Here is a 56,501-nt window from a genome sequence, read left to right as displayed (position 1 = left end):
CCACGGCGACATCGACGAGCGGGCTCACTCCAGGAATCCGTAGTAGCGCCAGAAGCGTCGGGAGATCCAGCTCATCAGCCCGTTGTCCTCCATGAACTGGTACAGGCTGCGGAAGGACTCCTGCCGGATCGCGCCGACCTGTTGGTTGGCCCGGGACTGCCGCATCGCTTCCTTGACGTCCAGACCGCACCGCCGGTAGACCTCTTTGTCGTACATCAGGCGTCGGATGACGAAGGCGGCGATTCCGTTGAGGTCCTTGGCAAGTCGACGCTCCCACCACTTCGAGTGCTGCAGCCGTCGCAGAACGCCCTCGCGGGCATAGCGGATGTGCCGCGCTTCCTCGGCGATATGGATGCGGAACACCTGCGCCATGATCGGCTGCAACTGCGGGTGGTGGGCGAAACGGCGCTGCAGATCGTCGAGCAGTTCCTCACCGCAGAGGGCGGCGCCCCACAGCAGCAGACCCTTGTAGAGCGATGGCAGCCGCTGCACGCTGAAGGCCTGCAGCTTCGACAACCGGTACGGCCGAGCGCCGATGGCGCTGATGGTGCGGCCGAACATGATCATGTGGCGGGTCTCGTCACCGATCTCGGTCAGGGCGTAGTGCACATTGCGTGAGGTCGGGTCCTGGTACAGCATCGCCCGCAGCAGGCCCTGGTTGAGGGTGTTCTCGAACCACACGCCGCGGCTGAGCAGGTTGGCCGCCTCTTGGCGGGACAGCTCGACGCGCTCTCGGTGGCTCATCTGTTCCCAGATCGGCGTGCCGTAGAGCGACACCCCTTCGGGTGGCAGATAGAAGAGGTCCGGATCCTGCGGGGCGTCCCAGTCGATATCGATTTCCGAGTTGTAGGACCGTCGCATCGAGCCGCCGATCAGCCGGTCGGCCATCTCCTGCCGCTGGGCTTCGTAGCCCGGTATGTCGGACATCTTGGACAACACTGTCATGGTTTGGAAGGTTAGACAGTTCTTGTCTTTCTGTCTATGAATAGAATCGACTCGTGAAGCGACGGCCCGCGACCAGCGCCTACTCGGCCGACACCCGCGAACGCATCCTGGCGGGGGCGCTGCAACTGGCCGCGATCACCGGTCTGCGGAAGTTCTCGATGGAGGAGATAGCCCGGCAGGCCAAGATCGGCCGGGCCACGCTGTACCTGTACTTCAAAGGTCGCGACGCCCTGATCAGTGCGCTGGTGCAGAGCGAGCTGGCCCGCTACTTCGCAGGCATTCAAGAGGTCGTCGACCAGTACGAGGACTCCGAGGACCGGCTGGTCCACGGGTTCGCACAGGCCTACCGACTACTGCGGCACCACCCCGCACTGACCACGGTGTTACGCGTCAACCCCGAGGTGCTGCTGCCCTATCTGATCGCTGAAGACAGCATGGCGCTGAACCTGTCCCGCGGCTTCGTCGACTCGACCTTCGACCACGAGGACCTCCCCCAGGCCGCGCGTGCGCCCTTCGCCGAGTACCTGTCGCGTGCCATCCACTCGCTGATCCTCATCCCCGGCGGCGCGGTGAACATCGACGCCCCCGACGGCCCCGAGAACTACGCCCGAACCTTCCTGCTGCCGGTGCTGCGCTCGATGCGGCCGGAATTCGTCGAGGCCCAAACCGAGCTGAACACCTGACCGCCCGGAAGACGGCTGGGACAGCACGTTTCGTCAAATTCCCGGGCGCGTGACCATACGCTCTATCTATGTCCGACCCGGGCCCGCGAAAGTGGGCTTTGGTTGCCCGGCTGGCCTGGCTCTGCATGCTGGCCGGTGTACTCATGGCGGCGTTGCTGTTCCCGGCCTTCGGCAGCGCAGGCATGTTGGCGGGACGGCTTTCCGACGCGGTGGCGCAGGACTCCTCGGAAGTACTCGACGGCGAGGCACCGATCGTCACCACCATGGTCGACGCCGCAGGAACGCCCATCGCGTGGTTGTACGACCAGCGCCGGTGGGTGGTGCGCAGCGACCAGATCGCCAACACCATGAAACTGGCGATCGTCTCGGTCGAGGACAAACGCTTCACCGAACACGACGGCGTGGACATCCAGGGCACTCTGAACGGGCTGTTCGGTTATCTGCGGGGAGTCGAAGAGGTGCGCGGAGGGTCGACCATCGAGCAGCAGTACGTCAAGAACTACAACCTTCTGGTCACGGCGAAAACAGACGCCCAGCGTCGGACCGCCGTCGAGGTCACCCCGGCGCGCAAGCTGCGGGAGATGCGGATAGCGCTGGCCATGGACAAGGTGCTGTCCAAAGAGCAGATCCTGACCCGCTATCTGAACCTGGTGTCGTTCGGCAATGGCTCCTTCGGTGTCCAGGACGCGGCGCGCACCTACTTCGGCGTCGACGCCGCACAGCTCAATTGGCCGCAGGCTGCGCTGCTGGCCGGCCTGGTGCGGTCCACCAGCACTCTCAACCCGTACAGCAACCCGGACGGCGCGCTGGCCCGGCGCAATACCGTGCTCGACACCTTGATCGACTACCTGCCGGACCGCGCCGAGGAACTCCGCGCCGCCAAGGCCACGCCGTTGGGCGTGCTGCCCCAGGCAGAGCCGCTGCCGCAGGGGTGCATCGCCGCCGGCGACCGCGCCTTCTTCTGCGAGTATGTCCTGCAATACCTGGCGCGCGCCGGTCTGACCGTGGAAGACATTGCGCGCAACGGTTATCTGATCCGCACCACGCTGGACCCCAAGGTGCAGGACAGCGTCAAGGCGGCGATCGACAAGCGGGCCAGCCCAGACACCGACGGCGTCGCGAGCGTGATGAGCGTCATCATTCCGGGCAAGGATGCGCACCGGATCGTCGCGATGGCCGACAGCCGCACGTACGGCCTCGACCTCAACGCCAATCAGACGGTGCGGCCCCAGCCGTTCTCCCTGGTCGGTGACGGCGCCGGGTCGATCTTCAAGATCTTCACCACCGCCGCCGCCCTCGAGATGGGCATGGGGATCAGCACCCAACTCGATGTCCCACAAACGTTTCTGGGCAAGGGCCTGGGCGACAGCACTGCGCCCGGGTGTCCCAAGGAAACCTGGTGTGTGACGAATGTGCGGCCCTACCGTAGCCCGCTGAGCGTCACCGACGCGCTGGCCCAGTCACCCAATACCGCCTTCGCCAAACTCATCTCACAGATCGGGGTGCCGCGTGCGGTGGACATGGCGGTCCGACTCGGCATGAGAACCTACGCCGAACCCGGCAGCGCGGGCGCCTACAGCTCCGACCCGAACGACAGCATCGCCGATTACGTCAAGCGGCAGAACATCGGATCCTTCACGCTCGGGCCGATCGAGCTCAACGCGCTCGAGCTGGCCAATGTGGGGGCGACGCTCGCGTCGGGCGGCACCTGGTGTCCGCCGAGCCCCATCGACAGGATTTTCGACCGCAACGGCCGTGAAGTGACCGTCAAGACAGCCCCCTGCGAACAGGTGGTCCCCGAGGGCCTGGCCAACACGATGGCCAACGCGCTCAGCAAGGACGCCGTCAACGGAACCGCGGCCGGCGCGGCGAGCTCGGTCAACTGGACCCTGCCGATGTCGGCGAAGACCGGCACCACCGAAGCCCACCGGTCGTCGGCATTCCTCGGCTTCACCAACCGGTATGCCGGGGCGAACTACATTTTCGACGACTCCGCCACGCCGTCAGGTCTGTGCTCCTACCCCTTGCGCAAATGCAGCGACGGCAACCTGTACGGCGGCACCGAGCCCGCTCTGACGTGGTATGCGGCTATGAGCCCGATCGCCAACGATTTCGGCCCGGTGGCGTTGCCCCCGGTCGACCCGCGCTATGTCGACGGTGGCCCGGGCGGCCAGGTGCCCAGTGTGACCGGTATGAAACTCGACGAGGCACGCAAACGCCTGCAAGACGCGGGCTTCCGGGTCGCCGACCAACCCGTTCAGGTGAACAGCGAAGCCACCAGGGGTTCGGTGGTGGGGACGACCCCCAGCGGCAAGACCATTCCCGGCTCGATCATCACGATCAACACCAGCACGGGCTATGTGCCACCGCCGCCGGTCTACGTTCCCCCGCCGCAGGCGCCACCACCTCCACCCGGCGATGTGCCACCACCCAACGTCATCCAGATCCCAGGGCTGCCGCCGATAACCCTTCCTGCTCCGGCTCCCCCGCCCGGGCCGGAACCGCCGCCACCGCCTGCGCCGTGAACAAAAACATCCGCTCACCCTCAATGCTGTGGGTGAGCGGATGTCTGTTGTGCGCCCGAAGGGATTCGAACCCCTAACCTTCTGATCCGTAGTCAGATGCTCTATCCGTTGAGCTACGGGCGCGTGCACGTATTAAGTTGTACGGCTGACGTTCCAGCCGTGGCGGAGGCGAGAGGATTTGAACCTCCGGTCCCCCGTAAAGGGGACAACTCATTAGCAGTGAGTCCCATTCGGCCGCTCTGGCACGCCTCCTGAACTTCTTGAGGGTACCGGACCCGATCTGGCTTTCAGACTGTCCCCGGAACCGCCGAGGGCACAGCCTACACATGCCCGGGCGCTAGAAGCAAAGCGGCTTTTCGGCCGCCCTATGCTGTTCAGGTGACCGCCCGTTTGCGCCCCGTGTTGGACCAGATTCCCGCCTACACACCCGGCAAGACGGTTCCCGGCGCCATCAAGATCGCCAGCAACGAAACCGTGCACGGCCCACTGCCGAGCGTGCGGGCCGCGATCACCGAGGCGATGGACAACCTGAACCGCTACCCCGACAACGGCTACCGCGACCTTCGCGAGGCCCTGGCCAAGCACACCGACTTCACACCCGAGCACATCTCCGTGGGCTGCGGCTCGGTGAGCCTGTGCCAGCAGTTGATCCAGATCACCTCCACCGTCGGCGACGAGGTGCTGTTCGCCTGGCGCAGTTTCGAGGTCTATCCACTGCAGGTGCGCACGGTCGGCGCCACCCCGGTACAGGTGGCGCTGCGCGACCACACCCACGACCTGGACGCCATGCTGGCCGCGATCACCGACCGGACCCGGCTGATCTTCGTCTGCAACCCGAACAACCCGACCAGCACGGTCGTCGACCCCGAGGCCCTGGCCCGGTTCGTCGCCGCGGTCCCGTCGCACATCCTGATCGTGCTCGACGAGGCGTACATCGAGTACATCCGCGACGGATTGGCGCCCGACAGCTTCGGACTGGTCCGTACCCACCCCAACGTCGTTGTGCTCCGCACCTTCTCGAAGGCCTACGGGCTGGCCGGGCTGCGGGTCGGTTACGCCATCGCCGACCCGGACGTCGTGACGGCCCTGGGCAAGGTCTACGTGCCGTTCAGCGCCACCAGCCTGTCGCAGGCCGCCGCGGTCGCCTGCCTGGACGCCGCCGAGGAACTGCTGGCCCGCACCGACACCGTCGTCGCCGAACGCGCCCGGGTGAGCACCGCGCTGCGGGACGCCGGATTCACGCTGCCGCCGTCGCAGGCCAACTTCGTGTGGCTGCCGCTGGCCGAGCGCACCGCCGACTTCGTCGCGCAGGCCGCCGACAACCGGCTCGTCGTCCGCCCGTACGGTGAGGACGGCGTGCGCGTCACCATCGGCGCCCCGCACGAGAACGACGCGTTCCTGGAATTCGCCACGCGCTGGATAGGACAACGATGACCGACGCCCGCAACACGTTCGACGCGTTCAAGAACCGCGAGGGACAGATTCCCGACGCCGAGCTCGACGCGCTGTGGGCTGTGCTGACGCCTGCGAGCATCGATTTCATGCTCGGCGAGTGGCGGGGCGGCGAATTTCAGACCGGGCACAAGGCCAACGGATTCATGAAGCGCCTCAACTGGTTCGGCAAGACGTTCAACTCGGCGTCGGACGCCAAGCCGCTGGTGTGCCTGGACGGCGACGGCAACAAGTTCTCCAACACCGAAGCCATGAACGGCGAGGCCAGCCTGTGGCTGGAGGAGTTCCGCGGCGAGGTGACCGCGACCATGGTCTACGACGGCAAGCCCGTGCACGACCACTTCAAGGTTGTCGACGACAAGACCGTGATGGGGATCATGAACGGCAAGGGCGCCGTGGACTTCAGCTCCGGGACTGGCCGCCTTCTGTACTTCTTCCTGGAACGCGTTTAGCCGGTCGGCCGGCGTCCGGTGAACGCCAGCAGCCGATCCAGCGCCGACGCGTCCGCGGGCACCTCGATGGGATCGTCGAAGCCCGCGCGCACCCGACCGTCGGGCGTGATGATGCCCTGCGCCCACTCCAGGACAGATTCGGACCGCGCGTCGGGCACCTCGACGGGTTTTCCCACGGCCTCGGCGTAATCCCAAGCGTGGACCAGAAATTCCAGTGACAGGATGCGGGCCATCATCGCCGCGGGCGCTTCGCCGTCACCGAACGGGACGGTGCCGTCGACCCCGCGCTGCCGCCAGGCCGACACTGCGGGACGCGCGGCGGCGAGCACCTGATCACGCAGCGATGCGTTCGGGTCGCGGGCCGGGATATCGGCGCCCGCGGCACCACCGATCACGGTGATGGAGTTCAGCAGGTGATCGGTCAACCGGGCCACGTCGAATTCGCGGCACGGTGTCTGCCGCCCCAGATCCTCGTCGGCGATGCCTTGCAGCACCCCGTCCAACACACCCAGCGTGGCTTCAGCGGATTCGAGTTCGTCCATACCCGGTAGTGTCCCCTGCCGCGCCGCCGCCGACCTCGCGTTTTGCGCGTCACCTTACGATGGGCGGTGCGCACCGCCGGCCGCAATCTTCAGGACGGAGCCGCCATGGCTGCTCGAACCACTCTCCGCGGTCCGCTCAGCCGTGACGAAATCATCACGGCCGCACTCGATCTCGCCGAGAGCGACGGGCTGGAGAAGCTGTCCCTGCACCGGATCGCCGCGGCCGTCGGAGTCAAGACGACGTCGCTGTACCACCACGTGTCGGACAAGGCCGACGTGCTGGACGCGATGGCCGACCACGTTCTGAGCTCGGTCGTGATCCCCGACGTCGACGCCATGGACTGGCCCGACGCCGTCCGCGCGACGTCGTACGCGTTCCGCACCGCGGCCATGCGGTATCCGAGCAGCGCGCCGCTGCTCCTGGTGCGCAGCCCCGACCGGCCCACGCTGTTGCCCATCGTCGACCTGGCGCTGCGGGCGCTGCGCCGGGCCGGCCTGGAGCGCTCGCTCGCCGTGCACGTGATGCGGGCACACATCGCATTTCTGGTCGGTTCATTGCTGCGCGAAAGTGGCGTCACGGCCAACGGATCCGCAGCGACGGTGATCGCAGGCCCGCACGTCGACCTGCTGTCCGCCCATCTGCCTGCCGTCGCCGAGTCGGCCGACGAGCTGGCCGCGTGCGATCACGACGCCGAGTTCGAGTTCGGCCTCGAGCTACTGGTGTCGTCGGTGCGGCAACGACTGAGTGCACGACCCGACCGACCGGTTGGGTAGTGTCGCCTGCATGGCTGACACCTACGAGTCCGTTTCCGTCGACGTCAAGGACCACGTCGCCCAGGTCACCCTGCTGGGGCCCGGTAAAGGCAACGCGATGGGGCCGGCGTTCTGGGCGGAGTTGCCGGAGGTGTTCGGCACGCTCGACGCCGACCCGGAAGTCCGCGCCATCGTGCTCACCGGATCCGGCAAGAACTTCAGCTACGGGCTCGACCTGCCTGCCATGGGCGCCACCCTGCCGGGCCTCGACGCGGGCGCCAAGGCCCGCGCCGACTTCCACAAGAAGCTGCAGGGCATGCAGGCCGCGATCACCGCGGTGGCCGACAGCCGAACACCCACCGTCGCCTCGATCCACGGCTGGTGCATCGGTGGCGGCGTCGACCTGATCAGCGCGGCCGACATCCGCTACGCCAGCGCCGACGCGAAGTTCTCGGTCCGTGAGACCAAGCTGGCCATCGTCGCCGATGTGGGCAGCCTGGCCCGCCTCCCGCTGATCCTCTCCGACGGGCATCTACGGGAACTCGTGCTGACGGGCAAGGATATCGACGCCGCCCGTGCCGAGAAGATCGGTCTGGTCAACGACGTCTACGCCGACGCCGACGCCTCGCTGGCCGCCGCGCGCGCCACCGCCGCCGAGATCGCGGCCAACCCGCCGCTGACCGTCGCCGGGGTCAAGGACGTGCTCGATCAGCAGCGCATCGCCCGGGTGTCGGAGAGCCTGCGCTACGTGGCGGCGTGGAACTCGGCGTTCCTGCCGTCGAAGGACCTGGCCGAAGCGGTCACCGCGATGTTCCAGAAGCGCCCGCCGCAGTTCACCGGGGAATAGGCGTCCACCCCAGGTCTGCCTTGGCTTTCGCGTTGGACAGGGGCAGCCAGGTGGTGCCGAACGCGGTCGCCGGGTACGGAGCGAGCAGCCCGACGAGCCGGTGCGATATCGGCCAGGGCCGCGGGCGGTGCAGCCTTCCGTTGAGCTCACGAACGTAATCGCCGAACGACTGCGGCCGGTCGTCGACGATGTTGTAGAGCTCGCCACCGCCGCCACGCTCCACGGCGTCGGCGGTGGCCTTGGCGACGTCCTCGATGTGCACCCACGACACGATCCCGGTTCCGGTCATCGCGGGCAGTGCCCACCAGCGGGCCAGCTTCCGGAACAGCTCGTCATGGGTGACACCGGGTCCGTAGAAAACCCCGTAGCGCAACACGATTCCCTCGGTGTTGCTGTGTTCGCCCGATCCCAGCACAGCGCGCTCCATGCCGCGTAACGCGGCGAGCATCTCCGCTCCCCCGCGCGGCGGCGGACCCGGATACGGGTCGGTTTCATCCATCCGGGCGGGGCCGGTCGCGCCGTAGCCGTAAGCGAAGATCACCGACTCGGCGACCACTCGCGCCACCCCGGCCTGCTGGGCAGCGGCCAGCAGATTGCCGGCACCGCGGCTCCACAACCGCGTGGCCGGCTCGAAATCCTTGATCCGGATCGGGCCCAGCTTGGGCAGTGTGGTCAGCAGGCTCACCACCGCATCGGGCGCGAATTCCTTGACCACCGAGCTGATCTGGGCCGCGTCGAGAACATCGGCGAGCACCGGTTTGGCGCCGCGGGCAGAGATCTCGCCCGCCTTGCCCGGCGAACGGGTCACGCCGATCACGTCATGGCCGCGCTCCCCGAGCTCACGCAGCAGGGGAATCCCCGGAACACTGGTAGCACCGGCCACCAGGACCCGCATCTTAATTTCTCCCTTCATCGGACATGCTGGCGCGCAACGCTATTGCCAACAGCACGGTGGTGAACACCAATCCCGTCGCCTCCAGCCAGCCGACCCAGTTGCCCGCCGCATGGTGGGGGTCGATCAGATGACTCAGCGCATGAAGCGCCCAGTGCGCGGTGGCGAAGGCCAACGTCGGCACCCGCCACCGCGGCCAGCGCAGGGCGCCGAACATGAGCAGCCCGAGCGGCAGTTCGAATGAAGCATTGTCGAAGATGTAGTGGTCATTGCGGACCCCGAAGGCTCCCAGCGTGTCGAAGAACGCGCCCGGCGCCACCAGCATGAACAGGCCGAGCAGCACCGAATACGTCCCGAACACCGCCAGGACCACCTCGGCGTAACGCGAATGGGTGCGAGCCGCTGTAGTCGCCATACCCAATACGCTAACCCTGCAGTGGTCTCAGAGTAGGCTCCACTTCCATGACAGTTTCGGGTACCAATTCGGGACCGGAACTGCTTGTCGTCCTCGACCGCTCCAGCCGTGACCCGCTGCACCGCCAACTCGCCGACGGGCTGCGCGCCGCCATTCGCACCGGACGCCTGGCCCCCGGTGCCCGGATGCCCTCCACCCGGGTACTTGCCGTCGACCTGGGCGTGTCCCGACGGCTGGTGGTCGACGCCTACGGCCAACTCACCGCCGAAGGGTTCCTGCACAGCACCCAGGGCGCGGGTACCCGCGTCGCCGACGTGACCTCCGTGTCCGGGGCACCCGATACGACCTCCGAGGCAAAACACCGCTACGACGTCGACTTCGCGCCTGGCGCACCGGATCTCGCAAGCTTCCCGCGCCAGGCCTGGCTGCGGGCACTGCGCCAAGGCCTGACCGGAATCGAGTCGAGCGCATTCGGCTACGCGCATCCGCACGGTTTGCCCGCGACCCGCACCGCCGTTGCCGACTACCTGCGACGTACCCGCGGTGTCGTCGCCGATCCACGACGAATCGTGCTGTGCTCCGGGGCAACCCAGGCCATCGCCCTGCTGGCCCAATGCGTCGACGGCGCCGTCGCGATGGAGGATCCCGGGTTCTGGTTGCACCGAATGGTGCTTCGGCGCAACGGAATCGACCCCATCCCGATCCGCATCGACGAGCAGGGACTCGACGTCGACGCACTGGCCGACAGCCGCGCCGACGCCGTGCTGACCACGCCCGCCCATCAGTCCCCGACGGGCGTCGTGCTGTCCGCCGCGCGGCGCACCGCACTGCTGGAGTGGGTGCGCCGCGGAGGCCTGGTCATCGAAGACGACTACGACGCCGAATACCGCTACGACCGCGCCCCGGTCGGCGCGTTCCAAGGTGTGGCGCCCGACCGCGTGGTGTACCTCGGGTCGACGAGCAAGACCCTGGCACCGGGCCTGAGAATCGGCTGGATGGTGCTACCCGAACCGCTCGTCGCGCCCATCCGCACAGCGAAAAGCCTTGCGGATACCGGCAGTTCGGTGATGGACCAGATCGCGTTCGCGAGATTCCTGGCCTCCGGTGACTACGATCGGCATCTGCGCCAGATGCGCCGCCGCTACCTGGCGCGGCGCAACACCATGATGCGTGCGCTGGCCGAGTATCTGCCGCAGGCCACCGTGCTCGGTGCCGCCGCCGGGGTACACCTCACCGTGCGGTTCCCCGCGCAGTTCCCGATCGACGCGTTGATCCATCAGGCCACGTCGATGCGGATCCGTGTCGAGCCGCTGGCACCGTGCTACGCCGATCCGGCGACGGCTCCGCCCGGTCTCATCCTGGGTTACGCCAACCTGCCCGAATCGCAGATCATCACGGGCGTGCAAGCGCTGCGCCAAGCCGCGTCGGCCGCGTCAGGGCAGTAGATGGTAGGTGAAGGTGAGGCGGAACTTGCCGATCTGGATCTGGTCGCCACTCGACAGCGGTAACGACTGCACCTGGACGCGATTGACGAAGGTGCCGTTGAGGCTCCCGGTGTCGACGATCCAGTATTCATCGTCGAGCCAACGGAATTCGGCATGGTGGCGACTGACCGTGATGTCGTCGAGAAAGACGTCGCTGTTGGGATGTCGGCCGGCAGCGGTGACCGGCTGGGTCAAGATGAACTGAGCGCCGACGATCGGCCCGCGGGTGACGGCGAGAACCCCGGAGCCGAGGAATGCCCCCTTCGCCGTCGGCACCCTGCGCGGGTTGGGATCTGCGGCCGGCTCGGAAAGCGCGTGGTGCACCGCGGTGACGTCCTCGTCCGGCTTCCGGGTCGGATCGGCGTGGGTCATGTCGGGTTCCTCGTGTCGTTGAGAATGTGGCGTATCCCCGGGTATCGGGGATGGCGGGCCCGGCTCCTATCGCGGCGTACCGATAGGCGGTAGCGACTCGACGGCGTCGAGGCGATCACGTTGGGCGGCAAGGGTATCAGCGAGAAACATCCGGGCGATGAGCAACAGTTCGGCGATCTTGGGGTGCGCGATCGTGTAGTACACCGCGTTGCCCGTGCGGTGCCCACTGACGACGTGGTGACGCTTGAGAACGGAGAGATGCTGGGAGAGCAGAGTGGGTTCGAGATCGGTGGCAGCCAGTATTTCACTGACCGGGGTGGGGCCCTCACTCGTGGACAGGATCTCCAGAACGCGGATCCGTGCCGGGTGCGCCAGGGCCTTGAACAGATTGGCCTTGATCTCGTACAGCGGCCGGTCGGGACCGTCAAGGATGCTGTCCACCACCGCTACCCTCCGTTATTGATGAATTGAGAAAACTCGCAATCCATCATACCGAGCGATACCCTTCAACAATGCCCACCGGTCACACCCCGCGTACGAAACCGGGCCCACTCCAGTATGTCGCGTACTGCTACGGCAGACGACTACCTGATTCGATGCGCGACTGGGTCGCCAACGACTTGGCAGGACCCGGTGCGACCGCCCGAATGATGTTCCGGGTGGCGATCCCCGCCGTCCTGGTCCTGGCGCCGATCTGGTTCATCCCGATGTCGCTGTACCTGCACGCGAGCATGACGGTGCCGATCTTCATCCCGTTCGTGTACTTCTCCCACGCCCTGAACAAAGTCTGGCGGCGCCACATGCTCGCCAAGCACGGCCTCAACCCCGGCCTCGTCGACGAGCTCTCCCGGAAGAAGAACGCCCACATCCACCGGGCATACGAAGAGCGCTACGGGCCCCGCACAGGCCCGACCAGCAGCCACGACGTCTGACCCCCGAGCGGTCAGCGGCGCGATCGTCTCCGCAGCCGAGACCACCACCCCGGCCGCCTGCTGGCCGAACGCGCGTGCGCATCGCGTTTGTGCCGACACACCTCGCCCGCCGCGGCCACCGCCTGCGGATCGAATCCCGGCGGTACCGGGCCCCCGGCCACCAGGGCCCGCACCAGCGCTTCCTGCCGCTGCGCCAAGCTTCCGGGCCCCGTCACGCCCACACCTCGCGCGCCCCGGCCGTGATCGGCGCGGCCCCGGACGCTGCGGCGATCGCGTCGAGCTCGTCGAACAGCTCGGCGGCAGGCGGATACCGGCCGTCGCGCTCCAGCATGAACGGGGTGTCCACCCGCTGCCGCAGCGCCGTGACCAAGTCCAACACCTCCTGCGGAGTCCGGGCGGTGTGGGTGTCGTGGTAGAAGTCGCCGTCGTCGTGCCCACCCGCGACGTGGCTGTAGGCCACCTGCCCCGCCGGCAGCCGCGCGAGCTCCCGCAGCGGATCGCGTCCCCGGTTACGGGCATTGGCATAGACGTTCGCCACGTCAAGCACCAACAGCACCCCGGTGCGTTCCACCAGCTCGCTGAGAAACTCCGATTCGGTGAGCTCTGATTCGGGCCACTCCACGAAGGCCGCGATGTTCTCCACCGCCAACGGCACCGGTAGCTCGCGTCTGGTGCGCTCGATGTTCGCCGTCAACGCGGCCAGGGCCTCCCGGGTACGGGGCACCGGCAACAGGTGCCCCGCCTCGATCCCACCGGCTCGCACGAAGGCGATGTGTTCGCTGACCACGGGCGCGTTGAGCGCCTCGGCGCAGGCAGCCAGGTGCCGAACCCGGTTGCGTTGCACCGGTTCTGCACCACCGAGGGACAGCGCCACCCCATGGGGCACCACCGCCACACCCGAGGACACCAGGTGGGCCAGGGCCGGATGGGGCCGGGCTTTGCCGCGGCGGACGGTCACCGACTCGGCGATCACCTCGCAGAACCCCGGCCGCAGATCACCGATCACTCCGGCGATCTCACGCCGCCAGCCGATCCCCACGTCGCCCAGCGCGGGCACGCTGCGGCTCGCGGTGCTCATCCGCCGCATCCTCCGCCACAACCGCCACCGCATCCGCTCCCGCAGCCACCGCCACCGTCGCCGCCGCACGACGCCCCGCAGCCGCCGCCGTCCGAGCCGCCGCCCGCCGACGAGTCCCCCGCCAGTTGCACGGCGCTCGAGTAGTCGGCGTCGAGCAACCACAGTGCGCCGGTGCCGAACAACGCCGCTGACAATGCCACCGCGGCCGGACCGTACGTGCCGAAAGCCGGGCGCTGCGCCGGCCGCAGATACGCGAGCCGTTGCTGCTGTGCCGCGAGCAACCGACGGCCTGCGCGGGTAAGACGATCCGCGCTGAGGAGGAGCGGGAGCACCGCCGCGGCATACACCACCGTCGTGGTCACCAGCACCACGAAAGGCCCTGCGGCGCCGGGGAGCTCGGACAGCCGCGTCGCCAGGTATACGGATGCGCCGACGCCCATCGCCAAGACCGCGACCGAGGGGGCCGCGCCCCAGCGCATCCGCCGGCGTTCGGCCCGACTCCGCACCAGGCCGCGCCGGCTCAGTCGGTCCTCCAGGGCAGCGAGATCATCCTGGGATGCGGCGAACAGGCTCGGCACGGTGTGCTCGGGGTCGCCGGCGACTCGGTGCAACAGCTGCGCGGTGAAGTGGTCGGCCTCCGGACCGGCCGGTACGGAATGGTCCACCCGGCCGCGCTCGGTGATCCGCCCGCCGGCGCGCAAACCCGCCAGCGCTGCCACCACCGGGGCAACCGCCGAGCGCAGAAACGCCAGCTCCGTTGGGCTGATCGGCTCCGTCACCGCGGGTCTGCGCGGCGTCGCGAGGATCCGCCACACCACGCCGCAGACAGCGGCCACGGCCAGCGCGGCCAGATATCCGCCGGTCGGTCCGGTCACCAGGTCCGAGTACCTCTCGATCACGCCGCCTCCTGTGTGTGAGTCACTCGATCCTGCTCCGGCCAGCCCTGCTACCGGTCCCAACTTTCCGCCGACGCCTTCGCCCCGTGTATTCGTCTGGACGGAGCCAACATTGGTGTGCATACCATGAGGCGGCCGGCCGCGATGGTCGACTTGGACGTTAATATATAGGAGTGTTTGCTCAGCAACCGTTCAACGGGCCACTGTGACGCACCGATCCGAAACCGGCAACGAAGCCGACTTTGTCATCAATAACATTGACGGCCAACCACTTCGAGATGTCAGCATCCCGGGTATGACAATCGGCTTCGTCACTCAGCAGTTCGAAAGAGTCGTCGACTGGTCGTTTTCTGCGACACAACCCATGGTCCTGGTTTGGCGCCGCGGCGACGCGTCGTCCAAAGAGGTCGGCTTCGACCAGGGGCCGGCCGGGCCCGTCACCCCACGCCCGAGCACCGTGTGGGTCATACCCGCCGATCAGCGGTCAACCGCCCAGGCACGGGACGTGGCCTGTGAGTTCGCGCAGCTGAGCCTCTCACCAACCACCCTCGGCCACACCGATTTACGGCCGGTGGCCGGCGAGCAGGATCCCTTCATGCATCACCTGATCGAGAAGATCGCCCATGTCGCCGCACGGGACGACGTCCTGGCCCGGTTGTTGAGAGAGACTCTGGCCCAAGGGCTTTCGCTGCACATCCGTGACCACTACGGGCAGTTGCCATCCGCGCCATCACGAGCGCGGACCCTCGACTCCGACGAGCAACGGCTGCTCATCGAATTTCTGCACGACAGCCTGGACACCGACATCGACATTCCCAGTCTTGCAGGGCTTGTCGACATGACCGTCCACGGCTTCCGGCGGGCTTTCATGCGCACCTTCGGCGTGACGCCGTACCGATACGTGCTCGACCAACGCGTCCAACGAGCCAAAACCCTGCTGGCCACCACCACTCTGCCGATCACCGAGGTCAGCATTGCGCTCGGGTTCGCCACTCCCAGCCACTTCACCACGATGTTCAAGCAACGTGTCGGCGTCACCCCGACGGTCTACCGCCGCAACACCTGAGGCGCGGGCCATCGGAAACAGTCAGGAAGCACAGGTGCCCATCGACGTGTTGTGCACCTACCTGCGCACGCATCACCTCAGCGGCCCGTCGCCCGAGCGGTACGACTACAACACTCCACCGCCCGACAGTCCGGTCCGCGACACGATCGTCAAGATTTTCGTCAATCATCTGCAGCCAGCCGAGCTATGGGGAACGCGGCGACCGAGGGTGAGCGGAACATACGCACTGCCGAATCCCTGCCCAACGCCAGGTGATTGGTCGCACCGAGATTTCGACCTCGATGGCGCCCACCTACACAACTCCGATTTCGGTGGCGTCTACTTCGCCGGGATCGCCTCATTCAGATCAACGCACTTTTCCGGAACGACGCTGTTCCGGTGGGCTCACTTCACTCGCGAAACACGCTTCGACGACAGTGAGTTCACCGGTGACGCCAGCTTCGATGGCGCGCAATTCGCGGGAAACACATAATTCAACGACTCCCGCTTCGGCGGAATACAGTCGTTCCCCATCGCGCACTTCGAGGGCAACACCTCGTTTGACCGCGTCCACTTCGACGGCGAAACACTTTTCAGCACAGCCAAATTCATCGGCACGACCACATTCGACAACGCGGACTTCAGTGGATCGGCAGATTTTGGATCCGCCGAATTCGGGGAAGGATCGCGCACCGAATTCACCAACCCGCGGTCGTGGCACGACGTGAACTTCGCATGGACTGATTCTCCGGCCGTCAAACCGCCGACAGTCTTTCCAGAGGCGTGGCCGCCGACCGTCAAGCCGCAACTCACACCGTACAAATATCCGTTTCCGCAGATTCAACGTCGAGAGTCTGACTCTACGGGCTGAGGGCCAGTCCTTAGAGCGCCGCTACTCGTCCGCGGCGGCCGGGTCCATCCAGAAGATCTGCCACGCATGCCCGTCGGGGTCGCTGTAGCTGCGGCCGTACATGAACCCGAGATCTTCACTGTCCCCCGGGGCGCCGCCGGCGGCGATGGCACGGTCCACCAACGCATCCACCGCGTCACGGCTCTCGACGCCCAGGCAGACGACACACTCCTTGATCTTCGATGCGTCCGCAGTCTCCAGCGGGTGCAGAGCGTCGAAGGCGTCGCGCTGCAGCAGCATCGCGTATCGGTCGTTGCCGAGCACCAACGTCACAGCGCTCTCGCCGCTGAACTTCTCGTTGAACGTGTACCCGGGCTCGCTGAAGAACTTCCGCGACCGCTCGATGTCGGCGACGGGCAGGTTCACGAACATCACGGTGTGCATCGGCAGACTCCCTGCGGTCCGCGGCAGCCCTGTCGGATGCCGTCACATGGTCGGACCGCGCCCGCCACCGAAACTCATCGAGCGCAAGCGCAGCGCCGGCACCGCTCGGCCGTCTGTGGTTTGGAATGAGGCTCAGAGGCAACCCTCAAGTACGACGTGTCCCGTCCCAACAGGGCTGGCGCGGCGCAGGTTCGGTCTTGCACAGAACAGGGAGGTTCGGCTCATGGCAGCCGACAAGAAGACGGTGGGGGTCCGAGTATTTGCAGCGGTAGCAGGCGGTGCTGCAGTGGTGGCGCTGGGCTGGCTGGGTACCACCTCTGGCGATTCCAGCAGCGTCGCGGTACACCTGCCTCCGCCACCACCGACCGTCGGCCACACGCTCATGTCGCTGGGTGCGACGACCACCACCTCGACACCGCCGACCGAGCCGAGCGTCAGCAAGGCCCAGCCGTCGATCACGGGCACGGCGGCGCTGCCCTCGGAAGAGGCCGGCCTGCCCTGATCATGGGGCCGGCCCGTGAGGTGCCCGGCACCAGTTGTCGCCACTGAGATCAGGCCGCGGTACGCCGCGCAGGGTCTCGGCATGGTGAGTGCCCAAGTCATCACGGCAACAACACGAGAATGTGCCAAATCTTCCCCATGGGGCACACTCCAGTCCGTTACGTGGCAGCTTGTTCCAGGAAAAGCCGCACGGCGAGACGGAGAATTGGTTGGGTAGGGCCGAGTTCAAGTTTGCCACTGGCGCTCTGCGCGACGGCCGTTTCATGCGCGCCTTCTGTCTGGTGACGGCACTGAGCTGTTTCGCGCTGGCGGGGTTGGGCATCATCGTCCAGTTCAATCCGGCGGGGCCGACCGGCGTCGCGTCCCGATCGGTACACGCCGCGGCGGTGATCTCCGGTGCCGTGATCGGGTGCCGATGGTTGCGACGACCCTGGCCGCGGTACGAGGTCGCGGTCGCCTTCGTGGCATGGGCCGACATCACCGTGGCCGCCGTCGCAGCGACCATGTCCACCACCGAGGCGCGCCTGTCCACCACCCTGTATCTCGGCGTCACGGGAGTCTTCGTCGGGTTCCTCCTCGGTGCGCGGCTGCTGGCGGTGCACTGTGCCTTCGGCGCCATGGTGATTGGCGGCATCACCGGCTGGGCAGTGCTGGTGCGGCACGCCAGCCTGTGGGGTCTGTTCACGATCTACATGCCGGCACTGATGTGGGTGGTCCTGGTGCCACTGACCGGCTGCGTCCTCATCGAGAGCGGCCGTCGCGCGGTCGCCGGAGTCGCGCGGTCGGCCCACCGTGATCAGTTGACCGGGCTGCGCAACCGTCGCGGCATGCACGCGGCGGTGCGTCGAGTACTGGCGGGCAAGACACCGCAGGCGGACCTGGTGGTGGCGGTGTGCGACATCGACCGGTTCAAGCGGCTCAACGACGAGGATGGCCACGCGGCCGGCGACGTGGCGCTGATTGCGATGGCGGAGCGGCTGCGGTCCATCGTCCGCCCGGGGGAGATCGCCGCGCGGCTCGGTGGTGACGAGCTGGTGCTGGTGACGTTGATCGACGACCCCGGCGGCATGTCGGCATTACTGGATCGGCTGGATGTGCTCACCCGTATCGACGTCGGCGGCCGAGAGCTGTCCGTGAGCGTCGGTGTCGCGTCAATGGCGGCCACGGAACCGCACTTCTCGCTCGACGATGTGATCCGGCACGCCGACGCCGCCATGTACGGGGTGAAGCGGTCCGGCGGCGGGGCGTGCGCGGTGCACCGGCGCGAGACCGACGGCACGGTTCAGCCCACATGACCCAGGTGTGGCCTCGCGGTCGACTACGGCGCCACCACCAACACATTGCACGCCGTCTGGAATCGGTGACGTTGAGTGCGGCTCAGCGCTCCGGGGACATCGCGGTCGGTGTGGTTGCAGGAGGGGCTGATGCACTCTGGCTGCGGGACGCTTCGTCAGCGTGCGGCGGTGAATCGAACGTAACTTCTACGTTCTCGAAGCCCTTACTGCATTGGGCTGTCGCCTGTCCGGTGTACACGTCGCGATCAGCAGCGGTGAGATCGACGTTGTCGGTGAACTGGGTGAGCAATGCCCGCGGATGAAGGTGGTCCACCCGCACGACGTTGATCTCCGCGCACACCACCACCAGAACGGCGGTGACGTAGAGAAAGGCGAGCATTCCCAGGACCAATGCGAACACCCCATTGGTCGCGCTGGCGCTCTTGACCACATGCCCGACGTAGACAGCGCCGAAGGACTGCAACAGCTGCCAGCCCAGCGCCGCGGTTGCGGCACCGGGGGCGACCTGCCCCACGGTCAACTCGCGCTCCGTGCTGATCCGAAACGCCGTGACGAACGCTGCGGTGTTCACAACCCACAACGCCACGAAAACCGCGACCTTGACGCCGAGGCCGAAGACTCCTGTTCCGCCGCTGATCGCGGACAACACCGTCGTTCCGAGCAATGCTGCACCCACGGTGACCAACAGCAACAAACTCCGACCACGCGCTTTAAGCGGGTCTGGGCGATGGTGGCGTGGAACCGCCCACACGGTGTTCATCGCGTTCTGGAGCGCCACGCCGACGCCGAGGCCGCCGTACAGCGCTCCCAACGTCCCTACCACCACGCCGGCGATGCCTCCGCTGATCTGCTTGGGTTCGCCCAATTGTGACCCGATCACGGGAAACTCGTGCAACGCCGAATGCAGCACCTGATCGCGCAGCGCCGGATGACCGGCCAGCACCCAACCCAAGACGGTCGACAGCAACAGCAGCAGCGGGAAGAGGGAGACGAAGGCGTAGTAAGCGATCAGCGCCGACAAGTAGCCGCCCTGATCGTCGATGAACTTATAGAGCACCGCCAACGGATAGCCGAACGCCGGATGGCGCTGCTGCGCCGCATCGAGGCGATCGGTCAGTCCCACGACCCGCCTCCCTCCGTCACCGAAGTTATGGAGCGCTGTATACCCTGCTAGACGATGTAACGAACCTGAAGCGACGCTGCAGAATTTGGACCGCGTTCGGAGTGGGTGGGCGACGATCGATCGATTGGGTCCCAGGCGAGGCACCCATGAAAAGTTCGCTCAGCTGGATTTGGAGCAGGTAGCCGGCGTGACAGAGCCCCTTGGAGTTGGGTGCGGGCACGGCAAGCCGTCGCACGAGATTCTGCGCCGGCATCCGCGCGCACGGGTGACCGTCAGCGATCTAGACCCGACATCGGCCGCCAACATCGCGGAGTCCCGGCGGGCGGTCGTGCTGGCTTGACGCCGGGAACATGCCCTGAGCTGCGGTGGCGGAGGGATTTGAACCCCCGGACGGTGTTAGCCGTCTCTCGCTTTCAAGGCGAGTGCATTAGGCCGCTCTGCCACGCCACCGCCGACAAGCGTAAAGGGTCTACACGCGGCCCAGCTTGGCGGGCGGCGCTCCGGACTGCAGGGCGACGCTGATCCGACGGCAGTTCTCGCCCATCGCAGCGATCTGGGGCCGGGACAGTCTGCCGAGGAAGTGCGCACGGACGCACTGCCCGTAGGTGACCATCGCACCCCGCACCGCCATCCGACCGTCGTCGGTGATGGTCGCGATCACGCCGCGGCCGTCGTCGGGGCTGGCACACCTCGTGACGAGGTTCTGCACCTCCAATCGACGGATCTGCCGTGTGACCCGGCTGGGCAGGGACATGAGGCGCTCCGCCAGATCCCCCATCCGTGCCGAGCCGGTGGAGGACTTATCGAGCATGTCGAGAAGCCGGACATCGTTGAGCGTGAGGTGATGCTCATCGACAAGCGACCGGTTCAGAGTCGCGTACAACCGCAAGGCCGAGTCGAGATAGTGCTGCCACGATCTCTGCTCGGCAATATCCAGGCCCGGCATATCACCCGCCGTGCGCCCGGCAATCATGCCTGACATGGGCGCAATCGTAAGGGACGTCAGTATTGCTGGGTGCCCGAAACCCAAGGGTTGTAGCGTTCAAGAAATGCATGCAATCGTCGCCGCCGCGGACGGCTCGCTGACCTGGGAAAACGTCGCTGACATCAGTCCCGGCAAAGGTGAGGTTCTGATCCGCGTCGGTGTCGCCGGCGTCAATCGCGCGGACTTGCTGCAAGCGGCGGGTAAGTATCCGCCGCCACCGGGGGCCAGCGACACCATCGGACTGGAGGTCTCGGGCATCGTCGCCGGCCTCGGCGATGGCGTCACCGAGTGGGCTGTTGACCAGCCCGTGTGCGCCCTGTTGGCAGGCGGCGGGTACGCCGAATACGTCGCGGTGCCCGCCGCACAGGTGATGCCTGTGCCCGACGGCACCACCCTCGACGAGGCTGCCGCCCTGCCCGAGGTGGCGTGCACGGTGTGGTCGAACCTGGTAAACACCGCGGGTTTGTCCGCGGGACATCTCGTGCTGCTGCACGGCGGTGCCAGCGGCATCGGCACCCACGCCATCCAGGTCGCCCATGCGCTCGGTGCCAGGGTGGCGGTGACCGCCGGATCAGCCGAGAAGCTCGCCCTGTGCCGCAGCCTGGGAGCCGACATCACCATCAACTACCACGACGAGGATTTCGTGGCGGTCGTGCAGGCCGAGGGCGGCGCCGACGTGATCCTCGACATCATGGGTGCGGCCTACCTGGACCGCAACGTCGACGCCCTGGCTGTCGGCGGACGGATGACCGTCATCGGCATGCAGGGAGGCGTGAAGGGCGAGCTGAACATCGGCAAGCTCATCTCCAAGCGGGCCGGCGTGATCGGAACGTCACTGCGGCCACGGCCGGTCGACGGCCCGGGAGGTAAGGCCGAGATCGTCGCGGCGGTCGTGGACAACGTGTGGCCGATGGTCGCCGACGGCCGAGTGCGCCCGATCATCGGAGCCGAGCTGCCGATCCAGCAGGCCCAGCGGGCCCATCAGCTGCTGACTTCCGGCGAGGTGGCTGGGAAAGTGCTGTTGCGAGTGTGAGCGGGGGTTAGCCCGCGCACGCGAGGAGCACAAGTCAGCCTGCGCACGCGAGGAGCACAGATCAGCCTGCGCACGCGAGGAGCACAGATCAGCCTGCGCACGCGAGGAGCACAGATCAGCCCAGCGAGGCCAGGGCCCGCACCAGCTGGTCGACTTCTGCGATGGTCGAGTAGTGCGCGAGCCCCACGGTGACCGCGCCACCGATGTCGTTGACGCCGATCACGTCGAGCACGCGCGAGTTCACGTTGGAGACCGCCAGGATGCCGTTGTCGGCCAGCCGCTGCACCACCCGCTCGGCGGGCACGTCGCGCACCGCGAAGCTCAACACCGGAATGTGCGCCTCGGGCCTGCCGATCACCATCACCAACGGCAGCGAGCGCAGCGACGACAGCAGGTAGTCGAAGAGCCGGTTCAGGTACGCCGACGCGGATTGCATTGACACCGCGAGTCTTTCGCGCCGGGTACCCATCGCCGCCTCGTCGAGGTTGGACAGGTACTCGATGCTGGCGACCACACCGGCCAGCAGACCGTACTGATGCACGCCCATCTCCAGGCGCTCCGGCCCGGTCGCGTAGGGGTTCAGCGATACCGAACCGAACGAATCGATGATGGAGGGGTCCCGGAAGACCAGGGCACCGATGGGCGGGCCACCCCATTCGACGGCGTTGAGCGCGACCACGTCGGCGTCGGTCTCCTCGAGATCGAACAGCCGGTACGGCGCGGCGGCCGAGTGGTCGACCACGACGAGCCCACCGACCTCGTGGGTCAGTTTGGTCACTTCGCCCAGGTCGGTGATGGTGCCCAGGGTCGACGACGCCGATGCGATCGCCACCAGGCGGGTGGGCTTGTCGATGAGCCCCTCCCACTGCCAGGACGGCAGCTCACCGGTCTCGATGTCGACCTCGGCCCACTTCACCTTGGCGCCATAACGATTCGCGGCCCGCAGCCACGGCGCGATGTTGGCCTCGTCGTCGAGGCGCGTCACCACCACCTCGTAACCGAGCCCCACCCGGGCCGATGATGCCTCGGCCAGTGCGGTCAGCAGGTGTGAGCGGTCGGGGCCGAGCACCACACCGCGGGGATCCCCGTTGACCAGATCTGCGACCGCCTGGCGAGCCGCGATGAGAACGGCCGCGCTGCGGCGAGCCGAAGGGTGGGGTCCGACCGCTGTGGGCATGGAGCCGCGGAACGCCGTCGAGACCGTCGTCGCGACCGCGTCCGGAACCAACATGCCGTTCTGGGTATCGAAGTGCACCCACCCATCGCCCAACGACGGATGCAGACCACGCACCCGGGCGACGTCGTATGCCATGCCAGCCACCTTAGAGCGTTCGCAAACAACACAAGCTGAGACGATCGGGGTGAGCGCCCGACCGCGTGTTTCCGCCGTGTAGGCCGCGCCGGACCAGGTCGCCCTGGGCAGCCATACTAGTCCAGTGGGCTTCGGGTTCGGAGTGCTAATCGCACTGTTGTTGCTAGTGATACCCGGGGCGCTGACCGCACGTGCGGGTGGCCTCACCCTGCCGGCGGCCGTGGCGATAGGCCCGGCCTTGACCTACGGCATCGTTGCGCTGTTCATCGTCCCGTTCGGTGCCATTGGCGTGCCTTGGAACGGCTGGTCGGCACTGTTTGCTGTGGCGCTTACAGCCGCGGCTGCGGCAGGGTTGCGCAGACTGCTGGGGCGGTATCGGGACCGCGACGCCGAACAGCTGACGCCGTCGCGGGGGCCCGTTCTGATCGTGGCAGCCGGCGTTGTGCTCGGTGCCCTGCTGATCATGTGGGCGGCCACCGCCGGGCTGGTGCACTGGCAGTCCGCCCCCAGCACGTGGGACTCGGTGTGGCACGCCAACACCGTGCGCTTCATCCTCGACACCGGGCAGGCCTCCCCCACCCACATGGGTGAGCTACGCAACGTGGAGACCCACGCCGTCCTGTACTACCCGTCGGCGTTTCACGCGCTGGCCGCGGTGTACAGCCAGATCACCGGTGCCGCGGCAACCACCGCGTACACGGTCGGCACGGTGGCGGCATCGGTGTGGCTGTTCCCGCTCAGCGCCGCGATGCTGGCCTGGAAGATGGTGCGTCCGCTCACCTGCCCGACGCGCACGGCCATCGTCGCCGCGACGGCAGCCGCACTGTCGGCATCCTTCACGGCGGTGCCCTACGTCGAGTTCGACGTGGCGGCCGTACCGAACCTGGTGGCCTACGGCCTCGCGGTGCCTGCGTTCGTACTCGTCGCCTCGACGCTGCGGCACCGGGACCGCATACCGCTGGCCATCCTGGCCCTCGTCGGGGTGTTCTCGGTGCACATCACCGGCGGTGTCGTCACCGCGCTGCTGGTGGCAGCGTGGTGGCTGCTGGAATGCCTGCGCAATCCGGTGCGGGGGCGGGTGCCCGATGCCGTGACGCTGCTCGTGGTGGGCGTACCTGCCCTGCTGATCATGCTGCCGCAGTTCCTCAGCGTGGCCGACCAGGCCGACATCATCGCCGGGCATGCATTCGTCAACCATCTGGGCCGCAAGCGCTCACTGTTCGCCGCGGTGGTGCAGCACACGCGTCATCTCAACGACTTCCCGATCCAGAACATGCTGATCGCGCTCGCTGCCATCGGCGGGCTGGTCATGCTGATCAAGAAGATCTGGTGGCCGTTGGCGATCTGGGCGCTGATGATGGTGGCGATCGTGCATTCCGGCGCGCCGTTCGGCGGCCCGATCGGGGCTGTCACCGGCAAGTTCAGCGACCTGTTCTACAGCGACCCGCGGCGGCTGTCGGCTGTGGTCACCATGCTGTACGCACCGATGGCGGCGATTGGGTTGTGCACCCTGGTGGTGGGCCTGACGATGCTGCTGGCCCGCGTGACGCAGCGGCAGACGTTGATCCGGGCCACCGCAGGCGTCGTGCTGGTCGCCGCCACGGTCGGGCTGGCCTGGCACTACTTCCCGCGGCACCGGTTCCTGTTCGGCGACAAGTACGACTCTGTGATGGTCGCCGACCACAAACTACGCGCATTCGCATACCTGGCCGGCCTGCCCGACGCGCGCAGCACAGTGATCGGCGACGCCAATACCGACGGCAGCGCCTGGATGTACGCGATCGCCGGGCTGCACCCGCTGTGGACCCACTACGACTACCCGGTGCAGCAGGGCCCTGGGTATAACCGGTTCATTTTCTGGGCATACGCCGATGATGCTGACACCGATCCGCGGGTTGCCGAGGCCGTCAAGGCCCTCAACATCAAGTACGTACTGACCAGCACACCGGTGGTGCGCGGGTTCACCATGCCCGACGGGCTAGTGTCGCTAGACAAGTCGAAGTCGTGGGAGAAGATCTACGACAACGGCAAAGACCGCATCTACCGCTGGCGCGGAGACCAACAGACGACGGGAAGGTCATGAGCATCAACCCCGATGACGACAACATCGAGATCCTGCCGGGCGACGTCGATCAGGACGCGGACGCCGAAGCCGACGGCAAATCGCTGACCGACCTCGTCGAGCAGCCGGCCAAGGTGATGCGCATCGGCACGATGATCAAGCAGCTGCTCGAGGAGGTGCGCGCCGCTCCGCTCGACGACGCCAGCCGCAACCGGCTCCGCGACATCCACCGGACCAGCATCCGGGAGCTCGAGGACGGGCTGGCCCCCGAGCTGCGCGAGGAACTGGAGCGGCTGACGCTGCCGTTCACCGAGGACTCGATCCCGTCGGACGCCGAGCTGCGCATCGCGCAGGCCCAGCTGGTCGGCTGGCTGGAGGGACTCTTCCACGGCATCCAGACCGCGCTGTTCGCTCAGCAGATGGCCGCACGCGCCCAGCTGGAACAGATGCGCCAGGGCGCACTGCCCCCGGGCATGGCCGGACCGGGCGGCCCGCGCGGCGGGACGGCGCACCCGGGCACCGGACAGTACCTGTAGGTTCCGCTGTTGTCTGATCCACACATTTCCACGCGCGACGCGTGGGTCGAGTTCCCCATCTTCGACGCCAAGACGCGCTCGCTGAAGAAGGCGTTCCTCGGCAAGGCCGGCGGCGCCATCGGGCGCAACCAGTCCAACGTCGTCGTCATCGAGGCGCTGCGCGACATCACGATGTCGCTGGAGATGGGCGACCGGGTGGGGCTGGTCGGCCACAACGGCGCCGGGAAATCGACCCTGCTGCGCCTGCTTTCGGGTATCTACGAGCCCACCCGAGGTTCGGCCACGGTCCGCGGCCGGGTGGCACCGGTGTTCGACCTGGGCGTCGGCATGGACCCGGAGATCTCCGGCTACGAGAACATCATCATCCGCGGGCTGTTCCTCGGGCAGACCCGCAAGCAGATGCTGGCCAAGGTCGACGAGATCGCCGAGTTCACCGAGCTGGGTGAATACCTGTCGATGCCGCTGCGCACGTACTCGACCGGTATGCGGGTCCGGCTGGCGATGGGTGTCGTGACGAGCATCGACCCCGAGATCCTGCTGCTCGACGAGGGCATCGGCGCGGTCGACGCGGACTTCTTGAAGAAGGCCCAGTCGCGGTTGCAGAGCCTGGTCGAGCGCTCGGGAATCCTGGTGTTCGCAAGCCATTCCAACGAGTTCCTGGCCCGGTTGTGCAAGACGGCGATGTGGATCGACCACGGCACCATCAAGATGACCGGTGGCATCGAAGAGGTCGTCCGCTCCTATGAGGGTGAGGATGCCGCGCGCACGGTGCGTGAGGTGTTGGAGGAATCCGCGCGTGGCACCAACTGAGCGCGTGACCGCGGTGATCGTCACCCACCGGCGACGCGAACTGCTGGCCAAGTCGCTGGACGCGGTGGTGACCCAGGAGCGTCGTCCGGACCATCTCATCGTCGTCGACAACGACGACGACCCCGCCGTGCGGGAACTGGTGGCCGGCCAACCGGTGCCCTCGACTTATCTCGGCTCGCGCCGCAACCTCGGTGGCGCAGGCGGTTTCGCGCTCGGCATGCTGCACGCACTGGCGTTGGGGTCCGATTGGATCTGGCTGGCCGACGACGACGGCCGCCCCGCCGACGCCACCGTATTGGCCACGCTGCTGGCGTGCGCCGAGCAGCACTGCCTGGCCGAGGTGTCCCCGATGGTGTGCAACCTCGACGATCCCCGGCGGCTGGCATTCCCGCTGCGCCGCGGCCTGATGTGGCGCAGGCTGGTCTCGGAGCTGCAGGCCGAGGACTCCTCCGTCTCCGGTGATCTCCTGCCCGGTATCGCGTCGCTGTTCAACGGCGCCCTGTTCCGGGCCGCCACCGTGGAGGCCGTCGGTGTCCCGGATCTGCGGCTGTTCGTCCGCGGCGACGAGGTGGAGCTGCACCGCAGGCTGGTGCGCTCGGGGTTGCCGTTCGGAACCTGTTTGACGGCAAGCTATCTGCACCCGTGTGGCACCGACGAGTTCAAACCGATCCTCGGCGGCAGGATGCACACCCAGTATCCCGACGACGAGACCAAGCGATTCTTCACCTACCGCAACCGCGGCTATCTGCTCGCCCAGCCGGGGCTGCGCAAACTACTTCCACAGGAATGGGTGAGGTTCGGCTGGTACTTTCTGGTGTCCCGCCGCGATCCCGCGGGCCTGCGCGAATGGATCCGCCTGCGGCGCTTGGGCAGACGCGAGAGATTCGGAAGGACCGGACAATGACGTTCACTGACGCTGCGGCGCAGTCCAAGACGATGACCCGGGCCTGGCGCGACATGGCCGAGGGGTTCGGCAAACGGGAACTGTGGCTGCACCTGGGCTGGCAGGACATCAAGCAGCGCTACCGCCGCAGCGTGCTCGGCCCGTTCTGGATCACGATCGCCACCGGCACCACCGCGGTGGCGATGGGTCTGCTGTACTCGAAACTGTTCAAGCTGCCGCTCGAGGAGCACCTGCCCTACGTCACGCTGGGGCTGATCATCTGGAACCTGATCAACGCATCGATCCTCGAGGGCTCCGAGGTGTTCATCGCCAATGAGGGCCTGATCAAACAGCTTCCGACCCCGCTGTCGGTGCACGTCTACCGGCTGGTGTGGCGGCAGATGATCCTGTTCGCCCACAACATCGTCATCTTCGTGGTGATCGCGATCATCTATCCCAAGCCGTGGAAGTGGATCGATCTGGCGGTCATCCCGGCGCTGGGACTGATAGTGCTCAACTGTGTCTGGGTGTCACTGTGTTTCGGCATCCTGGCCACGCGCTACCGCGACATCGGCCCGCTGCTGGCGTCGGTGGTGCAGCTGCTTTTCTTCATGACGCCGATCATCTGGAACGAGTCCACGCTGCAGCAGCAGGGTGCCGGATCGTGGGCCAAGATCGTCGAGTTGAACCCGTTGCTGCACTATCTCGACATCGTGCGGGCCCCGCTGCTGGGCGCCGACCAGGAGGTCAGGCACTGGGTCGTGGTGCTGGTGTTGACGGCGGTCGGCTGGGGTTTCGCGGCAATTGCCATGCGCCAGTACCGGGCCCGCGTGCCGTACTGGGTGTAGCCGCTAAGAGACGTCGTCGGACGGGGCCAGCCAGGTGTTGCACTGGCCGATCTTGTTGTCGTGAGCGCCCTGGTTCCACCAGCCCTCGCCATGGGCTTTGGTCCCATGGTCGCGCGGGCCGCCTGGCTCGTCACCGCGGTATCCGACGGTGTCCGAGGCACTGTCGAGGTCGGATTGATGGAACATCCCGCCCGAGTCCACGACCGACCCGGAGAACATTCCCGAGAAACACTGGGCCTGCAATTCGATCCGGCGCGACAGCTCCAACCCCAGATCGGAGTTCGCGCCCGCGTCGCGGATCTCCTTGTGTGCCTCCCCGAACGTCCCGCTGAGGTTCTGGACGTGATGGCCGAACTCGTGCGCGAACACCCCGAGGTACACGAAGGGTTGGTTGCCGTAGAGATCGACCTGGATCGTCTGGATCGGCATGTAGATGGTCTCGTTGCTGCTGCAGTAGAACGCCGCGAACCCTGATCTCATGGTTCCGCACGGAGTGGTGATGGATGTGCCGCCCGGCACCAGTACGGATGCCGAGTGAAATCCCATGCGCACCGACTTGAGCAGTGGACTCCATGCGGCATCGAGGCAGGGCAGGATGCTTTGAAAGAACGTGTCCGCGGCGGGTACGTCGCTGGGCCAGCCCACCGGATTGCAGGGCTGTTTGGGCAGACCGGCATCGAAGTCGGTGTAGAGCGGGTTCTGCCCCAGCGCTGCCGGGCCGGCTGGCGTCGGCAGCACCGTCGGCGTCGCGCTGGTGGTGGTCGTCGTGGCGCTGTAGCTGGGCGTCGACGTGAGCTGGGTGGTCGGGATGGCGCTGGTGGGGCTGACCGGGCCGTTCGCATGTGAGGTGCTCTGCTGTTTGATCACCACCAGAACGCCTGCGGCCACCAGTACGAGCACCACGACGACAGCTGCCGACCCGATCAGGATGGCAGGCAGGGCACGGCTTTTCGGCGCCGGAGCCGGTACCTGGTAGCCGGCGGCCGGCCCGACCGGTTGTCCGCCCCACGGGTCGACATAGCCCGGTCGCTGCGCCGGAGGCAAGGGTGGCCTCGGCGGCGCGTTGTAGGAACACCATGGATCCTGTTGATAGCCGCCGTGTGCGGGTGGGGCCTGGCGTTGAGGACCCGGCCAGACCCGGAACTGCCCGGTGTCACCACGCCTGGGTGCCGCGCCTGTGGCGGACGCCCTGGGCACCGGCGCCCAGGAATCGGGGACCGAGGCCCACGGGTCCTGTGGCTGGGCTTTTCCCGACTTCGCCGGTGTGAACGGGTCGGCTTTCGCGCCGAAAGGATCGTTGTCCCAGGACTTGGGCGGCGGACCGAACGGACCCCACGACTGCATTTCGGGTACGTTACTGTGCCGACCATGCGTGGTCGTGGGGGTGTTCTCGCAACAGCGTTGGTCGTGGTCCTGTTGGCGTGGCTGACCGTGGGGACCACAACAGCCCACGCGGAGAGCGCTCCGATCACCGTCGACGTCAAACTGGACCTCAAGGCCGACGGCGTGCTGGCGGTGACGACCACGACCACCGTGCCGGACGGTTCGAATGCGGTAGGCCGGGTGCCATTGCAGGTTCCCGTGGAAGCCAACCGCACTCAGCATTTCGGTGTATCGGACATCTCGACGACGGGTGGTGCGTCGGCTTCCGTGCAGGGCGACGCGCTGATGATCTCCGCACCCGCGGGCAGTTCGACGGTGACTTATTCGGTGCGCGGTTCCGTGGCGGATAGCCCTGGCCTGCAACAGTTCACGTGGGTGCTCGCGGCCGGCTGGTCGGCGCCGATCGAGAAGCTCAGTGGCACCTTCACATCACCGTCGGCCAAACCGGATTCACCCATTTGCGCCTACGGTCAGATCGGGGTGCGACGGCTGTGCTCGCTCACGCAGACCGATCTGAATGGTTCGGTCTCGTTCCGGAACGACAACCTGGCGCCCGCTGATGTCGCGGTGTTCTCGGTGCTGTTACCGACGGGAACTGCCGCTGCGACAGCGCAATTCACGCCGACGGTGACGGCATCCGAAACGACCCCGGCTTCGGACACCGCAGGCCTGATCGCGGTACTCGCCGCAGCCGTCGTCGCCCTCGTCCTGGTTGTCCTCGCCTGGCTGCGGCGGCGCGCCGACCAGAACGCCGTGACGGCGGGTGCCACCGTTCAGTTGCTGGCGCCACACGACGGTGGGGTGGCATTCGCCTCACCCGACGGTGTGCTGCCCTGCCAGATCGGTACCGCGACGACCGGCCACCCACGGCCGTCGGACTTCGGCGCGACCATCCTCGATCTCGCTGTGCGCAATTACCTTTGGCTTGCCGAGCGGCAACGCTCCTCGGGTGCAATGGATTTCCAGATCTCCCGACGCGCACCGCTGGGACGCGAGACGACGGTCTTCGAACGTGCCGTCGTCGAAGCCATCCTCCCCGACGACCGGGAATCCGTGTCGGCATACGAACTCACGCAGTCCTCCCGTCCGATCGACCTCTCCGCCGCGAAGACCGCGCTGACGGCGAGTGCCACCGGTTGGCGCCGCTCGCGCCGGGTGGAGCTGGCCGGCTACGTCGTACTGGGCCTCGGTGCCGCGGCGGCCGTAGTCCTGGCTCTGCTCGAAACCGGCGCCCTGCGGGGCGTGGCCGTCGCGGTGCTCGGCGGCGGTGTCGCCGCGGCGGGCCGGCTGTTGCCCGACCGCACCACGCAGGGCAGCCGCTTGGCCCTCGCCGTCGGCGGCATGCGGCGGTATCTGGCGGTGACCAACCCGGACAGCATCAGCCCCGCAGCCCGTCCGGTGCTGTTCGCGCGGGCCATCCCCTACGCCCATGCGTTCGGCGACCTGCACAACTGGCTCGACCGCTGGGGCGGCGCCGGTCCGGTCGACTGGTACCGCGCAGCCGGTGACCGGCCGCTGCCTGCCGGCTTGCCGACACTGGCAGCGTTGCTCGACGGTGTCGCCGCGCAAAGCCAGGCCGGTCAGTCGGGCTGAGTGCCGAATTCGAAGTAGCGCCCGGAGATCTCGCTCGGCGTGATCCGCACGTAGCGACGTTTCACGGTGGCCGTCCAGGGCAGTAGCTGTGCTCGCTCGGCCGTGGCGATGTCCTCGGGCGTCTCCAACAGCTCGGCCGTGCCGCGCACGATCACGCTCCAGCCGTTCATCAGGTTGTGATCGTCGGCCTCGAAGAGCACGCGATCGCTGAGGATGCAGGTGATCAGCTTGGTGCCCTCCGCGGTGCGGAACAGTACGGTGCGCCGCTGGACGACGTAGTTGACCGGGAAGATCTCGATTCTGGTGCCGATCGTGGTGACGAGGCGACCGAGCGCCACGCTGGCCAGCAGCCGCCAGCTTTCGTCTTCACCGAGGACCGACACCGGATGCTCGGGCGCCATGCCCAAACCCTAGCGACTATGGTCAGTGACCGCAGGTGCCGCCGCTGATCCCCACCCGGGGAACCGATCGCCGAGACCCCGATTCCGCACAACGCACACGCGATCGCCGGCAATCACGCAGGATCGCCGTATGAAACTGGCCGCCATGCTCGCCATCAGTGGATTCGCGTCTTTCGCCATCGCCGTCCCGACCGCCGCTGCCGCACCGCCGTGCTCGGCCAGTGGGTTGGCCACGACCGCCAGCGGGGTGTTGGCCCAGGCAGGGTCCTACCTGGACGCGCACCCGGATGCCAACGATGTGCTGACCGCGGCGGGCAGCCAGTCGACCGGCGAGGCCGAGGGGGCCGTGCGCGCCTACTTCCTGGCCCATCCGGGGGAATTCCTGGACCTGCAGAACATCGCGCGCCCGCTGACCTCGCTGCGCGGACAGTGCGGCGTGTCGGTGTCGCCAGGGCAACTGGCGACGTTGTTCGACGCGCTGTCCTGAGCAGAGCCCGCTGAGCCAACCGGGCAGGCAGCGAAAGCCGCTCCGCCCCTTGCTTTTTCCCAGTTCTGTCGCATAGCGAATCTCGGGACGCGCCGACGGCCCGCCATGAGGCACGTCTGCAGCAAACCCAGGTGCGGGAGAGCCCGCGTACACCATTTGCACCATGCGCGCCCGCCATAGACGCATTTTTCACCCGATGCCGGGGTGTTCGTGAGGGCCATAACTTTGCCTTCAAGCCGGTCAAGCAGCCGGCAAAACACCTGAAAGGCAAGGGAATTCATGAGCACCATCAGCACCGTCAAGAAGCTCACCGCCTCTGGCGCAATGGCAGGCGTCCTCGGCCTGGCGGCTCTCGGCCTCGGCAGCGGCCTGGCTGCCGCTGCACCGGCAGCACACTCGAACTCCGGACCGGCCTCGTCGAACAGCCGCAACTCCGCGCGCAACAGCTGGGACCCGGGCAGCCCGGAGACCACGGGCGACGAGGCTCATCCCGCGGCACACCTGGTGTTCCCGAGCCGCCCGGCCAGCCCGCACGCCAGCCACGGGCACAAGGGGATGAACGAGCCGGTCGCCCCGGTGGGCATCCACGACCCCTTCACATCGGGCAAGGACATGACGATGCAGACGGGCAGCCCGTCGACCACGGGTGACAAGTCGGGCCCTAAGAAGTTCGAAACGTTCCCCGTCCAGCTCGGAGACATGACGTTCAACTAGCCTCGATATTTCGTGAGGGTGTCGGGTTGACGGGCGTGTAATGCACGGAAGTGCCTGTCCTGCTTGAGAAAATGCGGCTTGTCTAGGGTCGATGTTCGCAAGCGGGAAGGCACGCCGTAGGTGAAGCGTAACCGTTGTCGTGGGTTTCGGTTCGAGTCGGGCCGCGAGTCGCTGATTTCGTCGTCGGGCGCGTCGGTGTTGTTGACAACTGCGCAGGTCAGCGGCTTGGCGCAGGAGTTGTCGCGGCAGTTGGCGCCGTGGCGGGCGGCGCGGTCGGTCCACGATCCGGGCAAAACGGTGCTGGATTTGGCGGTGATGATCGCGCTCGGCGGTGATTGCCTGGCCGACGCGGCGCTGCTACGGGGCCAGCCGGAATTGTTCGGCGCGGTGGCCTCCGATCCCACGATCAGCCGACTCATCGAGGTGTTGGGCAGCGATCCCATCACCGCGATCGCTGCCATTCGGCGGGCCCGGGCTGCCGCCCGGGACAGGGTCTGGCAGCGGCGTTGCCCGGTCGCAGCCGACGAGACGGTGATCATTGATATGGATGCCACCCTGATCGGGTCACATTCAGACAAGGAAGGCGCGACTCCGAACTTCAAACGGGGTTTCGGGTTTCATCCGATGATGGCGTTCGTCGATCACGGCGCCGAGGGCACCGGGGAACCGTTGGCGGCGATGCTGCGTCCCGGGCGGGCCAACGCCAGCGACGCCGCCGATCAGATCGCGGTGCTCGACGCTGCGCTGGCCCAACTCCCCGAGGATGTGCGTTCGCGGGTGCTGGTGCGTGGGGACACCGGCTCAGGAGTCAAGGAGTTCCTGTGGCACATTCACCACTTGGGGTTGTCGTACTCGGTGGGTGTCTATGGTCGTCAACCCGTCCTCGATGCCCTCCAAGCGCTGCCGCGGCAGGCCTGGCGGGCGGCGCTGGATGCCGACGGGTGTCCCCGCGAGGGTGCCCAGGTCGCCGAACTGACCCGCTGGCTACCGGACACCTTCGTCGGCTGGCCCCCGGGCATGCGGGTCATCGCGCGCCGCGAACGCCCCCACCCCGGCGCTCAGCTGCGCATCACCGACGATCACGGCTGGCGCATCACCTTGTTCGCCACCAACACCGCCGGCGGGCGGCTCGCTGACCTCGAAGTACGCCACCGGCTACGCGCCCGCGCCGAAGACCGCATCCGCGCCCTCAAAGACACCGGCCTGACCAACCTGCCACTGCAGGCCTTCGGCAAGAACGAAATCTGGCTCGAGCTGGCCGCCCTGGCCTACGAACTGCTGACCTGGACCCAACTGCTGGCCTGGCCCGACCACCCGGCCCGCAGCTGGGAACCCAAACGACTACGCCTGCGACTGCTGAGCGTGGCCGCACGCATCATCACCACCGGTCGTCGCCGCATCCTGCGTATAAGTCGAGGATGGCCCTGGTCAGAGCTGCTCGTCACCGGACAGCGAAACCTCGCAGCGCTCAACTGAACTCATCCCCCAGCCCCTACCACCAAGGACCAGGACAACCGGCGACCGAGCGCCGGGGACCACCCACGCGCCAACACCGAAATCAACAACCCGACAAACCTGCCATCAGTCAACTCCGCACACGAAAGATCGAGGCTAGGCGATGTTCGAGTCCGAACGGGCGCGCCGACGCCGTGGCCGGCACCGGTACCGGTACCGGGCGTGCCGGCCACGGCGAGATCGATCGGCCCGTCTCAGCGCCGCGGCGGCGGCATCTTCACCGCGGCATTGATCCGGTTCCACGCGTTGATGGTGACGGCCATCGAAATCACCTGGCCCAGTTCACGTTCGGTGAATGCGGCGGCGGCGCGGGCGTAGACCGCATCGGAGACCGGTCCGTGGCTCAGGTCGGTGATGGCCTCGGTCAGCGCGAGGGCAGCCTGCTCCTGCTCGGTGAACAGATCGCCTGCCTCTTCCCAGGCCGCGACCAGCGCCAGGCGCTGCTCGGTCTCGCCCTGCTTGCGCGCGTCGTGCGTGTGCATGTCGAGGCAGAAGGCGCACCGGTTGAGCTGGGACGCGCGGATCTTGATCAGCTCGGCGATGGTCGGGTCGACGTCCTTGGCCGAGGCGTTCGACAGCGTCATCATCGCGTCGTACAGCTCAGGTGAGGCCTTGTAGATCTTGAGGCGTCCGGCGGTCTGGGCGGGTTCGAGTGTCTGCGTCATGTCTCCAACGCTAGCGGCGAAAGACCCGTCCAGATGGTTCAATCGAGGCGTGACTTCGCGGGCCAATTCGGGCAGTCGAGACCTACACCTGAACCTGCGGGCCGTCATCGAACCGGGCAGCCGCACCGCCCGGGAACAGCTGATCAACGCGCTGCGCGACGGCATCCGATCGGGCCGGCTCGCCACCGGCGCGCCGCTGCCCCCGTCTCGCGCACTGGCCACCGACCTCGGGCTGGCCCGCAACACCGTCGCGGAGGCCTACGCCGAGCTGGTCGCCGAGGGCTGGCTGGCGTCGCGGCAGGGCGCGGGCACCTGGGTGGCCCGGGCCGGCACACCCCGGCCGGCCCCGCGTCCGCGCCGCATCCCCGTCACGCCACGCCACAATCTGATGCCCGGTTCACCCGACCTGTCGGAGTTCCCGCGCAGCGCCTGGCTGGCATCGGCTCGTCGCGCGCTCACCGAGGCGCCGGTGGCCGCGCTGCGAATGGGTGATCCGCGCGGCCCGCTCGCACTGCGCGAGGCCCTCACCGAATATCTGGGCCGGGTCCGGGGCGTGCGGACCACGCCGGAATCCATCGTCATCTGCGCCGGGGTCCGCGACGGCGTCGAACTACTCGCACGGGTCTTCCGATCCGGTCGGCCCATCGCGGTGGAAGCCCACGGCCTCTTCATCTTTCGCGACGCGATCACCGCGACGGGGGTGCCGACCGTGCCGATCGGGCTGGACGACGACGGTGCCGTCATCGACGACCTGGACGCGCTCGACACCCCAGCGGTGTTGCTGACTCCGGCCCACCACAACCCCTTTGGCATGGCCCTGCATCCCCAACGCCGCAGCGCCGCCGTGGCGTGGGCCCAGCGCACCGACGGTTACGTGCTCGACGACGATTACGACGGCGAGTTCCGTTACGACCGCCAACCCGTCGGTGCGTTGCAGGCGCTGGATCCCGAACGGGTCGCCTATCTGGGCTCGACGAGCAAGAGCATGGCGCAGACCCTGCGCCTGGGTTGGATGGTGCTGCCCGAGGCGCTGATCGACCCGGTGATCGACGCGGCGGGCGGGCAGCAGTACCACGTCGACGTCATCAGCGCCCTGACGCTGGCCGACTTCATCGCCACCGGCGGCTACGACCGGCACATCCGTCGTATGCGCAACCGGTACCGACGCCGGCGCGACGCCCTGGTCGCCGCACTGGACGGGTTCGACGTCGGCATCCGTGGCCTGGCCGCGGGCGTCAACGTCACGCTCACCCTGCCCGACGGCGCCGAACCCGAGGTGCTGCGCCGGTGCGGGGAGGCGGGCATCCAGCTGCAGGGGCTCTCGATCATGCGTCATCCGCAGGCCGGCCCGCAGATCCCCGATCCGGACGGCATCATCGTCGGCTTCGGCGCGCCCGCCGAGCATGCCTTCGGCCCGGCCGTCGAGGCGCTGCTGACGGTGCTCGCCGAGGTGTTGCGTTAGGTGTCGCCACCGACGATGAGATCGCGCGGCCCGGTGGGCAGCCGCCAGTGGAAGGCCAGCCCAGCCAGCCGCAGTACCGTCGCCAGCACGGTGCCCACCAGCAGCCCGACCCATTGCGGGCCGAGATAGTCGATGACGGCGTACGTCGTCGCACCCATCAGGGCGGGCACCGCATACAGATCGTCGGGCCCCATCAGCAGCGGGATCTCCCGAGCCAGCACGTCACGCACGATGCCGCCGCCGATCGCCGTGGTCATACCGATCAGCACGGCCGCGAACCAGCTCGCCCCATGGTCGGTGGCGAACGCCGCACCGGAGGTCGCGAAGACGCCCATCCCGATGGCGTCGAGGGTGAGCACGATCCGCCGCATCCGAACGAACACGCGGGCGCTCGCCGTGGCCACCGCCGTCGCGATCACCGCGACCGTGACGTTGGGCCAGTGCTCGATGGACGTCGGAGGGGTGACGTCGAGGAACAGGTCACGCAGGACACCGCGATGCCGCCGTAGTTGAGCACCATCTGCAACACGTCGCAACGGTAGGCGCTCGCTAAGCTGCCGGGGTGGACACCGCACCCGCGAACCCGCGCCTGAGTCTGAGGACCCAGGTGTTTCGGTTCATCGTCACCGGCGGGATCTCCGCGGTCGTCGACTTCGGCCTCTACGTGCTGCTCTACAAGGCCATCGGCCTGCCGCCGGACATCGCCAAGGCGATCAGCTTCGTCGCGGGCACCACCACCGCCTACCTGCTCAACCGCCGCTGGACCTTCCAGGCACCGCCGAGCACGGCCCGGTTGATCGCGGTGTGGGTGCTCTACCTGGTCACGTTCGTCGTCCAGGTCGGTCTCAACCACCTGTTCCTGCACCTGCTCAACTACACGCCCGTGGCGGTGGTCGTGGCCTTCGTCATCGCCCAGGGCACCGCGACCGTCATCAACTTCGTCGTACAGCGGGCGGTCATCTTCCGCCTGCACTGAGTGCCTGGACACGCGAATTCGACGAAAACGTCGTGTTCGGGCCGGCGCAGCGACATCCTCGTCGAACTCGGCGCGTGGTTCGACGCTCGACTGCGACGGAGTGGACGTCTGGGCGCGGTACCCTCCTTAGCGATGTCGACCACCGATTTCCCGACCACGGACAAGCGCCTGATGGGCTGGGGCCGCACCGCACCGACCGTCGCACACGTGCTCTCCACACCCGATCCCGAGGTCATCGTCAAGGCTGTCACGCGGGCCGCTGAGCAGGGCGGACGCGGCGTGATCGCGCGTGGGCTGGGCCGCTCGTACGGCGACAACGCGCAGAACGGCGGCGGCCTGGTCATCGACATGCCCGCCCTGAACCGGATCCACTCGATCGACGCCGAAACCCGGATCGTCGACGTGGACGCCGGGGTGAACCTGGACCAGTTGATGAAGGCGGCACTGCCGTTCGGACTGTGGGTCCCGGTGCTGCCCGGCACCCGTCAGGTCACCATCGGCGGGGCCATCGGCTGTGACATCCACGGCAAGAACCACCACAGCGCGGGCAGCTTCGGCAACCACGTCCGCAGCATGGATCTGCTGACCGCGGGCGGCGAGGTGCGCACGCTCACGCCGGACGGGCCGGAGGCCGAGCTGTTCTGGGCCACCGTGGGCGGCAACGGACTGACGGGCATCATCCTGCGCGCCACCATCGAGATGACGCCGACCGAGACCGCGTATTTCATCGCCGACGGCGACGTGACCCACACCCTCGATGAGACCATCGCGTTCCACAGCGACGGCAGCGAGGACAACTACACGTACTCGTCGGCCTGGTTCGACGCAATCAGCGCCCCGCCGAAGCTGGGCCGCGCCGCCATCTCCCGCGGATCGCTGGCCACGCTCGACCAGCTGCCCACCAAGCTGCAGAAGAACCCACTGAAATTCGATGCGCCGCAACTACTTACGTTGCCGGACGTGTTCCCCAACGGGCTGGCCAACAAGTACACCTTCGGCCCCATCGGCGAACTCTGGTACCGCAAATCGGGGACGTACCGCAACAAGGTGCAGAACCTGACGCAGTTCTACCACCCACTGGACATGTTCGGTGAGTGGAACCGCGCCTACGGGCCTGCCGGATTCGCGCAGTACCAGTTCGTGGTGCCGACGGAGGCCGTCGAGGAGTTCAAGGGCATCATCTACGACATCCAGCGCTCCGGGCACTATTCATTCCTCAACGTCTTCAAGCTGTTCGGTAAGGGCAATCAGGCGCCGCTGAGCTTCCCGATCCCCGGCTGGAACGTCTGCGTCGACTTCCCGGTCAAGCCGGGCGTCGGCGAGTTCCTCACCGACCTGGATCGCCGGGTGCTGGAGTTCGGTGGGCGGCTATACACCGCCAAGGATTCCCGCACGACGGCCGAGACGTTCCACGCCATGTACCCACGTATCGACGAGTGGATCGCGGTGCGCCGCAAGGTGGATCCCGACGGGGTGTTCGCCTCGGACATGGCCCGCCGGCTGGAACTTCTGTAGCCATAACCGCCAAAGGCGGTCCCTGGAAGTTTTTCTTGACTAATTCCAGATAAGGGACAAGACTGCAGGGCGTGGCGACGACTGCGGACTTCCAGCAGATGCTGCGGACCGCCGACATGCGGGTCACGCGCCCCCGGGTAGCGGTGCTCACAGCGGTCCACGCGCATCCTCACGCCGACACGGATTCCATCATTCGTGCGGTGCGTGACGAGCTGCCCGAGGTGTCCCACCAAGCCGTCTACGACTCGCTGCACGCGTTGACCGCAGCGCGTCTGGTGCGGCGCATCCAACCCTCCGGATCCGTGGCTCGCTACGAGTCCCGGATCGGCGACAACCACCACCACGTCGTATGCCGTGTGTGTGGCGCCATCGCCGATGTCGATTGTGCGGTCGGTACAGCCCCCTGTCTGACCGCATCAGAAGACCATGGCTTCGAGATCGATGAAGCCGAGGTCATCTACTGGGGCACCTGCCCCGAATGTTCGATTGCTCCAAGTAGATAACCGTTTGTCAATCCCACCAGCCCGGAAAGGATTTGTCATGGCTGAAGCCGAAACCCATCCCCCCATCGGTGAAGCTCAAACCGAGCCCGCCGAAAGCGGTTGCCCCATGCGGATCAAGCCTCCCGTCGAGGGCGGCAGCAACCGCGACTGGTGGCCCAACGCCGTCAATCTCAAGGTCCTGCAGAAGAATCCGCCCGCCATCGATCCGTCGGACGAGGGCTACGACTACCGCGAGGCCGTCAAGACCCTCGATTTCGAGGCCTTCGAGCGCGACTTCGACGAGCTGCTGACCAACTCGCAGGAGTGGTGGCCCGCCGACTTCGGGCACTACGGACCGCTTTTCGTCCGCATGTCGTGGCACGCGGCAGGCACCTACCGCGTCGAGGACGGCCGCGGTGGCGGCGGGCGCGGCATGCAGCGCTTCGCCCCGCTGAACAGCTGGCCGGACAACGTCAGCCTGGACAAGGCCCGTCGTCTGCTGTGGCCGCTGAAGAAGAAGTACGGCAAGAAGATCTCGTGGTCCGACCTCATCGTCTACGCGGGCAACCGCGCGATGGAGCACATGGGCTTCAAGACCGCAGGCTTCGCCTTCGGTCGCCCGGACTTCTGGGAGCCCGAAGAGGACATCTACTGGGGCTCGGAGGCCGAGTGGCTGGGCTCGCAGGATCGCTACGCCGGTAGCACTGACCGCACCAAGCTGGAGAACCCGCTGGCGGCCAGCCACATGGGCCTGATCTACGTCAATCCCGAAGGCCCCGAAGGCAACCCGGATTACCTGGCGGCTGCCATCGACATCCGCGAAACCTTCGGCCGCATGGCGATGAACGACGTCGAGACCGCGGCGCTGATCGTCGGTGGCCACACCTTCGGTAAGACTCACGGCGCCACCGACATCGAGAACGGCGTGGAGCCCGAGGCTGCCCCGCTCGAGCAGATGGGCCTGGGTTGGAGCAACCCGGGCGTCGGCAACGAGACCGTCAGCAGCGGCATCGAGGTGACCTGGACGCACACCCCCACCAAGTGGGACAACTCGTTCCTGGAGATCCTCTACAGCAACGAGTGGGAGCTGACCAAGAGCCCCGCCGGCGCCAACCAGTGGAAGCCCAAGGACAACGGTTGGGCCAACTCGGTGCCGATGGCCCAGGGCAACGGCAAGACCCACCCGTCGATGCTGACCACCGACCTCTCGATGCGGTTCGACCCCATCTACGGCGAGATCACCCGCCGCTGGCTCGATCACCCCGAAGAGCTGGCCGAGGAGTACGCCAAGGCCTGGTTCAAGCTGCTGCACCGCGACATGGGACCGGTAGCCCGCTACCTCGGCCCGCTGGTGCCGAAGCAGACCTGGCTGTGGCAGGACGTCGTGCCCGCCGGTAAGACGCTGTCCGACGCCGATGTCGCCACCCTGAAGGCGGCCATCGCGGGCTCGGGTCTGACCGTGCAGCAGCTGGTCGACACCGCATGGAAGGCGGCGGCGTCGTACCGCTCCAGCGACATGCGTGGCGGTGCCAACGGTGGCCGCATCCGGCTGCAGCCGCAGCTCGGCTGGGAGGTCAACGAGCCCGACGAGCTGGCTCAGGTGATCCGCAAGCTCGAGGAGATCCAGGCCGCGTCCGACACCGGTGTGTCGTTCGCCGACCTGGTGGTCCTCGGCGGTGTCGTCGGCCTCGAGAAGGCGATCAAGGACGCCGGTTTCGACGTCGCGGTGCCGTTCACCTCGGGTCGTGGCGACGCCACCCAGGAGCAGACCGACGTCGAGTCGTTCGCCTACCTGGAGCCCAAGGGCGACGGTTTCCGTAACTACGTGGGCAAGGGCGACAGCCTGCCGTCCGAGTACCGGCTGATCGACCGGGCCAACCTGCTCGGCCTGACGGCTCCCGAGCTGACCGTGCTGATCGGCGGCCTGCGCGTGCTGGGCGCCAACCACGGTGGCTCCGACCTCGGCGTGTTGACGGACAAGAAGGGTCAGCTGACCAACGACTACTTCGTCAACCTCACCGACATGGGCACCAAGTGGGCGCCTGCGCCTGCTGATGACGGCACCTACGTCGGCACCGACCGCGCCAGCGGTGCGCCGAAGTGGACCGCCAGCCGGGTCGACCTGCTGTTCGGCTCGAACTCGCAGCTGCGGGCCCTGGCCGAGGTGTACGCCGAGGACGACTCCAAGGAGAAGTTCGTCAAGGACTTCGTCGCGGCGTGGACCAAGGTGATGAACAACGATCGGTTCGACCTCGAGGTCTGATCCGTACCCACCTGGACGCCCAGGCCGGCCCTGCGCCGGCCTGGGCGTTCAGCGTTCGGGTCTGTGAGAGAGGCCGCACGGTACCCTCGTCACGATGTCCCCCGAGGCTTGGAGCTGCGCTAGATGGTGTTCGACGCCGTAGGTAACCCCCAGACGATTCTGCTGCTCGGCGGCACTTCCGAGATCGGGCTGGCGATCTGTGAGCGCTATCTGCGCGACGCGTCGGCCCGCATCGTGCTGGCCGCGCTGCCCGACGACCCGGGCCGTGAGGCCGCGGTCGCTCAGATGCGCGCCGCGGGCGCCAAGGATGTCGAGGTGATCGACTTCGACGCCGTGGACACCGCCAGCCACCCCGCGGTCATCGACAAGGCCTTCGCCGGTGGCGATGTGGACGTCGCGATCGTGGCGTTCGGCCTGCTCGGCGATGCCGAGGAGCTGTGGCAGAACCAGCGCAAGGCCGTGCAGATCGCCGAAATCAACTACACCGCAGCCGTTTCCGTCGGTGTGCTGGTCGGCGAGAAGATGCGGGCCCAGGGCTCGGGCCGCATCATCGCGATGAGCTCGGCGGCGGGTGAGCGGGTGCGTCGCTCCAACTTCGTCTACGGCTCCACCAAAGCCGGTCTGGACGGCTTCTATCTCGGCCTCGGTGAGGCGCTGCGGGAGTTCGGTGTCCGCGTGCTGGTGATCCGGCCCGGCCAGGTGCGCACCCGGATGAGCGCGCACGTCAAGGAAGCCCCGCTGACCGTCGACAAGGAATACGTCGCCGAGCTGGCGGTCACCGCCTCGGCGAAGGGCAAGGAGCTGGTCTGGGCGCCGGGGGCGTTCCGCTACGTGATGATGGTGTTGCGGCACATCCCGCGACCCATCTTCCGTAGGCTTCCCATCTGATGCGGGCCGGATCCCGACCCCGCACGCGAGGAGGACTGACAGCCCCGGCCGGGGTGATCGGCCAGATGGTCGTCGCCGTGCTGATCGCCTCGGTGGTCGCCGGAGTGTCGATCACCGCGATCGCCCGGGTTCAGTGGCCGGCCTACAACACCTCCAACCAGCTGCACGCCCTCACCACTGTGGGCCAGTTCGGTTGCCTGGCAGGGATTTTCGCGTCGGGACTGATCTGGCGGCGGGGTCGGCGCACCCTGGCTCGGCTGGCCGCGCTGATCTTCCTGTCGGCGTTCTCGGTGGTGACACTCGCGATGCCGCTCGGTGCCACCAAGCTGTACCTGTTCGGGGTTTCGGTCGATCAGCAGTTCCGTACCGAGTACCTGACGCGGCTCACCGACAGCCCCGGCCTGCACGACATGACCTACTTCGGGCTGCCGCCCTATTACCCGGCGGGCTGGTTCTGGATGGGTGGCCGCATCGCCGCAGGCACCGGAGCCCCGGCCTGGGAGATGTTCAAACCGTGGGCCATCAGCTCCATCACCATCGCCGCGGCACTGGCTCTCGTGCTGTGGGCGGCCATGGTCCGGTTCGAGTACGCGCTGATCGTGACGACGGCGAGCACAGCGGCGATGCTGGCGTACTCCACCACCGAGCCGTATGCCGCGATCATCACCGTGCTGCTGCCGCCGGTGTTGGTGCTGGCCTGGTCCGGACTTCGGGGCCGGTCACGTAACGGCGGCTGGGCCGCGATCATCGGCACCGGCATCTTCCTCGGCGTCGCCGCCCTGTTCTACACCCTGCTGTTCGTCTACTGCGCCTTCACGCTGGCCATCATGGGCATGCTGCTCGCGGCCGCGCGCAGGCATTGGGATCCGCTGCTACGCCTCGTGGTCATCGCCGCGATCTCCGGGCTGATCGCCCTGATCAGCTGGGCGCCGTACCTGCTGGCCGCGGCCAAGGGCCACCCCGCCGACAAGGGCACCGCTCAGCACTATCTACCCGACGCCGGAGCCCAGCTGACCTTCCCGATGCTGAGCTTCACGCTGCTCGGCGCGCTGTGCATGGTCGGCACACTGTGGCTGGTGGTGCGGGCCCGCACTTCTACCCGGGCCGCCGCGCTGGCCTTCGGCGTGCTCGCGATCTACGCGTGGTCGCTGCTGTCGATGCTGACCACGCTCGTCGGCACCACCCTGTTGTCGTTCCGGCTGCAGTCCATGTTGACCGTGCTGTTGACCACCGCGGGTGCGTTCGGGTTCATCGAGGCGACGCTCGCGATCGCCCGCCGCTACCAGCCGGAAACGCGGCGGCGCATCATCGCGGTGGCCGCGACGATCGGCACGATCGGCGGGCTGACCTTCAGTCAGGACATCCCCGACGTGCTGCGTCCCGACATCAACGTGGCCTACACCGACACCGACGGCACCGGGGTGCGCGCCGACCGTCGTCCGCCCGGCGCCGAGCAGTACTACCGCGCGGTCGACGCCAAGATCCTCGAGGTCACGGGTGTCCCCCGCAACCAGACCGTGGTGCTCACCGCCGACTACAGCTTCCTGTCGTACTACCCCTACTACGGATTCCAGGGGCTGACGTCGCACTACGCCAACCCGCTGGCCCAGTTCAAGGAACGCGCGGGCACCATCGAGGGCTGGGGCACGCTGAGCACCGCCGACCAGTTCATCAAGGCGCTCGACGAGCTGCCCTGGAAAGCACCCACGGTGTTCCTCATGCGCCGCGGCGCGGGCGACACCTACACCCTGCGGCTGGCCTCCGATGTCTACCCGAACCAGCCCAACGTGCGCCGCTACCACGTCGAACTGAACTCGGCGCTGTTCCACGATCCGCGGTTCGACCTGTCGGATGTCGGGCCATTCGTGCTGGCCATCCGCAAGCCTGACCAGAAAGCGACTCCCGATGGCCGTTGACGCGCCGATAGCATCAAACCCCGTGATCGCCACGGGCGCCAACCACCGGACAGCGCGACTGATCGCCATCGTCGCCGGTCTGCTCGGCGCGATCATGGCCATCGCCACCCCGCTGCTGCCGGTCACGCAGACCACAGCGCAGCTCAACTGGCCGCAGAACGGCACCTGGCAGAGCGTCAACGCGCCACTGATCGGGTACGTCGCGACCGACCTGACCATCAACGTGCCCTGCCAAGCCGCCGCGGGGCTCGCCGGCCCGGACAACCGCGACCGCACCGTGCTGCTGTCGACCGTGCCCAAGCAGGCACCCAAGGCCGTCGACCGCGGACTGCTCATCGAACGCGTCAACAACGACCTGCTGGTCATCGTCCGCAACACCCCCGTGGTCAGCGCCCCGCTGGACCGGGTGCTCAGCCCGGCATGCAAGTACCTGACCTTCACCGCGCACGCCGACAAGGTGACCGGCGAATTCGTCGGGCTCACCCAGGGACCGTCGAGCGATCCGTCCCGCGATCCCAACGCGCCGCTGCGCGGTGAGCGCGGCGGCTACGACTTCCGCCCGCAGATCATCGGTGTCTTCACCGATCTGTCCGGCCCCGCCCCGCAGGGTTTGACGTTCTCGGCCACCATCGACACGCGGTATAGCAGCTCGCCCACGCTGCTCAAGATGCTGGCGATGATCATCGGCGTCGTCATGACAGTCGTGGCCCTCGGCGCGCTGCACGTGCTCGACGCCGCCGACGGCGTCAGACAGCGCCGCTTCCTGCCCCCGCGCTGGTGGTCGGTGTCGCTGCTGGACGGCCTGGTCAGCGCCGTGCTGGTGTGGTGGCATTTCGTCGGCGCCAACACCTCCGACGACGGCTACATCCTCACCATGGCCCGGGTGTCCGAACACGCCGGCTACATGGCGAACTACTACCGCTGGTTCGGCACTCCCGAGGCGCCGTTCGGCTGGTACTACGACCTGCTGGCGCTGTGGGCGCACGTCAGCACCGCCAGCGTGTGGCTGCGGTTGCCGACGTTGCTGATGGCCCTGGCCTGTTGGTGGGTGATCAGCCGCGAGGTCATCCCGCGACTCGGACATGCGGTCAAACAGAGCCGGGCAGCGGCCTGGACCGCGGCCGGATTGTTCCTGGCGTTCTGGCTGCCGCTGAACAACGGGCTGCGCCCCGAGCCGATCATCGCCCTCGGCATCCTGCTGACGTGGTGTTCGGTGGAACGCGGCGTGGCCACCAACCGGATGCTGCCGGTCGCCATCGCCATCATCATCGGCGCGTTGACCCTGTTCTCCGGGCCCACCGGCATCGCCGCCGTCGGCGCCCTGCTGGTAGCCGTCGGACCGCTGAAAACCATTGTGGCCCGGCATACTTCGCGCTTCGGGCATCTGGCGCTGCTGGCACCGATCCTGGCCGCATGCACGGTCACCATCATCCTGATCTTCCGGGACCAGACCCTGGTCGGCGAGATCCAGGCCAGTTCCTTCAAGTCCACCGTGGGCCCGAGCCTGGCCTGGTTCGACGAGCACATCCGCTATGAGCGGCTGTTCACCACCAGCCCGGACGGCTCCGTGGCCCGACGCTTCGGCGTGCTGACTCTGCTTCTGGCGCTTGCCGTTTCGGTCGCCATGTCGCTGCGCAAGGGCCGCGTGCCCGGCACCGCGGCGGGCCCGAGCCGGCGCATCATCGGCATCACGATCATCTCGTTCTTCGCGATGATGTTCACCCCCACCAAGTGGACGCATCACTTCGGCGTGTTCGCCGGGCTGGCGGGCTCGCTGGGCGCACTGGCCGCCGTGGCGGTGACCGCCGCGGCGATGAAGTCCCGCCGCAACCGGGCCATGTTCGGCGCCGCGGTGTTGTTCGTGACGGCACTGTCGTTCGCGACCGTCAACGGTTGGTGGTACGTCTCCAACTTCGGGGTGCCGTGGTCGAACTCGTTCCCGCAGTGGCACTTCGGCTTCACCACGATCCTGCTGGGCTTCTCGGTGCTGGCCCTGCTGCTGGCCGCGTGGTTCCACTTCACCGGACGCGACGAGTCCCCCGACGGGCCGCCGGGCCGATGGCAGCGGCTGGCGCAAGCGCCGCTCGCGATCGCCACCTGGGTACTGGTGATGTTCGAGGTCGTGTCGCTGACGCTGGCCATGACCGACCAGTACCCGGCCTGGTCGGTGGGCCGCTCCAACCTGGAGGCGCTGACCGGTAAGACCTGCGGGCTGGCCAGCGACGTGATGGTCGAGGAGAACACCAACGCGGGCGCGCTGACGCCCGTCGACCAGCCGTCCGGTCAGGCGCTCGGCGCGGTCACCTCACAGGGCTTCACCCCCAACGGCATCCCGTCGGACGTCTCGGCGGACCCGGTGATGGAACAGCCCGGCTCCACCAACTTCGCCGACACCGAATCGGGCACCACGACCGCCAGCGAAGGCGGCACCGAGGGCGGGACCACCGCCGCGGCAGGCGTCAACGGTTCGCGCGCGCGGCTGCCCTTCGGACTGAACCCCGCGACCACCCCGGTACTGGGCAGCTGGCGGGCGGGCACACAGGTCCCGTCGTCGCTGCGCTCGGCCTGGTACCGGCTGCCGAACCGCGACACCGCGGGGCCGCTGCTGGTGGTCTCTGCCGCCGGGCGGTTCAACGCGGGCGAGGTCGTGGTGCAGTGGGCCACCGACGAGCAGGCCGCCGCCGACCGGCCCGGGGGCAGCGTCGGCTTCGCCGACGTCGGATCCGCGCCGGCGTGGCGCAACCTGCGCGCGCCGATGGCCGCCATCCCGCGCGACGCCACCCAGATCCGGCTGGTCGCCACCGACGACGACCTGGCCCCGCAACACTGGATCGCGGTGACCCCGCCGCGGATCCCCACCCTGCGCACCCTGCAGGACGTGGTGGGTTCGACCGATCCGGTGATGCTGGACTGGCTGGTGGGCCTGGCCTTCCCGTGCCAGCGGCCGTTCGGCCACCAGTACGGCGTGATCGAGGTGCCGAAGTGGCGCATCCTGCCGGACCGGTTCGGTGCGGAGGCCAACTCGCCGGTGATGGACTACCTGGGCGGCGGACCGCTGGGCATCACCGAGTTGATGTTCCGGGCTGCGACGGTGCCGACCTATCTCAAGGGCGACTGGTTCCGGGACTGGGGTTCGTTGCAGCGGCTGACACCGTGGTACACCGACGCCGTGCCGGCCCGGCTCGACCTGGGCGCCGCCACCCGCAGCGGGTGGTGGAGCCCGGCTCCGCTGCGGCACAGCTGAGCGGTCACGAGTCGGTGACCATGCGGCAGGGGAAACCGGGGCTCACATGTGGGTCGCATACCATCGAGCCTCGTGCCGGGCGATGAGCGACATGAACCAGAGACAGCTAGTGCAGCCACTGATCGGTCCCGCATCGCACGCCTGATCGCGATCATCGCCGGCGTCGTCGGTGTGGTGCTGTGCGGTCTGGTACCCCTGCTGCCGGTCAGCCAAACCACCGCGACCGTCCTGTGGCCGCAGGGCACCGGCGCCGACGGCAACATCACCAACATCACGGCACCGCTGGTATCCGGGGCTCCGCAGTCCCTCGACGTGTCGATCCCGTGCACCGCGGTGAGCACCCTGCCCCCGGCCGGTGGGCTGGTGTTCTCCACCATCCCGCCCGGCGGCATCGACGCCACCCGCAACGGCCTGTTCGTCCGGGCCACCGCCGACACCGTCTTCGTCGCATTCCGCGACACCGTCACCGCGGTGGCCCCGCGCGCCGCGGTCGCTTCCGGCGCCTGCAGTGCCCTGCACGTGTGGGCCAACATCGGCGGCGTCGGCGCGGACTTCGCCGGCATCCCCGGCGCCACCGGCACCGCGGCCGTCGAGAAGAAGCCCCAGGTCGCCGGGGTGTTCACCGACCTGAAGGTGGGCCCGCAGCCGGGCCTGTCCGCCCGCGTGGACGTGGACACCCGGTTCATCACCAAACCGACCGCGCTCAAGATGCTGGTGATGGTGCTCGGCGTGGTCTGCGTCATGGCGTCGATCGTGGCGCTGGCCGTGCTGGATCGCCTTGGCGGCAGGCGGGTCCCGAATGCGTGGCGCCGGTTCCTGCGGGTGCCGGTCGCGACGTGGATCGCCGACGCAGGCGTCGTCGGGACACTGCTGCTGTGGCACGTCATCGGCGCCATCTCCTCCGACGACGGCTACAACCTCACCATCGCGCGGGTGTCCGCTGACGCCGGTTACAACGCCAACTACTTCCGTTACTTCGGCACCAGTGAAGCGCCGTTCGACTGGTATCAGTCGGTGCTGGCGCACTTCGCGGCGATCAGCACCGCGGGCGTGTGGATGCGCCTGCCCGCCACCCTGGCCGGCATCGCGACGTGGCTGCTGCTGAGCCGCTGGGTGCTGCCGCGGCTCGGCCGCCGCATGGCCACCAACCGCATCGCGGTGTGGACGGCCGGCGCGGTGTTCGTGGCTGCATGGCTGCCGTTCAACAACGGCCTGCGGCCCGAGCCGCTGATCGCGTTCGGCGTGCTCGCAGTGTGGGCTCTCATAGAAAATACGATCGCGAGCCACCGGATCTGGCCTGCGTGCCTGGCCATCATCGTGGCGATGTTCAGCGTGACACTCGCCCCGCAGGGCCTCATCGCGCTGGCCCCGCTGTTGGTCGGCGCCCGCGGCGTCGTCGGCATCATCCGCGCCCGGCGCATCGCGCTGCCCGCCGTGGCCGGCCTGGCCGGTTCCGCGGCGCTGGTGTTCGTCATCGTCTTCCGGGACCAGACGCTGGCCACCGTCGCCGAATCGGCCCGCATCAAGTACACCGTCGGGCCGACCATCTCCTGGTACCAGGAATTCCTGCGCTACTACTTCCTCACCGTGGAAGATTCCGTGGACAGTTCGCTCACGCGGCGGTTCGCGGTGCTGACCATGCTGTTGTGCCTGTTCGGCATGATCGCCGTGCTGCTGCGCAAAGGTCGGGTGCCCGGGCTGGCCAGCGGGCCGGTGTGGCGGCTGCTCGGCGTCACCGCGATCGGTCTGCTGCTGCTGCACTTCACCCCCACCAAGTGGGCCGTGCAGTTCGGCGAATTCGCCGGGCTGGCCGGTGCGCTCGGCGGTGTGACGGCGTTCGCGTTCGCCCTGGTGGGCCTGCACAGCCGACGCAACCTCGCGCTGTACGTGACGGCGTTGCTGTTCGTGCTGGCCTGGGCCACCTCGGGCATCAACGGCTGGTTCTACATCGGCAACTACGGTGTGCCGTGGTTCGACCGCCAGCCCGTGATCGCCGGGCATCCGGTGACGTCGATGTTCCTGGTGCTGGCCATCATCACCGGCGTCCTGGCCGGCTGGCTGCACTTCCGCATCGACTACGCCGGGCACACCGAAGTGGCCAACACCCGCCGAAACCGCGTGCTGGCCTCCACCCCGCTGCTCGTGGTCGCGATCATCATGGTCGTGCTCGAGGTCGGCTCGATGGCCAAGGGCTTCGTGCAGCGCTACCCCGTCTACACCACGGCGGCCGCGAACGTGCGGACGCTGGCCTCGGGGCTGTCGAACACCAGCTGCGCGATGGCCGACGACGTGCTGGTCGAGGCCGACACCAACGCAGGCATGCTGCAGCCGGTACCGGGCCAGACCTACGGCGAGTACGGGCCGCTCGGCGGTGAGAACCCGGTCGGGTTCAACCCGAACGGCATCAGCGACACGCTCGAACCGCCGAAACCCGTCGTCGCCAACCCCGGCACCGTGAATTCCGACGGCTCGCCCAACAAGCCCAACGTCGGCATCGCGTATGCCGCGGGCACCGGTGGCGGCTACGGTCCGGTCGGCGTCAACGGATCCCGCGTGTTCCTGCCGTTCGGCCTCGACCCCGCCCGCACCCCGGTGATGGGCAGCTATAAGGAGAACACCGTCGCCGCCAAGGCCACCTCGGCCTGGTACCAGCTGCCGCCCCGCAGCCCCGACCGACCGCTCGTCACCGTCGCGGCCGCCGGAGCGATCTGGTACTACGACGAAGAGCACGAGTTCCACTACGGGCAGTCGCTCAAGCTGCAGTGGGGTGTGCACCGTCCCGACGGCAGCTACCAGGCGCTGGACTCGGTACAGCCGATCGACGTGTTCGCCCAGTTCGCCTGGCGCAACCTGCGTTTCCCGCTGGCCTGGGCGCCGCCGGAGGCCAACGTGGCGCGCATCGTCGCCGATGACCCGAACCTCAGCGACGACCAGTGGTTCGGCTTCACGCCGCCCCGGGTGCCGACCCTGCAGACCGCGCAACAGTTCCTCGGTTCGCAGACCCCGATCATGATGGACATCGCGACCGCCGCGAACTTCCCGTGTCAGCGCCCGTTCTCCGAGCACCTCGGGGTCGCCGAGCTGCCGCAGTACCGCATCCTGCCCAACGTCAAGCAAGTGGTGGTGTCGTCGAATATGTGGCAGTCCGCCCAGAAGGGTGGCCCCTTCCTGTTCATCCAGGCGCTGCTGCGCACGTCGACCATCCCGACGTACCTGAGCAACGACTGGTACCGCGACTGGGGCTCGATCGAGAAATACGACCCGGTGGTACCGCCTGAGCTGGCACCCGTTGCCCATATCGATCAAGGAACCAAGCGAGTGTTCGGCTTCAGCCGGCCCGGACCGATTCGGGCCCTGCCATGACCGCGACCGAACTCAAGCCCGCCGAGAGTGCGCCGACAGCGGCGAAAGACGTGAAGACGGCCCGTTGGGTCGCGATCATCGCCGGTCTGATCGGCTTCCTATGCTCGGTGCTCACGCCGCTGCTGCCGGTGGTGCAGACGACGGCGACGCTGAACTGGCCCCAGGAGGGGCAGCTGAACAGCGTCACCGCGCCGCTGATCACCGAGACCCCGGTCAAGATGACGGCGACGATCCCATGTGACCTGATCCGCTCGCTGCCGCCCGAGGGTGGCCTGGTGTTCGGCACCGCGCCCAAGGAGGGCAGGCAGGCCCCGCTCAACGCGCTGTTCGTCAACGTCACCAGCAAGCGCGTCGACATCACCGACCGCAACGTGGTGATCTCCAGCGTGCCGCGGGAGAAAGCCGTCGGGCCCCCGGGCTGCTCGCGCATCGAGATCACGTCGTCGGAGGCCGGCACGTTCGCCACGTTCGTGGGGCTCACGGGCACTGACGGTAAGGAGCTGCGCACCGGCTTCGCCGACCCGAACCTGCGGCCGTCGATCGTCGGCGTCTTCACCGAGCTGAGTGGGCCTGCACCGCAAGGGCTTTCAGTCTCGGCGACGATCGACACCCGGTTCACCACGAAACCCACCGCACTCAAGCTGACGGCGATGCTGCTGGGCATCGCGGCCACCGTGATCGCGGTGCTCGCGCTGTGGCGCCTCGACCGACTCGACGGCCGACGGATGCACAGCCTGATCCCGTCGCGGTGGCGCACGTTCAATGCGGTCGACGTGGTGGTGGTCGGCGGGTTCCTGGTGTGGCACGTGATCGGCGCCAACTCGTCCGACGACGGCTACATCCTGCAGATGGCCCGCGTGGCCGATCACGCCGGATACATGTCGAACTATTTCCGCTGGTTCGGCAGCCCTGAAGACCCGTTCGGCTGGTTCTACAACCTGCTGGCGCTGATGACCCACGTCAGCGATGCCAGCATCTGGATGCGGCTGCCCGACCTGATCTGCGCACTGGTGTGTTGGCTGCTGCTGTCCCGCGAGGTGCTGCCCCGGCTCGGGCCCGCCGTCATCGCGAGCAAGCCCGCGCTGTGGTCGGCAGGCCTGGTGCTGATGGCCGCGTGGATGCCGTTCAACAACGGTCTGCGTCCCGAGGGTCAGATCGCCACCGGTGCACTGATCACCTACGTGCTGATCGAGCGCGCCATCATCTCCGAACGGCTCACCCCCGCCGCGCTGGCGATCATCGCGGCGGCGTTCACTCTCGGTATCCAGCCGACCGGCCTGATCGCCGTGGCCGCGCTGCTCGCCGGTGGCCGCCCGCTGCTGCGCATCCTGGTGCATCGCCGCCGCAGAGTCGGCGTGTGGCCGCTGGTGCTGCCCCTGCTGGCCGCGGGAACCGTGATCCTCACCGTGGTGTTCGCCGACCAGACGCTGGCAACGGTGTTGGAAGCCACCAGGATTCGCACGGCCATCGGACCGAGCCAGGCCTGGTACACCGAGAATCTGCGGTACTACTACCTGATTCTGCCGACCGTCGACGGATCGCTGTCGCGCCGGTTCGGCTTCATCATCACCGCGCTGAGTCTGTTCACCTCGATGTTCATCATGTTGCGGCGCAAGCGGGTTCCCGGCGTCGCGCGCGGACCGGTCTGGCGCTTGATGGGCATCATCTTCGCGACCATGTTCTGCCTGATGTTCACCCCGACCAAGTGGGTGCACCACTTCGGCCTGTTCGCCGCCGTGGGCGCCGCGATGGCCGCGGTGGTCACCGTGCTGGCCTCGCCGGTGGTGCTGCGCTCGGCGCGCAACCGCATGGCGTTCACGTCGGCCGTACTGTTCGTGATGGCACTGTGTTTCGCCACCACCAACGGCTGGTGGTACGTCTCCAGCTACGGCGTGCCGTTCAACAACGACAAGCCGGCCATCGGTGGCGTCACCGTGAGCACCATCTTCTTCACGCTGTTCGTCATCACCGCGCTGTGGGCGTTCTGGCTGCATTTCCGGCCCGGCACCGAGAGCAGGGTGACGCGACTGCTGACCGCGGCCCCGGTGCCGGTGGCGGCCGGGTTCATGTGCGTGGTGTTCGTCGGCTCGATGCTCTACGGCGTGGTGCGCCAGGCCGGTACCTACTCCAACGCGTCGTCGAACCTGCAGGCGCTGGCCGGTGGGTGCGGATTGGCCGACGACGTACTCGTCGAACCCGACACCAACAACGGCTTCTTGACTCCGCTGCCCGGCGACTACGGCCCGCTCGGACCGCTGGGCGGGACGGGACCGACCGGTTTCACCCCCAACGGCGTGCCGGATCACATTGTCGCCGAAGCCATCCGGCTGACCGTGCCGATGCCGGGGATCGACTCCGACTGGGATGCTGCGGCCAAGCTGAAGACGCCCGGCATCAACGGGTCGACCGTGCCGCTGCCCTACGGCCTGGACCCGGCCCGCGTGCCGGTGGCAGGCAGCTACGTGGAAGGGCCTGCGCAGCAGGAGAGCAAGCTCGCGTCGGCGTGGTACCAGTTGCCCGCGCCCGACGCCGGGCATCCGCTGGTGGTCGTCACCGCCGCCGGAACCATCACGGGCAACAGCGTTTTCAACGGCCGCACCGAAGGTCAGACCGTCGAGCTGGAATACGGCCGGCCGGGGCCGGGCGGCGTCCCGGTCGCCGCCGGCCGGCTGGTGCCCTATGACCTCGGCCCCATCCCGTCATGGCGCAACCTGCGGTTCGACCGCAGCCAGATCCCGGCCGACGCGACGTTCGTGCGCATCATCGCCGAGGACAAGTCGCTGACCCCCGGCGACTGGATCGCCGTCACCCCGCCACGGGTGCCCGAGGTCAAGACCGTGCAGGAGTACATCGGCTCAGAGCAGCCCGTGTTGATGGACTGGGCGGTGGGACTGGCCTTCCCGTGCCAGCACCCGATGCTGCACGCGAACGGCGTCACCGAGATCCCGAAGTTCCGCATCACGCCGGACTACAACGCCAAGATGAAGGACACCGACACCTGGGAGGACGGCCTCAACGGTGGCCTGTTGGGCATCACCGACGTGCTGCTGCGGCAACACGTGATGGCGGCGTACCTCAACAAGGACTGGGGCCGTGACTGGGGCTCACTGCGCAAGTTCGACACCATCGTCGACGCGACGCCTGCGCAGATCGAACTCGGCACCGCCACCCACAGCGGGCTCTACAAACCGGGCAAGATCCGCATCAAGCCCTAGCTCTCACGCCCAGTGGCCAGTTACTGCACGCTTTTTCGCGATGTGCGTGCGTAACTGGCCACTCGGCGAGCTCAGCTCGGCGAGCTAGGCCAAGAGAGCCCGGCCATACCAATCGTGGTCGTCGGCCAGACCCGGCAGCGCGAAGAAGTAGCCGCCACCGAACGGCTGCACATAGTCGACGAGGGGTTCGTCGTTGAGCCGGTTCTGCACGGTCTCGAACTGCCGGTCGATGTCCTGCTGGAAGCACACGAAGACGTGCCCGGACTGCATGTTGCCGTTGCGGTCGACGCCCAGGTCGTAGTTGTAGGACCGCCGCAGCAGCCGCTGATTGTCGGTGGCGGGCGTGCGCGGGTTCGCAAGCCGGATGTGGGCGTCGAGCGGGATGGTCTTGCCTGCGGCGTCGGCGGCATAGTCGGGATTGTCGAATTCGTTGTTGCCGTCCAACGGTGCCCCGCTGTCGCGGCGGCGGCCGAACATACGCTCCTGCTCGTTGATCGACACGCGGTCCCAGAACTCCACGAGCATCCGGATGAGGCGGACCACCTGGTAGGTGCCACCGTGGGTCCAGGCCGGCTCGGCGGGGTCGGTCACCCAGATCAGGTTCGCGGCGTCGTCCGACACGGGGTTTCCGGTGCCGTCCTTGAAGCCGAGCAGGTTGCGGCCGGTGCCCGACGGGCGTGGCGGCGAGTTGTATCCGTCGATGCGCCACCGCATCTGCATCGAGCCACGCACGGTGCGCATGATGTCGCGCAGCGCGTGGTGCACGGTGTCGGGATTGTGCGCGCACAGCTGCAGCAGCACGTCGCCGTGTGTCCACTGCGGATCCGGAAAGTCGTTGGGGAACACCGTCATCGGCTTGAGCTTGACGGGTTTGCGATCCGCGAGGCCATATCTCCCGTCGAACAGGCTGGCGCCCAGCGCGACCGTGATGGTCAACCCGTCGGCCGGGATCACCGGGCCGAGGACCGCACTGTCGGCGGGTGGCTGCGATATCCCGAGTTCGGGCGGGGAGCCACCGGTGGTCAGGAACCGGGCCCGCTCGGTCAACGCGCTGAAAGTCGCTGCGAGCGTTGCCTTGTCCTTGGCGGTGACGTCGAAGGCGATGTGGCTGGCGAAGTTCTGTTTCTCGGCGGGCGGCGGTGTCAGGATGCCGGACTGGTGCTCGGCGTGGAACGGATAGCGCTCGGGCGGAGTTGCCACGGTCGCCGCGTTGGCGTCCACCGTCTTGCCTTCGAGCAGCACGGCACCGGTGATCGCCGTCCCCGCGGCACCTGCGGCGGCGCCCCGCAGGAAATGCCTTCGACTGACCTCCATCTGCGGCTCCTATCGGCTGACCGGTAGTTCGATGACGAGCGGCACCGAGGCCAGCGTCTCCAGTGCCTGTCCCAGGGCCGCGTTGACGGCGTTACGCTGCGCGGCAGAAGCCCGACTCGGCGGCACCCACCGCGTCGCACGCAACGCGGCATCCAGAGCGTCGAGGTCAGAATTGGCCTGCCCCAACAACTTCGGTGCACGTGAGCTGATCAGCGGGGCGAACTGACCGAGCACGGCGCGGGTCGCCTCGACTGACGCCGCAGTCTCGGCGTATTCGGTGCCCGCGCCCTGGTTGGTGTAGCCGGCCAACTGGAACCGCAGCATGTCCTCGAGAATCTCGTGGGGCCGCTTGGTCTGGTCGGCGGCTTCGGGCATGGCATCGGTCAGGTTGACCCGCAGCTTGGCCACCTCGGTGGCCAGGGCGTCGGCGACGGGGATCAGATCTGCGGGTGACTGCCCATGCCACAGGCCGTATTCGAGCCGACGCAGCCCGGCGAAGTCAGGATCGTTCGCGCCGCCAGGCAGTCCGTGCGGCAGACCCGCGATGGCGTCGCCGTAGTCTCCGAAGCTGCCGTAGGCGGCGCCGACACGGTTCCAGGTCAGCATCGCGGCGGTCCAATCCGTCTTGGCCGCAGCGATGTTCCCGCTGCCTAGGTCGGCCCTGATGCGGTGCACCTGGTCGCTCAGTGTCGTGAGTAATCCGTCGACGTAAACCTGGTAGGCGGCCATGGCCGGCTTCAGGTCGTCTTCGGTGACCCGCACGATCGGCGCCGGGGCACCCGGAACATCTTGTCCGCTGACCTGTTTGGCCTGCGAGACGACTGCGGGCTGACCGGCCAGCAGGCAGGTGAACGTGTAGCTGCCCGAGCCCAGATTGGCCGTCATCGGCGCGCTGGTGGCCGGGCCGAGAGTCTCGATCTCGGCGACGACGCCGTTGTTGGCGTCCACCAGGTTGATCTCGCCGGTCTTGCCGGACTTGTTGACGACGGTGAACGTCTGATTGCCGGGGCGCACGGTGGACCAGTCCGCCGCGCAGGTGGTTGCCGTGACGGTCACCCGGGTGGCGTCGGTGTCGCCGCCGGGCAGCAGCGCAATCACTGCTGCGGCCAG

54 protein-coding genes and 3 tRNA genes (2 of these 57 only partly in view) are annotated in these 56,501 nt (G+C 67.5%); 34 read left to right on the top strand and 23 right to left on the bottom strand.

The annotated features are described in order from the left end of the window. Together BTO20_RS02610 and BTO20_RS02605 are read right to left on the bottom strand one after the other, a co-directional pair. Positions 1-28, bottom strand: the start of a protein-coding gene (locus BTO20_RS02610) for a DUF4873 domain-containing protein (RefSeq protein ID WP_087073124.1). It extends 776 nt beyond the left edge of the window; only the first 28 of its 804 coding nucleotides appear in the window; its start codon is at positions 26-28; the stop codon falls past the left edge of the window. Further along, positions 25-945 carry an AurF N-oxygenase family protein gene (locus BTO20_RS02605; RefSeq protein WP_232491020.1) on the bottom strand — a complete coding sequence of 307 codons (921 nt, stop codon included), beginning with the start codon at positions 943-945 and terminating at the stop codon, positions 25-27. Before BTO20_RS02605 ends, BTO20_RS02610 begins: the two co-directional genes overlap by 4 nt. 53 nt (positions 946-998) lie before the next feature. Between BTO20_RS02605 and BTO20_RS02600 the strand changes: the two genes are divergently transcribed. Next, positions 999-1,628, top strand: a complete 630-nt coding sequence (locus BTO20_RS02600) for a TetR/AcrR family transcriptional regulator (protein WP_087073122.1) — start codon at positions 999-1,001, stop codon at positions 1,626-1,628. A 68-nt stretch (positions 1,629-1,696) separates the two neighbouring features. Further along, complete coding sequence (ponA2, locus tag BTO20_RS02595; protein ID WP_157680121.1) at positions 1,697-4,153, top strand: transglycosylase/D,D-transpeptidase PonA2; 2,457 nt, start codon at positions 1,697-1,699, stop codon at positions 4,151-4,153. 50 nt (positions 4,154-4,203) lie between these two features. On the opposite strand, the gene BTO20_RS02590 is transcribed toward ponA2, so the two are convergent. Together BTO20_RS02590 and BTO20_RS02585 are read right to left on the bottom strand one after the other, a co-directional pair. Continuing rightward, positions 4,204-4,276, bottom strand: a tRNA-Arg gene (locus tag BTO20_RS02590). A gap of 37 nt (positions 4,277-4,313) precedes the next feature. Further along, positions 4,314-4,405 (bottom strand) — tRNA-Ser (locus tag BTO20_RS02585). A gap of 126 nt (positions 4,406-4,531) precedes the next feature. Here BTO20_RS02585 and hisC point away from each other — a divergent pair. Both hisC and BTO20_RS02575 read left to right on the top strand, forming a co-directional pair. Then, positions 4,532-5,587, top strand: a complete 1,056-nt coding sequence (gene hisC, locus BTO20_RS02580) for a histidinol-phosphate transaminase (RefSeq protein WP_087073120.1) — start codon at positions 4,532-4,534, stop codon at positions 5,585-5,587. Further along, positions 5,584-6,057 carry a DUF4334 domain-containing protein gene (locus BTO20_RS02575; RefSeq protein WP_087073118.1) on the top strand — a complete coding sequence of 158 codons (474 nt, stop codon included), beginning with the start codon at positions 5,584-5,586 and terminating at the stop codon, positions 6,055-6,057. Before hisC ends, BTO20_RS02575 begins: the two co-directional genes overlap by 4 nt. On the opposite strand, the gene BTO20_RS02570 is transcribed toward BTO20_RS02575, so the two are convergent. Beyond that, entirely contained in the window at positions 6,054-6,599 is a 546-nt protein-coding gene (locus tag BTO20_RS02570; RefSeq protein ID WP_087073115.1) for a TIGR03086 family metal-binding protein, read from the bottom strand. The genes BTO20_RS02575 and BTO20_RS02570 overlap by 4 nt on opposite strands. Positions 6,600-6,704: 105 nt before the next feature. Here BTO20_RS02570 and BTO20_RS02565 point away from each other — a divergent pair, with 105 nt between their 5' ends. Further along, positions 6,705-7,373, top strand: coding sequence for a TetR/AcrR family transcriptional regulator C-terminal domain-containing protein (locus tag BTO20_RS02565; protein WP_157680120.1), 669 nt, complete (start codon positions 6,705-6,707; stop codon positions 7,371-7,373). 10 nt (positions 7,374-7,383) lie between these two features. After that, positions 7,384-8,199, top strand: a complete 816-nt coding sequence (locus tag BTO20_RS02560; protein ID WP_087081517.1) for a crotonase/enoyl-CoA hydratase family protein — start codon at positions 7,384-7,386, stop codon at positions 8,197-8,199. Here BTO20_RS02560 and BTO20_RS02555 read toward each other — a convergent pair. Then, entirely contained in the window at positions 8,186-9,112 is a 927-nt protein-coding gene (locus BTO20_RS02555) for an NAD-dependent epimerase/dehydratase family protein (protein WP_232491019.1), read from the bottom strand. The two genes, BTO20_RS02560 and BTO20_RS02555, sit on opposite strands and share 14 nt — an antisense overlap. Continuing rightward, positions 9,096-9,506, bottom strand: coding sequence for a hypothetical protein (locus BTO20_RS02550; RefSeq protein ID WP_087073108.1), 411 nt, complete (start codon positions 9,504-9,506; stop codon positions 9,096-9,098). The genes BTO20_RS02555 and BTO20_RS02550 overlap by 17 nt, the downstream gene beginning before the upstream one ends. A gap of 47 nt (positions 9,507-9,553) precedes the next feature. Here BTO20_RS02550 and pdxR (BTO20_RS02545) point away from each other — a divergent pair, with 47 nt between their 5' ends. After that, positions 9,554-10,951, top strand: coding sequence for a MocR-like pyridoxine biosynthesis transcription factor PdxR (pdxR, locus tag BTO20_RS02545; RefSeq protein ID WP_087073106.1), 1,398 nt, complete (start codon positions 9,554-9,556; stop codon positions 10,949-10,951). On the opposite strand, the gene BTO20_RS02540 is transcribed toward pdxR (BTO20_RS02545), so the two are convergent. Both BTO20_RS02540 and BTO20_RS02535 read right to left on the bottom strand, forming a co-directional pair. Next, positions 10,940-11,362 (bottom strand): FHA domain-containing protein, encoded by a 423-nt coding sequence (locus BTO20_RS02540; protein ID WP_087073104.1) that lies wholly within the window; start codon positions 11,360-11,362, stop codon positions 10,940-10,942. The genes pdxR (BTO20_RS02545) and BTO20_RS02540 overlap by 12 nt on opposite strands. Positions 11,363-11,428: 66 nt before the next feature. Further along, a complete protein-coding gene (locus tag BTO20_RS02535) occupies positions 11,429-11,806 on the bottom strand; it encodes an ArsR/SmtB family transcription factor (protein ID WP_408632151.1) in 378 nt (125 codons plus the stop codon). Between the two features lie 68 nt (positions 11,807-11,874). Between BTO20_RS02535 and BTO20_RS02530 the strand changes: the two genes are divergently transcribed. Continuing rightward, complete coding sequence (locus BTO20_RS02530; RefSeq protein ID WP_087073103.1) at positions 11,875-12,294, top strand: DUF5313 domain-containing protein; 420 nt, start codon at positions 11,875-11,877, stop codon at positions 12,292-12,294. A gap of 11 nt (positions 12,295-12,305) precedes the next feature. Here the strand turns inward: BTO20_RS02530 and BTO20_RS02525 are convergent, their stop codons facing one another. From BTO20_RS02525 to BTO20_RS02515, 3 genes are read right to left on the bottom strand one after another with little or no spacing between them, the layout of a single operon-like run. Next, on the bottom strand, positions 12,306-12,509 hold the full coding sequence (locus BTO20_RS02525; RefSeq protein ID WP_087081513.1) for a hypothetical protein: 204 nt from the start codon (positions 12,507-12,509) through the stop codon (positions 12,306-12,308). Continuing rightward, positions 12,506-13,381 (bottom strand): DUF692 domain-containing protein, encoded by an 876-nt coding sequence (locus BTO20_RS02520; protein ID WP_198344233.1) that lies wholly within the window; start codon positions 13,379-13,381, stop codon positions 12,506-12,508. Before BTO20_RS02520 ends, BTO20_RS02525 begins: the two co-directional genes overlap by 4 nt. Beyond that, on the bottom strand, positions 13,369-14,271 hold the full coding sequence (locus BTO20_RS02515; protein WP_198344232.1) for a TIGR04222 domain-containing membrane protein: 903 nt from the start codon (positions 14,269-14,271) through the stop codon (positions 13,369-13,371). The genes BTO20_RS02520 and BTO20_RS02515 overlap by 13 nt, the downstream gene beginning before the upstream one ends. A gap of 292 nt (positions 14,272-14,563) precedes the next feature. Here BTO20_RS02515 and BTO20_RS02510 point away from each other — a divergent pair, with 292 nt between their 5' ends. From BTO20_RS02510 to BTO20_RS41320, 3 genes are read left to right on the top strand one after another with little or no spacing between them, the layout of a single operon-like run. Continuing rightward, positions 14,564-15,334, top strand: coding sequence for a helix-turn-helix domain-containing protein (locus tag BTO20_RS02510; protein ID WP_232491018.1), 771 nt, complete (start codon positions 14,564-14,566; stop codon positions 15,332-15,334). Further along, positions 15,294-15,806, top strand: coding sequence for a pentapeptide repeat-containing protein (locus BTO20_RS41325; protein WP_408632150.1), 513 nt, complete (start codon positions 15,294-15,296; stop codon positions 15,804-15,806). The genes BTO20_RS02510 and BTO20_RS41325 overlap by 41 nt, the downstream gene beginning before the upstream one ends. A 24-nt stretch (positions 15,807-15,830) precedes the next feature. Continuing rightward, the gene (locus BTO20_RS41320; protein WP_408632228.1) at positions 15,831-16,184 is read left to right on the top strand and encodes a pentapeptide repeat-containing protein; all 354 of its coding nucleotides are present in this window, start codon (positions 15,831-15,833) and stop codon (positions 16,182-16,184) included. A 21-nt stretch (positions 16,185-16,205) separates the two neighbouring features. Here the strand turns inward: BTO20_RS41320 and BTO20_RS02500 are convergent, their stop codons facing one another. After that, positions 16,206-16,607 carry a VOC family protein gene (locus tag BTO20_RS02500; protein ID WP_087073095.1) on the bottom strand — a complete coding sequence of 134 codons (402 nt, stop codon included), beginning with the start codon at positions 16,605-16,607 and terminating at the stop codon, positions 16,206-16,208. 223 nt (positions 16,608-16,830) lie between these two features. Here BTO20_RS02500 and BTO20_RS02495 point away from each other — a divergent pair, with 223 nt between their 5' ends. Beyond that, entirely contained in the window at positions 16,831-17,109 is a 279-nt protein-coding gene (locus BTO20_RS02495; protein WP_087073093.1) for a hypothetical protein, read from the top strand. 262 nt (positions 17,110-17,371) lie between these two features. Beyond that, positions 17,372-18,403: a GGDEF domain-containing protein gene (locus tag BTO20_RS02490; RefSeq protein WP_157680118.1), complete on the top strand. Its 1,032-nt coding sequence runs from the start codon at positions 17,372-17,374 to the stop codon at positions 18,401-18,403. Between the two features lie 82 nt (positions 18,404-18,485). On the opposite strand, the gene BTO20_RS02485 is transcribed toward BTO20_RS02490, so the two are convergent. Further along, entirely contained in the window at positions 18,486-19,526 is a 1,041-nt protein-coding gene (locus BTO20_RS02485; protein ID WP_087073089.1) for a YihY/virulence factor BrkB family protein, read from the bottom strand. A 187-nt stretch (positions 19,527-19,713) separates the two neighbouring features. Between BTO20_RS02485 and BTO20_RS39135 the strand changes: the two genes are divergently transcribed. Continuing rightward, the gene (locus BTO20_RS39135) at positions 19,714-19,866 is read left to right on the top strand and encodes a class I SAM-dependent methyltransferase (protein WP_157680117.1); all 153 of its coding nucleotides are present in this window, start codon (positions 19,714-19,716) and stop codon (positions 19,864-19,866) included. 23 nt (positions 19,867-19,889) lie between these two features. Here the strand turns inward: BTO20_RS39135 and BTO20_RS02480 are convergent. Together BTO20_RS02480 and BTO20_RS02475 are read right to left on the bottom strand one after the other, a co-directional pair. Next, a tRNA-Ser gene (locus BTO20_RS02480) sits at positions 19,890-19,976 on the bottom strand. Positions 19,977-19,995: 19 nt separating this feature from the next. Further along, positions 19,996-20,508, bottom strand: coding sequence for a MarR family winged helix-turn-helix transcriptional regulator (locus tag BTO20_RS02475; protein ID WP_087073087.1), 513 nt, complete (start codon positions 20,506-20,508; stop codon positions 19,996-19,998). A 67-nt stretch (positions 20,509-20,575) separates the two neighbouring features. Between BTO20_RS02475 and BTO20_RS02470 the strand changes: the two genes are divergently transcribed. Further along, positions 20,576-21,544: an NAD(P)H-quinone oxidoreductase gene (locus tag BTO20_RS02470; RefSeq protein ID WP_087073085.1), complete on the top strand. Its 969-nt coding sequence runs from the start codon at positions 20,576-20,578 to the stop codon at positions 21,542-21,544. 115 nt (positions 21,545-21,659) lie between these two features. Here the strand turns inward: BTO20_RS02470 and BTO20_RS02465 are convergent, their stop codons facing one another. Further along, positions 21,660-22,856, bottom strand: coding sequence for a cysteine desulfurase-like protein (locus BTO20_RS02465; RefSeq protein WP_087073083.1), 1,197 nt, complete (start codon positions 22,854-22,856; stop codon positions 21,660-21,662). A 124-nt stretch (positions 22,857-22,980) separates the two neighbouring features. On the opposite strand from BTO20_RS02465, the gene BTO20_RS02460 reads away from it, so the two are divergent. Genes BTO20_RS02460 through wzm form a run of 5 tightly spaced genes read left to right on the top strand, consistent with a single transcriptional unit; the run spans position 22,981 to position 27,995 of the window. After that, positions 22,981-24,939, top strand: coding sequence for a DUF6541 family protein (locus BTO20_RS02460; RefSeq protein WP_087073081.1), 1,959 nt, complete (start codon positions 22,981-22,983; stop codon positions 24,937-24,939). After that, positions 24,936-25,454: a bacterial proteasome activator family protein gene (locus BTO20_RS02455; protein WP_087073079.1), complete on the top strand. Its 519-nt coding sequence runs from the start codon at positions 24,936-24,938 to the stop codon at positions 25,452-25,454. Before BTO20_RS02460 ends, BTO20_RS02455 begins: the two co-directional genes overlap by 4 nt. A gap of 9 nt (positions 25,455-25,463) precedes the next feature. Next, entirely contained in the window at positions 25,464-26,264 is an 801-nt protein-coding gene (gene wzt, locus BTO20_RS02450; RefSeq protein WP_087073076.1) for a galactan export ABC transporter ATP-binding subunit Wzt/RfbE, read from the top strand. Further along, positions 26,251-27,168 (top strand): galactofuranosyltransferase GlfT1, encoded by a 918-nt coding sequence (gene glfT1, locus BTO20_RS02445; protein WP_087073074.1) that lies wholly within the window; start codon positions 26,251-26,253, stop codon positions 27,166-27,168. Before wzt ends, glfT1 begins: the two co-directional genes overlap by 14 nt. Then, positions 27,165-27,995 (top strand): galactan export ABC transporter permease subunit Wzm/RfbD, encoded by an 831-nt coding sequence (gene wzm, locus BTO20_RS02440; RefSeq protein ID WP_087073071.1) that lies wholly within the window; start codon positions 27,165-27,167, stop codon positions 27,993-27,995. Before glfT1 ends, wzm begins: the two co-directional genes overlap by 4 nt. 3 nt (positions 27,996-27,998) lie before the next feature. Here wzm and BTO20_RS02435 read toward each other — a convergent pair whose 3' ends face one another. Next, the gene (locus tag BTO20_RS02435; protein WP_087073069.1) at positions 27,999-29,339 is read right to left on the bottom strand and encodes a neutral zinc metallopeptidase; all 1,341 of its coding nucleotides are present in this window, start codon (positions 29,337-29,339) and stop codon (positions 27,999-28,001) included. Between the two features lie 24 nt (positions 29,340-29,363). Between BTO20_RS02435 and BTO20_RS02430 the strand changes: the two genes are divergently transcribed. Then, on the top strand, positions 29,364-30,971 hold the full coding sequence (locus tag BTO20_RS02430) for a DUF2207 family protein (protein WP_087073067.1): 1,608 nt from the start codon (positions 29,364-29,366) through the stop codon (positions 30,969-30,971). On the opposite strand, the gene BTO20_RS02425 is transcribed toward BTO20_RS02430, so the two are convergent. Beyond that, positions 30,959-31,372: a pyridoxamine 5'-phosphate oxidase family protein gene (locus tag BTO20_RS02425; protein ID WP_087073065.1), complete on the bottom strand. Its 414-nt coding sequence runs from the start codon at positions 31,370-31,372 to the stop codon at positions 30,959-30,961. The genes BTO20_RS02430 and BTO20_RS02425 overlap by 13 nt on opposite strands. 130 nt (positions 31,373-31,502) lie before the next feature. Here BTO20_RS02425 and BTO20_RS02420 point away from each other — a divergent pair, with 130 nt between their 5' ends. The 3 genes from BTO20_RS02420 to BTO20_RS02410 all read left to right on the top strand — a co-directional run bounded on the left by BTO20_RS02420 (position 31,503) and on the right by BTO20_RS02410 (position 34,049). Then, a complete protein-coding gene (locus BTO20_RS02420; RefSeq protein WP_087073063.1) occupies positions 31,503-31,859 on the top strand; it encodes a heme-binding protein in 357 nt (118 codons plus the stop codon). Positions 31,860-32,138: 279 nt separating this feature from the next. Further along, positions 32,139-32,573: a hypothetical protein gene (locus BTO20_RS02415; protein ID WP_087073061.1), complete on the top strand. Its 435-nt coding sequence runs from the start codon at positions 32,139-32,141 to the stop codon at positions 32,571-32,573. 120 nt (positions 32,574-32,693) lie between these two features. Then, the gene (locus BTO20_RS02410) at positions 32,694-34,049 is read left to right on the top strand and encodes an IS1380 family transposase (RefSeq protein ID WP_198344230.1); all 1,356 of its coding nucleotides are present in this window, start codon (positions 32,694-32,696) and stop codon (positions 34,047-34,049) included. Between the two features lie 233 nt (positions 34,050-34,282). Here BTO20_RS02410 and BTO20_RS02405 read toward each other — a convergent pair whose 3' ends face one another. Beyond that, positions 34,283-34,753, bottom strand: coding sequence for a carboxymuconolactone decarboxylase family protein (locus tag BTO20_RS02405; RefSeq protein WP_087073059.1), 471 nt, complete (start codon positions 34,751-34,753; stop codon positions 34,283-34,285). 49 nt (positions 34,754-34,802) lie between these two features. Between BTO20_RS02405 and pdxR (BTO20_RS02400) the strand changes: the two genes are divergently transcribed. Further along, complete coding sequence (gene pdxR / locus BTO20_RS02400; protein ID WP_087073056.1) at positions 34,803-36,215, top strand: MocR-like pyridoxine biosynthesis transcription factor PdxR; 1,413 nt, start codon at positions 34,803-34,805, stop codon at positions 36,213-36,215. On the opposite strand, the gene BTO20_RS02395 is transcribed toward pdxR (BTO20_RS02400), so the two are convergent. Then, the gene (locus BTO20_RS02395) at positions 36,212-36,751 is read right to left on the bottom strand and encodes a trimeric intracellular cation channel family protein (RefSeq protein ID WP_232491016.1); all 540 of its coding nucleotides are present in this window, start codon (positions 36,749-36,751) and stop codon (positions 36,212-36,214) included. The two genes, pdxR (BTO20_RS02400) and BTO20_RS02395, sit on opposite strands and share 4 nt — an antisense overlap. A 26-nt stretch (positions 36,752-36,777) precedes the next feature. On the opposite strand from BTO20_RS02395, the gene BTO20_RS02390 reads away from it, so the two are divergent. From BTO20_RS02390 to BTO20_RS02350, 9 genes are all read left to right on the top strand, one after another. Then, the gene (locus BTO20_RS02390; RefSeq protein ID WP_029370862.1) at positions 36,778-37,191 is read left to right on the top strand and encodes a GtrA family protein; all 414 of its coding nucleotides are present in this window, start codon (positions 36,778-36,780) and stop codon (positions 37,189-37,191) included. 132 nt (positions 37,192-37,323) lie between these two features. Next, positions 37,324-38,706, top strand: a complete 1,383-nt coding sequence (locus BTO20_RS02385; RefSeq protein ID WP_198344229.1) for an FAD-binding oxidoreductase — start codon at positions 37,324-37,326, stop codon at positions 38,704-38,706. A 98-nt stretch (positions 38,707-38,804) separates the two neighbouring features. Continuing rightward, complete coding sequence (locus BTO20_RS02380) at positions 38,805-39,209, top strand: Fur family transcriptional regulator (protein WP_408632227.1); 405 nt, start codon at positions 38,805-38,807, stop codon at positions 39,207-39,209. 37 nt (positions 39,210-39,246) lie between these two features. Further along, complete coding sequence (gene katG / locus BTO20_RS02375) at positions 39,247-41,451, top strand: catalase/peroxidase HPI (RefSeq protein ID WP_087073051.1); 2,205 nt, start codon at positions 39,247-39,249, stop codon at positions 41,449-41,451. A 123-nt stretch (positions 41,452-41,574) separates the two neighbouring features. Then, positions 41,575-42,339, top strand: coding sequence for a decaprenylphospho-beta-D-erythro-pentofuranosid-2-ulose 2-reductase (locus BTO20_RS02370; RefSeq protein ID WP_087073049.1), 765 nt, complete (start codon positions 41,575-41,577; stop codon positions 42,337-42,339). Further along, positions 42,339-44,255, top strand: coding sequence for a galactan 5-O-arabinofuranosyltransferase (locus BTO20_RS02365; RefSeq protein WP_087073047.1), 1,917 nt, complete (start codon positions 42,339-42,341; stop codon positions 44,253-44,255). Before BTO20_RS02370 ends, BTO20_RS02365 begins: the two co-directional genes overlap by 1 nt. After that, positions 44,245-47,499, top strand: coding sequence for an arabinosyltransferase domain-containing protein (locus BTO20_RS02360; protein ID WP_087073044.1), 3,255 nt, complete (start codon positions 44,245-44,247; stop codon positions 47,497-47,499). The genes BTO20_RS02365 and BTO20_RS02360 overlap by 11 nt, the downstream gene beginning before the upstream one ends. 72 nt (positions 47,500-47,571) lie before the next feature. Next, positions 47,572-50,862: an arabinosyltransferase domain-containing protein gene (locus tag BTO20_RS02355; RefSeq protein WP_198344228.1), complete on the top strand. Its 3,291-nt coding sequence runs from the start codon at positions 47,572-47,574 to the stop codon at positions 50,860-50,862. After that, on the top strand, positions 50,859-54,077 hold the full coding sequence (locus tag BTO20_RS02350; RefSeq protein WP_198344227.1) for an arabinosyltransferase domain-containing protein: 3,219 nt from the start codon (positions 50,859-50,861) through the stop codon (positions 54,075-54,077). Before BTO20_RS02355 ends, BTO20_RS02350 begins: the two co-directional genes overlap by 4 nt. 84 nt (positions 54,078-54,161) lie before the next feature. Here the strand turns inward: BTO20_RS02350 and efeB are convergent, their stop codons facing one another. Beyond that, entirely contained in the window at positions 54,162-55,391 is a 1,230-nt protein-coding gene (gene efeB / locus BTO20_RS02345) for an iron uptake transporter deferrochelatase/peroxidase subunit (RefSeq protein WP_087073041.1), read from the bottom strand. A 9-nt stretch (positions 55,392-55,400) separates the two neighbouring features. Next, a protein-coding gene (efeU, locus tag BTO20_RS02340) for an iron uptake transporter permease EfeU (protein ID WP_087073039.1) crosses the window boundary here: on the bottom strand, positions 55,401-56,501 show its 3' portion. It continues 936 nt past the right edge of the window; the window shows 1,101 of its 2,037 coding nt (coding positions 937-2,037); its start codon lies off the right edge, out of view — the gene reads right to left on this strand; the stop codon is at positions 55,401-55,403.

The sequence above is a fragment of the Mycobacterium dioxanotrophicus genome, assembly GCF_002157835.1.
Taxonomy (GTDB): domain Bacteria; phylum Actinomycetota; class Actinomycetes; order Mycobacteriales; family Mycobacteriaceae; genus Mycobacterium; species Mycobacterium dioxanotrophicus.
Note: the sequence above shows the minus strand (reverse complement) of the source record. Positions and strands in the feature narration are given on the sequence as shown.

Excerpts from the sequence above, each read along its gene's own strand:
- BTO20_RS02490 (WP_157680118.1), top strand. The coding sequence starts at position 17,372 with ATGCGCGCCTTCTGTCTGGTGACGGCACTGAGCTGTTTCGCGCTGGCG.
- BTO20_RS02520 (WP_198344233.1), bottom strand. The coding sequence starts at position 13,381 with ATGCGGCGGATGAGCACCGCGAGCCGCAGCGTGCCCGCGCTGGGCGAC.
- wzm (WP_087073071.1), top strand. The coding sequence starts at position 27,165 with ATGACGTTCACTGACGCTGCGGCGCAGTCCAAGACGATGACCCGGGCC.
- BTO20_RS02360 (WP_087073044.1), top strand. The coding sequence starts at position 44,245 with ATGGCCGTTGACGCGCCGATAGCATCAAACCCCGTGATCGCCACGGGC.
- BTO20_RS02530 (WP_087073103.1), top strand. The coding sequence starts at position 11,875 with ATGCCCACCGGTCACACCCCGCGTACGAAACCGGGCCCACTCCAGTAT.
- BTO20_RS02565 (WP_157680120.1), top strand. The coding sequence starts at position 6,705 with ATGGCTGCTCGAACCACTCTCCGCGGTCCGCTCAGCCGTGACGAAATC.
- BTO20_RS02380 (WP_408632227.1), top strand. The coding sequence starts at position 38,805 with ATGCTGCGGACCGCCGACATGCGGGTCACGCGCCCCCGGGTAGCGGTG.
- katG (WP_087073051.1), top strand. The coding sequence starts at position 39,247 with ATGGCTGAAGCCGAAACCCATCCCCCCATCGGTGAAGCTCAAACCGAG.
- BTO20_RS02495 (WP_087073093.1), top strand. The coding sequence starts at position 16,831 with ATGGCAGCCGACAAGAAGACGGTGGGGGTCCGAGTATTTGCAGCGGTA.
- BTO20_RS02405 (WP_087073059.1), bottom strand. The coding sequence starts at position 34,753 with ATGACGCAGACACTCGAACCCGCCCAGACCGCCGGACGCCTCAAGATC.
- BTO20_RS02500 (WP_087073095.1), bottom strand. The coding sequence starts at position 16,607 with ATGCACACCGTGATGTTCGTGAACCTGCCCGTCGCCGACATCGAGCGG.
- BTO20_RS02420 (WP_087073063.1), top strand. The coding sequence starts at position 31,503 with ATGAAACTGGCCGCCATGCTCGCCATCAGTGGATTCGCGTCTTTCGCC.
- BTO20_RS02560 (WP_087081517.1), top strand. The coding sequence starts at position 7,384 with ATGGCTGACACCTACGAGTCCGTTTCCGTCGACGTCAAGGACCACGTC.
- BTO20_RS02510 (WP_232491018.1), top strand. The coding sequence starts at position 14,564 with ATGACAATCGGCTTCGTCACTCAGCAGTTCGAAAGAGTCGTCGACTGG.
- efeB (WP_087073041.1), bottom strand. The coding sequence starts at position 55,391 with ATGGAGGTCAGTCGAAGGCATTTCCTGCGGGGCGCCGCCGCAGGTGCC.
- BTO20_RS02385 (WP_198344229.1), top strand. The coding sequence starts at position 37,324 with ATGTCGACCACCGATTTCCCGACCACGGACAAGCGCCTGATGGGCTGG.
- BTO20_RS02365 (WP_087073047.1), top strand. The coding sequence starts at position 42,339 with ATGCGGGCCGGATCCCGACCCCGCACGCGAGGAGGACTGACAGCCCCG.
- BTO20_RS02540 (WP_087073104.1), bottom strand. The coding sequence starts at position 11,362 with ATGACCCACGCCGATCCGACCCGGAAGCCGGACGAGGACGTCACCGCG.
- BTO20_RS02370 (WP_087073049.1), top strand. The coding sequence starts at position 41,575 with ATGGTGTTCGACGCCGTAGGTAACCCCCAGACGATTCTGCTGCTCGGC.
- BTO20_RS02555 (WP_232491019.1), bottom strand. The coding sequence starts at position 9,112 with ATGAAGGGAGAAATTAAGATGCGGGTCCTGGTGGCCGGTGCTACCAGT.
- BTO20_RS02430 (WP_087073067.1), top strand. The coding sequence starts at position 29,364 with ATGCGTGGTCGTGGGGGTGTTCTCGCAACAGCGTTGGTCGTGGTCCTG.
- BTO20_RS02415 (WP_087073061.1), top strand. The coding sequence starts at position 32,139 with ATGAGCACCATCAGCACCGTCAAGAAGCTCACCGCCTCTGGCGCAATG.
- BTO20_RS02605 (WP_232491020.1), bottom strand. The coding sequence starts at position 945 with ATGACAGTGTTGTCCAAGATGTCCGACATACCGGGCTACGAAGCCCAG.
- BTO20_RS02465 (WP_087073083.1), bottom strand. The coding sequence starts at position 22,856 with ATGGCATACGACGTCGCCCGGGTGCGTGGTCTGCATCCGTCGTTGGGC.
- ponA2 (WP_157680121.1), top strand. The coding sequence starts at position 1,697 with ATGTCCGACCCGGGCCCGCGAAAGTGGGCTTTGGTTGCCCGGCTGGCC.
- BTO20_RS02550 (WP_087073108.1), bottom strand. The coding sequence starts at position 9,506 with ATGGCGACTACAGCGGCTCGCACCCATTCGCGTTACGCCGAGGTGGTC.
- BTO20_RS02475 (WP_087073087.1), bottom strand. The coding sequence starts at position 20,508 with ATGTCAGGCATGATTGCCGGGCGCACGGCGGGTGATATGCCGGGCCTG.
- BTO20_RS02575 (WP_087073118.1), top strand. The coding sequence starts at position 5,584 with ATGACCGACGCCCGCAACACGTTCGACGCGTTCAAGAACCGCGAGGGA.
- BTO20_RS02470 (WP_087073085.1), top strand. The coding sequence starts at position 20,576 with ATGCATGCAATCGTCGCCGCCGCGGACGGCTCGCTGACCTGGGAAAAC.
- BTO20_RS02425 (WP_087073065.1), bottom strand. The coding sequence starts at position 31,372 with ATGGCGCCCGAGCATCCGGTGTCGGTCCTCGGTGAAGACGAAAGCTGG.
- BTO20_RS02570 (WP_087073115.1), bottom strand. The coding sequence starts at position 6,599 with ATGGACGAACTCGAATCCGCTGAAGCCACGCTGGGTGTGTTGGACGGG.
- pdxR (WP_087073106.1), top strand. The coding sequence starts at position 9,554 with ATGACAGTTTCGGGTACCAATTCGGGACCGGAACTGCTTGTCGTCCTC.
- BTO20_RS02435 (WP_087073069.1), bottom strand. The coding sequence starts at position 29,339 with ATGCAGTCGTGGGGTCCGTTCGGTCCGCCGCCCAAGTCCTGGGACAAC.
- BTO20_RS02455 (WP_087073079.1), top strand. The coding sequence starts at position 24,936 with ATGAGCATCAACCCCGATGACGACAACATCGAGATCCTGCCGGGCGAC.
- BTO20_RS02350 (WP_198344227.1), top strand. The coding sequence starts at position 50,859 with ATGACCGCGACCGAACTCAAGCCCGCCGAGAGTGCGCCGACAGCGGCG.